The organism is Sphingomonas sp. CBMAI 2297 (assembly GCF_029870595.1).
Classification (GTDB): Bacteria; Pseudomonadota; Alphaproteobacteria; order Sphingomonadales; family Sphingomonadaceae; genus Sphingomonas.
On sequence record NZ_JAPDIR010000008.1, the window covers coordinates 111297 to 167802 of the forward strand.

55 protein-coding genes and 3 pseudogenes (2 of these 58 only partly in view) are annotated in these 56506 nt (G+C 63.8%); 14 read left to right on the forward strand and 44 right to left on the reverse strand.

Annotated elements, in window-relative coordinates:
- The 3 genes and pseudogenes from mobF to OMP43_RS12990 all read right to left on the reverse strand — a co-directional run.
- Positions 1-1194 carry the 5' end (the start) of a MobF family relaxase gene (mobF, locus tag OMP43_RS12980; RefSeq protein WP_030090599.1) on the reverse strand. 1866 nt of this gene lie to the left of the window's left edge, so 1194 of the gene's 3060 nt are visible here — the first part of the coding sequence; it begins with the start codon at positions 1192-1194; its stop codon lies beyond the left edge, outside the window.
- 3 nt (positions 1195-1197) lie between these two features.
- Positions 1198-3492 (reverse strand): annotated as a pseudogene (locus OMP43_RS12985) (type IV secretion system DNA-binding domain-containing protein).
- The gene (locus tag OMP43_RS12990; protein WP_030090597.1) at positions 3482-3772 is read right to left on the reverse strand and encodes a hypothetical protein; all 291 of its coding nucleotides are present in this window, start codon (positions 3770-3772) and stop codon (positions 3482-3484) included. The pseudogene OMP43_RS12985 and the gene OMP43_RS12990 overlap by 11 nt, the downstream one beginning before the upstream one ends.
- 658 nt (positions 3773-4430) lie before the next feature.
- On the opposite strand from OMP43_RS12990, the gene OMP43_RS12995 reads away from it, so the two are divergent.
- Positions 4431-4649 (forward strand): hypothetical protein, encoded by a 219-nt coding sequence (locus OMP43_RS12995; protein WP_030090596.1) that lies wholly within the window; start codon positions 4431-4433, stop codon positions 4647-4649.
- A gap of 113 nt (positions 4650-4762) precedes the next feature.
- On the opposite strand, the gene OMP43_RS13000 is transcribed toward OMP43_RS12995, so the two are convergent.
- Complete coding sequence (locus OMP43_RS13000; RefSeq protein ID WP_062787863.1) at positions 4763-4990, reverse strand: hypothetical protein; 228 nt, start codon at positions 4988-4990, stop codon at positions 4763-4765.
- 731 nt (positions 4991-5721) lie between these two features.
- Here OMP43_RS13000 and OMP43_RS13005 point away from each other — a divergent pair.
- A complete protein-coding gene (locus tag OMP43_RS13005) occupies positions 5722-5886 on the forward strand; it encodes a hypothetical protein (RefSeq protein ID WP_157077779.1) in 165 nt (54 codons plus the stop codon).
- Positions 5887-5958: 72 nt separating this feature from the next.
- Here OMP43_RS13005 and OMP43_RS13010 read toward each other — a convergent pair whose 3' ends face one another.
- On the reverse strand, positions 5959-6537 hold the full coding sequence (locus OMP43_RS13010) for a hypothetical protein (protein ID WP_030090593.1): 579 nt from the start codon (positions 6535-6537) through the stop codon (positions 5959-5961).
- 211 nt (positions 6538-6748) lie between these two features.
- Complete coding sequence (locus OMP43_RS13015) at positions 6749-7723, reverse strand: DUF2493 domain-containing protein (RefSeq protein ID WP_030090592.1); 975 nt, start codon at positions 7721-7723, stop codon at positions 6749-6751.
- 512 nt (positions 7724-8235) lie between these two features.
- On the opposite strand from OMP43_RS13015, the gene OMP43_RS13020 reads away from it, so the two are divergent.
- On the forward strand, positions 8236-8592 hold the full coding sequence (locus OMP43_RS13020) for a hypothetical protein (protein ID WP_066703409.1): 357 nt from the start codon (positions 8236-8238) through the stop codon (positions 8590-8592).
- Between the two features lie 32 nt (positions 8593-8624).
- Here OMP43_RS13020 and OMP43_RS13025 read toward each other — a convergent pair whose 3' ends face one another.
- From OMP43_RS13025 to OMP43_RS13085, 13 genes and pseudogenes are all read right to left on the reverse strand, one after another.
- A complete protein-coding gene (locus OMP43_RS13025) occupies positions 8625-8945 on the reverse strand; it encodes a single-stranded DNA-binding protein (protein WP_062787869.1) in 321 nt (106 codons plus the stop codon).
- A 656-nt stretch (positions 8946-9601) separates the two neighbouring features.
- Entirely contained in the window at positions 9602-10039 is a 438-nt protein-coding gene (locus tag OMP43_RS13030) for a hypothetical protein (RefSeq protein ID WP_030090590.1), read from the reverse strand.
- A gap of 3 nt (positions 10040-10042) precedes the next feature.
- Positions 10043-10303: a type II toxin-antitoxin system Phd/YefM family antitoxin gene (locus OMP43_RS13035; protein ID WP_037505398.1), complete on the reverse strand. Its 261-nt coding sequence runs from the start codon at positions 10301-10303 to the stop codon at positions 10043-10045.
- A 190-nt stretch (positions 10304-10493) separates the two neighbouring features.
- A complete protein-coding gene (locus tag OMP43_RS13040) occupies positions 10494-11006 on the reverse strand; it encodes a DUF736 domain-containing protein (protein ID WP_062787872.1) in 513 nt (170 codons plus the stop codon).
- A 163-nt stretch (positions 11007-11169) separates the two neighbouring features.
- Positions 11170-11490 carry a hypothetical protein gene (locus OMP43_RS13045; RefSeq protein WP_030090587.1) on the reverse strand — a complete coding sequence of 107 codons (321 nt, stop codon included), beginning with the start codon at positions 11488-11490 and terminating at the stop codon, positions 11170-11172.
- A 73-nt stretch (positions 11491-11563) separates the two neighbouring features.
- Positions 11564-11893, reverse strand: coding sequence for a hypothetical protein (locus OMP43_RS13050; protein WP_062787874.1), 330 nt, complete (start codon positions 11891-11893; stop codon positions 11564-11566).
- Entirely contained in the window at positions 11890-12084 is a 195-nt protein-coding gene (locus OMP43_RS13055; protein ID WP_083216155.1) for a hypothetical protein, read from the reverse strand. Before OMP43_RS13055 ends, OMP43_RS13050 begins: the two co-directional genes overlap by 4 nt.
- 45 nt (positions 12085-12129) lie before the next feature.
- Positions 12130-12480, reverse strand: coding sequence for a DUF3768 domain-containing protein (locus OMP43_RS13060; RefSeq protein ID WP_030090586.1), 351 nt, complete (start codon positions 12478-12480; stop codon positions 12130-12132).
- Positions 12477-13079 (reverse strand): annotated as a pseudogene (locus OMP43_RS13065) (hypothetical protein); the annotation flags it as partial. The pseudogene OMP43_RS13065 and the gene OMP43_RS13060, both read right to left, overlap by 4 nt.
- A 103-nt stretch (positions 13080-13182) precedes the next feature.
- Positions 13183-13647, reverse strand: coding sequence for a hypothetical protein (locus OMP43_RS13070; RefSeq protein WP_048939391.1), 465 nt, complete (start codon positions 13645-13647; stop codon positions 13183-13185).
- Entirely contained in the window at positions 13631-15433 is a 1803-nt protein-coding gene (locus tag OMP43_RS13075) for an integrase (RefSeq protein WP_048939390.1), read from the reverse strand. Before OMP43_RS13075 ends, OMP43_RS13070 begins: the two co-directional genes overlap by 17 nt.
- Positions 15434-15437: 4 nt before the next feature.
- Positions 15438-17255 carry a site-specific integrase gene (locus OMP43_RS13080; protein WP_048939389.1) on the reverse strand — a complete coding sequence of 606 codons (1818 nt, stop codon included), beginning with the start codon at positions 17253-17255 and terminating at the stop codon, positions 15438-15440.
- Positions 17248-18390 (reverse strand): tyrosine-type recombinase/integrase, encoded by a 1143-nt coding sequence (locus OMP43_RS13085; protein ID WP_048939388.1) that lies wholly within the window; start codon positions 18388-18390, stop codon positions 17248-17250. Before OMP43_RS13085 ends, OMP43_RS13080 begins: the two co-directional genes overlap by 8 nt.
- 203 nt (positions 18391-18593) lie before the next feature.
- On the opposite strand from OMP43_RS13085, the gene OMP43_RS13090 reads away from it, so the two are divergent.
- From OMP43_RS13090 to OMP43_RS13100, 3 genes are read left to right on the forward strand one after another with little or no spacing between them, the layout of a single operon-like run.
- Complete coding sequence (locus OMP43_RS13090; protein WP_020819452.1) at positions 18594-19082, forward strand: TIR domain-containing protein; 489 nt, start codon at positions 18594-18596, stop codon at positions 19080-19082.
- A 5-nt stretch (positions 19083-19087) separates the two neighbouring features.
- A complete protein-coding gene (locus tag OMP43_RS13095) occupies positions 19088-20248 on the forward strand; it encodes a toll/interleukin-1 receptor domain-containing protein (RefSeq protein WP_048939387.1) in 1161 nt (386 codons plus the stop codon).
- Positions 20249-20250: 2 nt separating this feature from the next.
- Positions 20251-20907 carry a hypothetical protein gene (locus tag OMP43_RS13100; RefSeq protein WP_048939386.1) on the forward strand — a complete coding sequence of 219 codons (657 nt, stop codon included), beginning with the start codon at positions 20251-20253 and terminating at the stop codon, positions 20905-20907.
- 16 nt (positions 20908-20923) lie between these two features.
- Here the strand turns inward: OMP43_RS13100 and OMP43_RS13105 are convergent, their stop codons facing one another.
- From OMP43_RS13105 to OMP43_RS13120, 4 genes and pseudogenes are all read right to left on the reverse strand, one after another.
- Entirely contained in the window at positions 20924-21478 is a 555-nt protein-coding gene (locus tag OMP43_RS13105; RefSeq protein WP_048939385.1) for a toll/interleukin-1 receptor domain-containing protein, read from the reverse strand.
- A 49-nt stretch (positions 21479-21527) separates the two neighbouring features.
- Positions 21528-22025, reverse strand: coding sequence for a TIR domain-containing protein (locus OMP43_RS13110; RefSeq protein ID WP_048939410.1), 498 nt, complete (start codon positions 22023-22025; stop codon positions 21528-21530).
- A gap of 239 nt (positions 22026-22264) precedes the next feature.
- A pseudogene (locus tag OMP43_RS13115) lies at positions 22265-22639 on the reverse strand (hypothetical protein); the annotation flags it as partial.
- Positions 22640-22861: 222 nt separating this feature from the next.
- Entirely contained in the window at positions 22862-23131 is a 270-nt protein-coding gene (locus tag OMP43_RS13120) for a metal-sensing transcriptional repressor (RefSeq protein WP_070936307.1), read from the reverse strand.
- A gap of 98 nt (positions 23132-23229) precedes the next feature.
- On the opposite strand from OMP43_RS13120, the gene OMP43_RS13125 reads away from it, so the two are divergent.
- The 5 genes from OMP43_RS13125 to OMP43_RS13145 all read left to right on the forward strand — a co-directional run bounded on the left by OMP43_RS13125 (position 23230) and on the right by OMP43_RS13145 (position 30690).
- Positions 23230-24567 carry an MFS transporter gene (locus OMP43_RS13125; protein ID WP_070936309.1) on the forward strand — a complete coding sequence of 446 codons (1338 nt, stop codon included), beginning with the start codon at positions 23230-23232 and terminating at the stop codon, positions 24565-24567.
- Between the two features lie 110 nt (positions 24568-24677).
- Positions 24678-24980, forward strand: coding sequence for a hypothetical protein (locus OMP43_RS13130; RefSeq protein WP_137864399.1), 303 nt, complete (start codon positions 24678-24680; stop codon positions 24978-24980).
- 54 nt (positions 24981-25034) lie between these two features.
- Positions 25035-26303 carry a TolC family protein gene (locus OMP43_RS13135; protein WP_070936313.1) on the forward strand — a complete coding sequence of 423 codons (1269 nt, stop codon included), beginning with the start codon at positions 25035-25037 and terminating at the stop codon, positions 26301-26303.
- The gene (locus OMP43_RS13140; protein ID WP_070936315.1) at positions 26300-27460 is read left to right on the forward strand and encodes an efflux RND transporter periplasmic adaptor subunit; all 1161 of its coding nucleotides are present in this window, start codon (positions 26300-26302) and stop codon (positions 27458-27460) included. Before OMP43_RS13135 ends, OMP43_RS13140 begins: the two co-directional genes overlap by 4 nt.
- Positions 27457-30690 carry a CusA/CzcA family heavy metal efflux RND transporter gene (locus OMP43_RS13145; protein ID WP_070936317.1) on the forward strand — a complete coding sequence of 1078 codons (3234 nt, stop codon included), beginning with the start codon at positions 27457-27459 and terminating at the stop codon, positions 30688-30690. The genes OMP43_RS13140 and OMP43_RS13145 overlap by 4 nt, the downstream gene beginning before the upstream one ends.
- 231 nt (positions 30691-30921) lie before the next feature.
- Here OMP43_RS13145 and OMP43_RS13150 read toward each other — a convergent pair whose 3' ends face one another.
- The 12 genes from OMP43_RS13150 to OMP43_RS13205 all read right to left on the reverse strand — a co-directional run bounded on the left by OMP43_RS13150 (position 30922) and on the right by OMP43_RS13205 (position 40835).
- Positions 30922-31161 carry a hypothetical protein gene (locus tag OMP43_RS13150; RefSeq protein ID WP_070936319.1) on the reverse strand — a complete coding sequence of 80 codons (240 nt, stop codon included), beginning with the start codon at positions 31159-31161 and terminating at the stop codon, positions 30922-30924.
- Between the two features lie 180 nt (positions 31162-31341).
- Positions 31342-31794 carry a hypothetical protein gene (locus OMP43_RS13155; RefSeq protein WP_070936322.1) on the reverse strand — a complete coding sequence of 151 codons (453 nt, stop codon included), beginning with the start codon at positions 31792-31794 and terminating at the stop codon, positions 31342-31344.
- 141 nt (positions 31795-31935) lie between these two features.
- The gene (locus OMP43_RS13160) at positions 31936-33219 is read right to left on the reverse strand and encodes a hypothetical protein (RefSeq protein ID WP_280280053.1); all 1284 of its coding nucleotides are present in this window, start codon (positions 33217-33219) and stop codon (positions 31936-31938) included.
- Positions 33220-33239: 20 nt separating this feature from the next.
- Positions 33240-33884, reverse strand: a complete 645-nt coding sequence (locus tag OMP43_RS13165) for a hypothetical protein (protein WP_070936326.1) — start codon at positions 33882-33884, stop codon at positions 33240-33242.
- 92 nt (positions 33885-33976) lie between these two features.
- Positions 33977-34735: a PRTRC system ThiF family protein gene (locus OMP43_RS13170; RefSeq protein ID WP_070936328.1), complete on the reverse strand. Its 759-nt coding sequence runs from the start codon at positions 34733-34735 to the stop codon at positions 33977-33979.
- Positions 34725-35384 (reverse strand): PRTRC system protein A, encoded by a 660-nt coding sequence (locus OMP43_RS13175; protein WP_070936330.1) that lies wholly within the window; start codon positions 35382-35384, stop codon positions 34725-34727. Before OMP43_RS13175 ends, OMP43_RS13170 begins: the two co-directional genes overlap by 11 nt.
- Positions 35381-36211 carry a PRTRC system protein B gene (locus tag OMP43_RS13180; RefSeq protein WP_070936332.1) on the reverse strand — a complete coding sequence of 277 codons (831 nt, stop codon included), beginning with the start codon at positions 36209-36211 and terminating at the stop codon, positions 35381-35383. The genes OMP43_RS13175 and OMP43_RS13180 overlap by 4 nt, the downstream gene beginning before the upstream one ends.
- A gap of 10 nt (positions 36212-36221) precedes the next feature.
- Positions 36222-37118 (reverse strand): hypothetical protein, encoded by an 897-nt coding sequence (locus OMP43_RS13185; RefSeq protein WP_237241404.1) that lies wholly within the window; start codon positions 37116-37118, stop codon positions 36222-36224.
- Between the two features lie 266 nt (positions 37119-37384).
- On the reverse strand, positions 37385-37591 hold the full coding sequence (locus OMP43_RS13190; RefSeq protein WP_030090566.1) for a PRTRC system protein C: 207 nt from the start codon (positions 37589-37591) through the stop codon (positions 37385-37387).
- 45 nt (positions 37592-37636) lie between these two features.
- On the reverse strand, positions 37637-38071 hold the full coding sequence (locus tag OMP43_RS13195) for a PRTRC system protein E (protein WP_070936336.1): 435 nt from the start codon (positions 38069-38071) through the stop codon (positions 37637-37639).
- Between the two features lie 33 nt (positions 38072-38104).
- Entirely contained in the window at positions 38105-39694 is a 1590-nt protein-coding gene (locus OMP43_RS13200; protein ID WP_070936338.1) for a PRTRC system ParB family protein, read from the reverse strand.
- 127 nt (positions 39695-39821) lie between these two features.
- Positions 39822-40835, reverse strand: a complete 1014-nt coding sequence (locus OMP43_RS13205; RefSeq protein ID WP_280280054.1) for a hypothetical protein — start codon at positions 40833-40835, stop codon at positions 39822-39824.
- A gap of 87 nt (positions 40836-40922) precedes the next feature.
- Between OMP43_RS13205 and OMP43_RS13210 the strand changes: the two genes are divergently transcribed.
- Positions 40923-41411 (forward strand): hypothetical protein, encoded by a 489-nt coding sequence (locus tag OMP43_RS13210; RefSeq protein WP_070936340.1) that lies wholly within the window; start codon positions 40923-40925, stop codon positions 41409-41411.
- 3 nt (positions 41412-41414) lie between these two features.
- Here the strand turns inward: OMP43_RS13210 and OMP43_RS13215 are convergent, their stop codons facing one another.
- From OMP43_RS13215 to OMP43_RS13250, 8 genes are all read right to left on the reverse strand, one after another.
- Positions 41415-41909, reverse strand: a complete 495-nt coding sequence (locus OMP43_RS13215; RefSeq protein ID WP_096367891.1) for a thermonuclease family protein — start codon at positions 41907-41909, stop codon at positions 41415-41417.
- A gap of 5 nt (positions 41910-41914) precedes the next feature.
- Positions 41915-42115, reverse strand: coding sequence for a hypothetical protein (locus OMP43_RS13220; RefSeq protein WP_030090560.1), 201 nt, complete (start codon positions 42113-42115; stop codon positions 41915-41917).
- Positions 42116-42157: 42 nt separating this feature from the next.
- Positions 42158-42766, reverse strand: a complete 609-nt coding sequence (locus tag OMP43_RS13225; RefSeq protein ID WP_062787886.1) for a hypothetical protein — start codon at positions 42764-42766, stop codon at positions 42158-42160.
- A gap of 43 nt (positions 42767-42809) precedes the next feature.
- Complete coding sequence (locus tag OMP43_RS13230; RefSeq protein WP_030090556.1) at positions 42810-43751, reverse strand: zincin-like metallopeptidase domain-containing protein; 942 nt, start codon at positions 43749-43751, stop codon at positions 42810-42812.
- A gap of 101 nt (positions 43752-43852) precedes the next feature.
- Complete coding sequence (locus OMP43_RS13235; RefSeq protein WP_037505400.1) at positions 43853-45958, reverse strand: ParB/RepB/Spo0J family partition protein; 2106 nt, start codon at positions 45956-45958, stop codon at positions 43853-43855.
- Between the two features lie 105 nt (positions 45959-46063).
- Positions 46064-50287: a strawberry notch family protein gene (locus OMP43_RS13240; protein WP_280280055.1), complete on the reverse strand. Its 4224-nt coding sequence runs from the start codon at positions 50285-50287 to the stop codon at positions 46064-46066.
- A 75-nt stretch (positions 50288-50362) separates the two neighbouring features.
- The gene (locus OMP43_RS13245; protein ID WP_070936344.1) at positions 50363-51208 is read right to left on the reverse strand and encodes a toprim domain-containing protein; all 846 of its coding nucleotides are present in this window, start codon (positions 51206-51208) and stop codon (positions 50363-50365) included.
- A 164-nt stretch (positions 51209-51372) separates the two neighbouring features.
- A complete protein-coding gene (locus tag OMP43_RS13250) occupies positions 51373-52677 on the reverse strand; it encodes a replication protein RepA (RefSeq protein WP_062787891.1) in 1305 nt (434 codons plus the stop codon).
- Between the two features lie 542 nt (positions 52678-53219).
- Here OMP43_RS13250 and OMP43_RS13255 point away from each other — a divergent pair.
- Both OMP43_RS13255 and OMP43_RS13260 read left to right on the forward strand, forming a co-directional pair.
- Positions 53220-54422, forward strand: coding sequence for an AAA family ATPase (locus OMP43_RS13255; RefSeq protein WP_062787893.1), 1203 nt, complete (start codon positions 53220-53222; stop codon positions 54420-54422).
- A gap of 259 nt (positions 54423-54681) precedes the next feature.
- Complete coding sequence (locus OMP43_RS13260) at positions 54682-55665, forward strand: ParB/RepB/Spo0J family partition protein (protein ID WP_030092784.1); 984 nt, start codon at positions 54682-54684, stop codon at positions 55663-55665.
- A gap of 46 nt (positions 55666-55711) precedes the next feature.
- On the opposite strand, the gene OMP43_RS13265 is transcribed toward OMP43_RS13260, so the two are convergent.
- Positions 55712-56506, reverse strand: the 3' portion of a protein-coding gene (locus OMP43_RS13265) for a hypothetical protein (RefSeq protein WP_051743944.1). The gene runs 156 nt beyond the window's last position; only the last 795 of its 951 coding nucleotides appear in the window; its start codon lies off the right edge, out of view; it ends in the stop codon at positions 55712-55714.

Below are 56506 nucleotides of genomic sequence, written 5' to 3' on the forward strand. Positions count from 1 at the left end.
CTCGATCCGGTGCTCGACCGTCTCGATGGTGACGCCCTTCAGGCCGAGGTCCAGCGCGGTCTTGGAGAGCTTGTTGACGTCGAACGCCGCCTCGCGTTCGGCGAGGATGCGGACGGCCGAGGCTACCGCCAATTGCGTCCGGGCGACGGCCGGCGATTTGGTGGCGCGGGCAAGGCCGCTGTCGATCAGCGGATCGGGCGAGCGAAGGAAGCCGCCGATGAGATCGCGCGCGCCGGCGATCGCGTCGGTGACCGCCCGGAAGCCCCGCTCCAGCTTGTTGTCGGCGGCGCCCTGCCCTGCCCGGGCCAGCGCCGAGGCGAGCAGTCCTTTGCCGTCGAACCCGAGCTCCGCCGCCTTGTCGATCCATCCTTTGAGGAGCCCGTCGCGGTCCTCGACATTGAGCTTGGGATCGCGGGTGGTGGTGGTCACGCCGTCGCGCCCCTTGGCCGAGACGATGCCGAGCTCGGCCGCCTTCTCGAGGATCGCCTCGCGCCGTTGGCTGAAGGCATCGATGATCGCCTTGGGCACGCCCATGATCTCGAACGTGCCGTGCTTGCCCTTGAGCTCGACCTGGTAGCCGAGCTTCTCCAGCCCGGCGCGCAGGTAGGCGTGGTAGATCGCCCCGACGACCGCGTTATTCGACCAGATCTTGTCGGCGTGCAGCGCCTGCCATTTGCCGTCGGGCATCTGGGTCAGATTGGCGATGACGGAGTGGACATGGGCCTGCGGATCGAGCGCGCGACTGGTGTCGTGCTGGAACAGCGCATAGACGAGCTTGCCGGTCGGCACCGGCACCTTGCGACCCTCGACGTCCTTGCGCCCTTCGGCGAGATTCTTCTCGACCCAGGCCATGGTTTTCTGGACCGCGACCATGTTGGCGGCGAGCACCCGCTTGTCGCCGGCGACATAGGCCATGACCGACACGGACTTGGGCGCGGAGAAGGTGAGGTCGACACCGTTGCGCCGGTTTTCGACCTGGGCGACGCCCTCTCCGCTCGGCAGGACGCCGCTCAGAATCTGCTCGAAGCTTTCGCGGCTGACTTCGCCTTCAAGCGCGAGGGCTTCGGCCCCTGCCCCGCCCCAGGCACTGACCTCGGAGGAGCCATCGGCCGTGTAGTAATTGTCCTTGAAGTCGTCCTTCGCGAAATAGTTCGCGGCGCCTGATGCGGAACGGACGGCGGCGACCGAGAGCATGGATCAGATCCCCATGTCGAGATCGTCCTGGTCACGGCCCGCGGCGAAGCCCTGACGCAGTTCGATGAGGGTCTGATCCTCGACTTGCGGCGCCTGCGGTGACGGTCCGCGCCGGTCGTCGGCGGGCCGCTGGCCGGTCTCCTGCTGGGCGTCCCTGCCGCGCGCGCCGTCCTCCTTGCCGCCGCCCGCTCCCTTCGCCTGCGGGGGCACCGGCCGGTCATCGCTACGCGGGGCGGTACGATGGGTTTCGGCGGCCTGGTCCTCGCTCGGCGACTGCAGGATCCGCGCCGCCATTTCCTTCGCAAGATTGGTTGGCTCGACCACCTCATCCACGATCTGGACGGCGCCGTCCCTGCCGCCGGCCTCACCGCCCTCCTCGTCGAAAATCTCCTCCCCGCGCTTGGACCGGACGGGCTGCATCACGGGACGCTTCAGGAAGCCCGGCGCCACGATGGGGTAGTTCTTCCATTCGAGAAGGATGCGCGCGGCCGGGAAACCGTCGGGGAATTTCACGAACCCGTGCATCGAGGGCAGGTTGGTGATGTCGTCGGGGATCACGAGGGGCTCGACCTGCTTGCGCGGAGTCAGGGTCGAGGCGTCGCGATTGTTGTTGTAGCCGTAGCTATAGGCCTCATCCATCTGCCGCACTTCGCGGTTGCCGATGTACTGCGAGCACTCCTCGGCGGTCTTGAACTCGCTGGTCGCGAGGATGAGCTTGGAGCGGGCGAGCGAGGCGAGATTTCGCGCGCCTTCCTCGCCATAGACCTCGACCAGCTTCTGGAAGCTGTGGAGCCCCAGGATCATTGCGCCGCCGAAGTTCCGCGCGGTCTGCAGGCCCTTCTCGATCGCAGGCAGGCGGTGCAGCGCGCCGACCTCATCGAACATGAACCAGGTCCGCAAGCTGCGCGTGCGCGGCAGCGTCATGAGGCTGGTGATGGCGATGTTCATCCAGAGCGTCAGCAGCGGCCGGTTCATCTCCAGATCGTCGTAGTCGGAGGTGACGAACAGGATCGATCCGGGCGCGCGCTCGGTGGTCATCCAGTGCCGGATCGAGAACGGCTCTCCTTCGTCGGGCAGGAAACGCAGGACCTGCGCATTGGTGTTGAAGACGGCGCGGATCGATTCCGCCATGCGGGCCGCTTCCGGGGCGGTCAGCGGGTCGGCGATGGTGTTCGCGAGGAAGCGATGCACCCGCTTCAAATCGGCGGTCATCAGGTTCTCGGCGAGCGCCAGGTTGGTGGTCTGGCCGCGCTCCTGAAGCCGGACGCACATCTCGATGAACAGGGTGCGGGCCGCGAGCGCCCAGAAGGGCTCGGACGAGCCGCCATCGGAGGGAATGAGCGCCGCGGCGGCCGACGTGAAATGGCTGTAGGTCGAGCAGTCGTTGAAGATCGACCAGGCCGGGCAGCGCTGGTCCATCGGGTTCAGGATCGTGTCGCGCATGGGATCGTAGAAGGCTTCGACATAGGCGCCGGTGAGATCGAAGATCACGGCGCTGTCCTGGCGCTGGCGCATCTGGCTGACCAGACTCCTGAGCTCGGTGGTCTTGCCCGCGCCGGTGGTGCCGATCAGCATGGAATGGGACTGCTCGAGGCGGTGCGGATAGGGGATGCCGGCGAGCGTATAGGGATGGTGGATGCCGCCCGCCTTCCGTGTCGCGAACGGCAATTTGAGCACGGCGGCGGACGAGCGGCCGGGGAAGAACTCGCGCGCGTCCTCCGCGAATTTTTCCGCATTGTGCTGCGCGATTTCGGAGACCAGCACGGCGCGATCGACCAGCATGGCGCCGCGCTCATGGCGTTCCTGAAGGATCGAACGCCCACGCCTGCGCGAGATGTCGACGAACCAGATGGTGAGTGGCGCGACCACGAAAACCGAGACGAGGATCGAGCCGATCAGCGCCCGGATGGTGGTCTCTCAGGCCTGCTGCACGGCCGGGATATAGGGCACCACGGGCATGACCGTTTTGTAGATCTCGCCATTGGGCAGGGTGACGTTGACGCGCTTGTTGGGATTGAGGTCGACCCAGTTCCAGAGCGCCGAATAGATCTTCATGCAGACGAGCTGGAATCCGTGCTCGTGGAGGCGGATCGAGAGGATGACGAACCAGGCCGCGAGGAAGGCGAAGAACCAGACCATGATGGGCAGCCGCGCGCCCGAAAACCACATCAGCATCTCGTGGGTGAGAAGCTGTGAGCCGCGGGTGAAATTGCCCGAGTTTCGCTGCACGCGGCCGCGCGCAGAGTGGTGGGTCAGCGGGATGTTTTTCCCGTTCGAGCGGATGTCCTCACGCGCCATGATATTGCACCAGGCGCTTGTCGGTTTCGGCAACGAGGCGGTCGCGAAGCTCAGGATATTGCTCGCGCAGAATGACGTCGAGCACGAGCTGCTGGAACTCGCTGATCCGGGCCAGGCGGCGCTGGCTCGCGGTCAGCACGTCGGAGGATGAAAGGAAGACATTGAGGGCCGACCGGATGACGTCGGCGACGCTCAATTTCTGTTCGGCGGCGATCACGCTGAGGCGGTCCCATTGGGCGCGCTCCAGGCGGACGTTGTAATGCCGGTAACTGGTAGCCAAGACCAACCTCCTAGCAGGGAGGCTGGTGGGGACTGAAGAATGGCTCTATTTATAGCCGAGCGGCCCGGTTCCGGCAAGTTGATCGTCATGGACCAGCAGGCCGTAGTCTCACAGACCACGCGCGAATGGCTGATTTCCGCCGTTTTTGCCCGCCCACCAGCTCGTACTACAACGTAGTCTCCTTTCCTTCCGCGCTAACCCGTTGTGAAACAACGGAACTCATGCACCTTCAGGTGCGTAGGGTGTGCTAATCCCAAGAGCCCGATCCCCTGTCCCTGGGCCTGTTACGATGTCGTCGGAGAGGAGCCGGTTGCCGGGACCGGCGAGGTACGCGCCGCCGTGAGGCGGAACGCGCGAGGCCGGTGTCACCGATCCGATCAGGGCGCGAAAAGCCCCGATGCGCAGCATCAACGTCGGCCAAAGGGCCGCGTTGGAAAGGCGAGGATCGTGACCCGAAGGGCGGAGACAAGGCGCATGCCTTGGCTCCGTGAGGTTGGGCTCTCGTTGCCTGAAGGGCATCGGGAGCCCTAGCGAATAGAGCCGTCGTCGGGCGCAGGCCCGATGCGCCCAGCCCCATGAATCTTCTTCTTCCTGCCCTCACCAACCAGCGCTATGTTCAGCCAGTTCATAGCCCGATTAGCCTTCACAAGAGGCACCTATGGCAAAGACACTGGAACAGGAGAGACAGGCTCTCGAAGAGGATCAGCGCCGGCTGGAAGAGCGGCGCAGGAAGCTCGAAGAGAAAGAGCGCGAGCAGGCGATCGCGACGATCGAGAAATCCGGACTGCTGAAGCTTGAACCTAAGCGGCTCGCCGATCTGACGGCCCGCATCAAGACACTGGGTTTCGAGGAAGTCGAAAAGCGGCTCAAGGCCTGAATCATCCCCCGCCGCGGCAACGCCGCGGCACGGTCATGGGGGGCTCGATGCCCCCCGTGACCGTTCCTCTCCCAGCAAAAAAAGGGGAGAGGCCGCAGCCCCTCCCCTATCGTTCAGAATTCGTCGATGATGCCGCCCGGCGCGGTGTAGACGATCCGGTCGATCATCGCCTGTCCGAGCGCGCCGTAGTCGCCCTCGTCAATGGCGAGGAACCCCAGCTCATCGTCCTCGACCACATGCTGGTCGAAGTAGCTGTGCATCGCGCGGCGCTCGGCATTGGCGACGGCGGCGAAGTAGGCGGCGTGCTGATCGGCGGCGGCGATGTTCGTGATCGTCTGCATGTTCGTCTCCTGTCGTCTTGAATGACAGGGGAATGGCGTCGGGCGGGCGGGACCGTGTCAGGCCTCGCCGGCTTGCCGGCGACCGCAAAGCGGCGGTGGGGGTCACGATTTTCTTCGGCGGCCACCGTCGTTCGAGATTGATGCGCAGCGCCCGATCCGCCGAAGAAAATGGTGGGGCCCCGCCGGGCTTGAGACGGTCTCGTCCGCCCGACAGAATGGGAAGACTGTGAGAGATTTTTCCTCTCGGGGAAGCGCCTCCGGCAAGGCGTAGCGGCGCGCGGACCGACGGGTCCGTGCGGCACGCGAGCGAGCCGGTGTCGTCACGATGAAACGCCGCCCCATCATGGCTTTTGCGAATTATGAGAACGGCGTGCACGGACCCTTCACCGATCTCGGCCAGCGGGCGGAGCGGATGGACAATCCACTGATCCGGGAGGGTGCTGGACAGGGCCGAAACGACTTCGCCTTGGTGTCACAGGAGGTCTGTGTTAGGCGCCGGATTGCGCTGCGAAGGCTGCGGCGCCGGGACTGGTAATCCCGTCGAGAAAGGCAGCTCGGTGTGATCTCACGCCGGGGTGCCTGCGCACATGTCCAGGTGCCTTGGCACTAAAAGCGTAGGCGCATGTCTCGACGTGTTACCAGCCCCGGCTCCCGCGCACGGCGCGGGAGCTCTCCGGGGAGGAGCGACGGCCCGGAAGCTCGCGAGGATGGACCGCGCTCGAGGTAGCGATATGGACCTCTCGGAGACGGACCCGACGGTGACACGGGCGCTTGCGCTGGCATTGATGCGGCAGGCCAAAGAGTATCTGGCGGCGACAAACGATGTCGATGCCGCCGACCAATTGCAGCGCGCGATCGATACCCTGCTGACACCGCGAACGCCGGTCGCGGCATAGGCTCGCAGCGGCATTGCGGGGCGCGCCGCGCGCGGCGACGCGCCCCTTCGCGACGTCTGGTCCGGGCGGAGGCTATGCCCATTCCAGACGGGAACTGTCGTCAAGATCTCCGGTCGCGATCAGGCGGTCGAGCCGGGACAGGTATGGGGCTGCACCCTGCGCTTCGACGCTGCGCCGGATCGCGGGATCAGCGAGGCGGGCACGGACATTGTCGACCGGGATTTCGCCGACGCTCTCCGGTCGCAGTCCAAGCCCTTCGAGCAGCGCGAACGCATTCTGATAGGCCAGATCGAGTTCGAGGCCGAGATCGGAGGTCAGCCCGACCGACAGGGTGATCGGGCCAGTGTCGCCCTCGCGATAGACGCTGACCCGGCGGCCGCGAAACTGGGCCTCATCCAGCACCGTGATGACATCGGTCTGATAGTCGAAGATGCGTGCGATGCTGGCGAGCGCCAGCGGGCAGACACGCGCCTCGAACCGATAGGAGAGATAGTCGTCCTCCGCGAAATCCGGATCCAGCAGGGTCATGTCGAGACGCTCGCCTTGGCCGCGCAGAAATTCCCGGAAGGCGGCGAGCTGGCGGGCGTTGATGACGGCGGTCTGGCGTTCCTGATGGTCGGCCGATGTGGTGATGCGAAACACAATGGACATCTCGTCCTCCCTTGCTGAACGCAGCACCCGTCCCTTCTCCCCTCTGGCCGCCTGGCGGGGCGAAGTCGGTGCGAATGGTGGCCATTGCGCGAGCGCGCCAGCGCTCAGTCCCCCGCGGCGCGAAGGGGCTCGATGCCCCTGAGCGCCGCATGTCCACGCAGAAAAAGATGGAGAGGCCCCGGCCGAAGCCGGAGCCCCTCCAAGCGAGCACTCACGCGCTGCGCTGGGTGCGCTGGTGCGCGAGGCGGACGATGTGCAGCGGCACCCCCGCCTGCCGCAGCTTCTGGGCGAGGTTCTGCTGGATGCCCGAGCCTTCGCAGATGACGGCTTCCACCGGCTTGAGACCGAGAATGCGGTCATTGCGGACGAAGGCGGCGCGGTTGCCCTGACTGCGATCGAGGCGGAACTGGATGACCTTGACGCCGCGCGATGCCGCCCATGCGTGCGCCACGGCATCGCAGCCCTTCGCTTGCGCGGTGGTCGCGAGGATCATCTCCGGGATGCGTGCCTTGATGCTGTCGAGACCGTTCCAGAGCAGGTCCACGTCCTCCCACACCTGACCACCGGAGAACGCCACGACCGGGCCTTCGGGGGCGAACTGCTCGCGGCGCTCCCGGGCTTTCGAGGCAAGATAGTCGCGGGCCTCGATCATCGATGCGGTAAGCGCGCTGGAAACCCGGCTTCCCCGCACCGGCGAGAAGGGCTTGCCGGTTTCGACCCGATAGACCTCGGCGGCATGGTCGCGCATGCATTCCATCGCCTCGCGGCAACCCTGGAGGGTCTGGCAGAGGAGCTGGGTGTCTTCGAGTTCGGTCGCGTAGATCTCGGACGGATCATAGCTGCGTGCGAGATCGCCGAGCTTCTTGGCGGCGTCATCCTCGCGGCCCTCGATACGCTTCGCCACGACATGGAAGCTGTTGGCGAAACCCCACGCCAGATCGGCCGCAAACGGCTCCATGCGGGTGTCGCGCAGCACGTCGAACATGGTCTGCATCATCATCTCGGTGGCGGCCCGCACCTGCTCGGGATCGGGCATGTCAAGTGCTTCGGGCGCTTCGACGATGCTGAGCTTGGCCATCTCGCTATGTTCGATGAACGCGCCCTCGTAGGTCTGGGTCAGTCCGTCATTTTCACGCGACGCGGCGACGAAGCTGGCAAGGTCGGCGAAATTGTTGAAAGAAGTCATAAAAGCCTCCGAACAAGTCGATCTCTCATCCGGGATTGGATGAAAGATGAAATCTCATCGGATGGGCCGACGGGGCTTTGTCAGGGACGCGGGGACAAGTCCCCGCGCCGCCTCGGCGGGGCGTGGGGGAACCGATTTTCTTGGGGCCAGAGCGCAGCGACGGTCCCGGGAAAATTGGGGGGACCGCGCATCCTTGAGAAAGCCCCCCAAGGCACATCACACTACGGCGATGAAGCTTGTCTGATACCGAGATGTTAGAGAGAGAATTGGATTTGCCCCGGCCGCGCGGCGGCCGGGTTAACAGCAAATCGCTCCATACTGTCCCAGGAGAAACCCCCTCCCCATCACCCCCGCAAGGTGATCGTAACCCGGCAGGGCGGAGACGCGGCAAGGCCGTGGCTCCGGGAGCCGCAGGCGAGTAGAGCGCCGGTCCCGGCCTGAGCCTGTCGAAGGGCCGGGATGCGCCAAATGATCGAGCACCGACGCCGCAGGCAATGTTGAAGGAATGAAGAGTGAAGGCCCAGATTCAGGCGAACTATGAGGAGCGTCTATCGCGATATGCTGCACTGTTGCATGGCAATGAGCCACCGGGGCTGGTGGCGAAACTCGCCGTCTATCAGCAGCTCCTGCGGCAACGTGATATTCATGGCGACCGCCTGTGGCAGATCGAGCCGATCCTCTATCCGCTGGCGGAGCAGGACGTGATCGCGCTGGTGAACAGCGTGATCAAGGTCGTCACCGATCAGGAGTGGAAGCTCCGGGATGGGGCGAGCTTCCATGTCGGCGAGTTCTACGCGATCGGCGTCGAGAACATGGTCCACAACCTCGAGACGGGGCGACGCGCGAACTTCCCGGGCCAGTTGAGCTGAAGGGCGGCGCCCGCAGGCGCCGCTCTACCGGGTCAGAAGAAGTCGATCTTGTCGGCGATGATCTCGCAGCCGTACCGGGTGACTCCGTCGCGATCCTCCCAACTCGAATAGTGCAGCCGGCCGGTGATGGCGACGACATCGCCCTTCTTGCGCGAGGCGCCGGCCTTGCCGAGGCCGTTGAAGCAGGTGACCTTGTGGAACTCTGTCTCTTTGGCGGTGTAGCCGGTGGCGTCGTCGACATAGGTCTTGCCGTCCCTGAGCTTCACGCGATCGGTCGCGACAATGAGGGTGGTGACGGCGCCGCGGGTCTCGGGGTCCTTGGCGACGCGGCCGGCGAGATTGACGTTGTTCATGGTAGTGCTCCTCGTTGGGTCCAGCGGCCTTCCCGCCGGTGACACCGAAGAGCGGCGTGCGGAGAGGGTCCGCACCGTAGCGTCAGCGGAGGGGAACCCCTGGAGGGAGTTGGCGCGGGCAGCCGCGAAGCGGCAACACGGGCGACCGGATGGGGTTGCGGGACGTCTTCGTCTCGCCGCAGGTGTCAGGAACAGGCGAAAGAAGGCTGCTGGCCGCGGCGGGGCTCTACCCGATGGACGATCGCGCGGCGCGCTGCTCTTGACCCCGGCGCCGGCGGCGGAGCGCCCTCAGGAGTTCGTGCTCAGCAATCGGTCACGGGCAAGCCCGTTCGGCGAGGCCCGCTAGACGCAGCGATCGGGATTGAGGGCAGAGCCTCGTATTGCTCGGCCTCGGCGGCCTCAGGCGCGAAATGGCAGACGGAGTTTCGCGCGGCGGGACCTTTCGCGCGCGGTATCATGCTCATCAGCCCATCGGTCGGCGGCGATCTCTTCGTCCGTAGGTCGCGCGCCCGCGAGATCGGCCCGCTGCTTGTCGCTCAAGGTCTCGGCCGTGCTCACCGCCCGATTGCCGTGCCGCTGGTTCGTTCCCATGTGTTCTCACTCCGAAGTCGCGATGATCCGCGCCGCGTGGCAAATGCGGGCGCGGCCGATACTGGTCAGGAGGTACGCTTGACCTGCGTGACCTTGCCGGCGTCGTAGGCGGCGAGCCAGCGGGTGCGGATGGTTTCGTAGAAGGCGGTTGGAAGCTGACCGTATGCAACCTCGCCCAATGGATCGCCGGGCACCGTCCGAAGATCGGGCCCGGGCCATTGAAAATAGTTGAGCTCCGTGAGGACGACCCACGAGCGATCATCATCGAGCCCGAGACGAACCTTCGTCGCGTGCGGAATTTCAACGGCAAGGCTCGTGTCGGACGGCGGCGTATGGGTCACTGGCAGGATGGTGACCATCTTGGCGCCTGCCTTATTTGTCGTCGCGAGCAGCACGGCGCAGGGACGGTCTTTGCTGCCTTCTTCGTGACCTGCCTTTGCTTCATGGCTCCAGAGATACGAGTAGCGAATTACGAGGCCGGGAACTGGATCGGGAATTTGCACTCGTCAGGACTCGACCTCGTGATCGAAGGCAGCGGCTTCTGCCGGCGCTCGCGCCGCTCGAACCCCCTCCACGATTTCCTCCGGCACGTCAGTCAACGTGAAGACCTCGCGATCGCGCCGCTTGAGCCGCTGATATTCGGCGGCCGACATCAACACGAGGCTATCGTGGCCATGATGCGTGATGGTAAGGGGCGCAACCAGCGCCTGGCGGCTGATGCGGCCGAAGGCCTTTGACGCCTCAACGGAACTGACAGTCTGGGGCATGGTGATTCTCCTGTCCGGAAAGTACGGAGTTTCCGGATAAATTTCAAGTCCTCTCTGTCGCGCGCGCGAGGACGATAGCTGAGGACACGGTCACAGGGAAACGAAGGCAGGGCCCGCTTGCCGTGAGGCAAACGAGCCCTGCGGGGTTGCCGCGCGCCGGAGGGACGCGCGCGGCAGGGAGAGAGGATCGTCAGTCGGCCATCTCGGGCGTGCGGCGACGGCGGCCATTGCCCTGCGCGGGCTCGCCGCCGAACGCGCCCTCGGCCGAGGATTCACCCAGGCCATCCGTACCGGCGAGGCCGTTCGGCTTGGCCGGCTCGTCCGCACCGGGCAGCGGCGGCAGGCTGTCGTCGGCCGGGGCGGTGTCGGTCGGCGCATCGCGGCGGCGGTTGGGACGCGACCAGACGATGTTGTACGAGCCGTCGTCCTGACGGAACGCCGAGATGTAGAGCGGCTTGTCGAGGCTGGGATCCTCGATCTTGCCGTTGAGGAACATTTCGCCGGTCGCATTGGACGCCAGCTCGAACAGTGAGCCGACCTGGACCCACTGGCGTGCCGCCGAGAGCGCGAGGATCTCGAACTTGGGCGCACGCGGATTGGCGGAATGGACGGTGCGAAGGGCGATGACGATCGCGACCGTGAGCGTCGAGATTTTGCCGGTGTAGGTGCCGCTGGCGTTCTGGGTGATGGTGCCGATGTTCATGGGAAGTCTCCTGAGAAAGTGCGCTCGAACCCCTTGTCCGAACACCTTCTCTCACCCGCTCCTCTCCTCGGCCGTTCGGCCGAGTAAGGCGCGCCAGCGCCGCTCCGACGCGCCACTTCGGCGCCGTCGGGTACTTCAGGGCCTCGCAATCACGCGATGCGTGTCAAGTCTGGGGAGCGCTTGCCGATGGCCGCCACAGGGCAATGACATCCTGCATCTCTTCGGCGAAACCGAGACCGTCGATATAGACGGCGCCGCGGTCGTTCTGGCCGAGAAAGCCGATCACGCTCGTGATGTCGTTTGCCACGTCGATGTCGAGGCCGAACATGTCGGCGATCTCGAAATGACCAAGCTCCGGGCCATTCCACCAGGCCATCAGAAAGTTCGCGACGCGGCGCGCCTGCCCGGTGTCGCCCATGGCGAGCGGGATAAGCCGTGTCAGCGCCGCACGGGCGGAATCATAATCTGTCGGTACGGACGTCATCGGTTTTCTCCGCGCGCAGAGGGTATCGAGGCGACACCCGGGCGCAAGCGTTTCTGCCTCGAACGGCCCGATCCTAATGAATCGAGCCGAACAGCCGCCGCTTGACCTCGGCCTGGTGCCGGCCATCCTTCTCGCCGATCGTCGCGGTCATGTCGGCGAGGAGCTGTTCGGCAAGCCTCGGCGGGATTTCCGCATAGGGCGTGATAACGGCGATCGCGGCCTCGGGCGTGGGAAGCTCGCCCGGTTCCGTGCCCCGCCAGATCAGCGCTTCCCCTTCATCGGGCTCATCATCGGTGCGAAAGCACACCTGAGCATAATAGGTCTGGAGCGGTCGGTCCCAGCCTACCGCCGCGCAGATGACGTCGGGATGGCCGGCCTTGGGCGGGAGAATGTGCCTGCTCATGCGTGTGTCCTCCGCATTCTGTGCGCGACGTGCCGCGCGGCGCCTTCGGCGCTGTTGATGGCCTGACCTGCTGCCGATGCCGCGCGGCGCGCGCCCGCCCTGCGCAGCAGGTTACGGGCTTCGCGCAGGCGTTCAACGGCAATCGCAATGGCTTGTCCGTCCTCGGACGTCGCGGGTGTGATGCGGCGCAAGATTACCTCCATTTTGGTTGGAAATTGGCGAGGCGACTGATCGGCTCAATCGTCGCAGGGGAGCATGATCGTCAGGACACGGACGGTCACCGCGGCGTCGGCAGGATCTTCCGAGCCCCATTCGAGCGAGGGATCGTAATAATCGATGCGAAAGCAGACGATGTGACCCTCGAGCTCGAACTGCCCGTAGTTGCGTTCCGGGCCGTCATCAGGCTTGAATTCGTAGCGCCGGACGGCCGCGAGTACCGCGGCCTGGGCGACGGCTTCGCTGACGATGCGGTCGCCGCCTGCCAATGTGGCGAGACAGGTCGCCGTCATCACGATCCGCGCGTTTCGATCGAGGCCGAGCCGCACGCGGTCATTGAGCTCGGCGATCCGGGATATGGTGCTGGTCATGCTGCCTCCATCAAGCCGGCGTTGAAACTCGCGATCCATTCTTCCATCGTCGGCCGCTCGGCGATCGGCACGATGCTGGCGGCGTCCTGGAAACGGATGAGATCGGTCGGCGCATCGCGACGGATCGCGTCGATCTCGGCCTCGGGGAGCAGCCGCTCGGCGCGGATGAAATCGGTGATCCTGCCGGGCCGGGTCCTGGTCGATCGGCGCCACAATCCCTCGACGGTGCGCAGGCGCGGTTCGGCGCGGGCCTCAATCAGGACAATCAAGCGAAGGCACCACGCCGGCAGGGCGCGTACTTCATCGGGCCGGATGGCGCCGCAGAAGAAGCAGCTCGACTTGGGCGGCACCGGGAGACCGGCGGCCTCGATCCGGGCGATGCAGCGATCGCGCGTCCAGTTCCATTCGCGCAGCGGATAGCGGCACTGGAACAGCGGATCGTCCAGCCCGGCAGCATGGGCATGACGCCGGGAATCGGAGGGCGACGTGTCGTAGCCGATCAGCCGCTCGACCTTCTGCCCATTCGCCCATGCGGCGCGAGCCGGTGCCCATTGCTTCAGGAAAGCGTCTTGCGGCGCCACCTTCCATTTGAGGCTGCATTAGGTCTGCATCGACCTGTCGTATTGGCTGCGCAAAGCCCGCATTTCCGACATCCCCAGTCCTCCTCCCCTTCCAAGACGCCCGATTAGGGCGTGACCGCCTTCAGGCAGTGGAGGGATCGGGCGCTTCGGCGTTGATGCGGATAGGGACGGGCAGGCGTATCCGATCGAGTTCCTGCACGAGTTGCGCGTTGCGGCGTTCAAGGCGCTCCGCGCGCTGTTCGGCCTCGAGGGCGCGCTTCAGCAGGCTGGCATTATGTGTTGCGAGGGCGATGTTCTTGGCTTCCACGTGCCGAAGAGCAGAGCGTGTGCGATCGGCATCGCCGGCGGCCATTTCAGTGGCGCCCTCACGTTGCGATTGAAGCTCGCGCAGGGCGTCAAGAACGTCGGCATGGTGCGTATAGATGATGTTGCGGCCGACCCCGGCTGCTCGTGCAAGAGCGGCGACCGTTGGCGCGGCGGACGGGTCTTTGGCAAGGACGCCAAGGGCTTCGCGCAGACGTGCATTGGTGTTCGCCCGGCGACGGGCCTGCGGGGTGGATAGGTCAGATTCAGACGTCACCGGCATTTCCTTCGTCGAGCTGGTCGAGGATACGGCGAGATTCCTGGATGCGGGCTTCGGCAAGTGCTCGGCTCTCGCGATCGAGGTCATCGCGCTGGATCAATGCGGTGTTTCGTTCAAGCCGCGCTTCCCAGACCGGCCTATGCCGGTCGGTCACGGCGAAGTTGGCGCAAGTCGAGCAGGTGCTTTGTGTGCGAAGCACCGGGTTCGGCTCGCGCTCGCCGCCGAGGCAAGCGGAGGTCTCCCGGCGGTAGAGGCAGTAGCCCCAGTCGCATACGCCGAGGCGCATATCCGTGCCGGCGAGGATCTCGGTGATATATCCATCGACGTCGCTCGATAGCGTGCGCCCGCGGAACGGCGATCGCTCGGAGAGCATGACGCCCGCCTTCCCGGCGACGTTCGGCGCCAGGAGCAGGTCTTCCAGCGCCTTGCGGGTTTCTTCGGCGGCTTGGTCGTCGATCAGCTGGGCAAGCTCGAAGTCGGTGCCCACATAGGCCCGGTCGGTCATCGCGCGGTGGACATGGCCGAGATGGCGTTGCAGCGCCGTCAGGCCGGTGCGGTCGCGCCGCCCGATGAACCGTGAGAACGTCTTGCGACCCTGATAGGTGGTCAGGTGCCAGGTTCCGCCTTGGTGTTCCGGCAAGGCAAGGAACGGCGCAAGTCGTTCGTTCAAGCGGATATTGACCATGGGTGATCGCAGTCGAGCGACGGGCATCATCGTCGGAAGCGGCGAGCGTCCCCGGCCGAGCTGGTGGAGCCAGAGGTTCCTCTTCCCGCTAAGTTCGCGAAGCGGAGCGGAGAGACGTTCGAGGATGTGGATCGCCCGCTGGACCGGCTCGGGCGCGAGCCAGCGATGGACGTCCCCATGTTCCGTCAGCGACGTCTTCGTGATCGTGCCGACCAGATAGACGTGTTCCTCGCCGTCTCCGTCGGCCGCGCGCCGTTCGAGGCAACCCTCCTCAAGCCTGAGTATTTCGGAGGCTCTCGCGCCAACGAGATAGGCGATGACGACGAAGCAGGCGTCGCCAAGGCGATCGAGCATGAACGTCAGGCGGCGCAGCGGCCATTCCGGATTCGGATACAGATCCGCGTGGGGGCATGGCTCAGCCAACATGGCGCGTCTGATATGCCAGTGGAGCCTTCGCCCCTGATGCTGTTGTCGAAACTTCTCATACAGATCTTCGAGGCGATCGCGCAGCGCGAGTATCTGGTCCGCTGGGTCACCGAGCAGTTCCATAGCGCCGCTGATGAGAGGCACGGCGATCTCGTCGGGCGTATAGGGATGGCCGCCATAAGGTTTCCAGTGCCGCTTCCCAACCGAACCGGCGCGAGGCGGCGCCATCAGCGGCGCGTCGTCCAGCTTGTCGCGCTGCATGTGGAACGTGCGGATCGTGCCGAGATAGCCTTCGGCGGTGCTGAGGGAGAGCCGTGAAGCGTTCCTGCCGGGACGGGCGCGCAACATGGCCACGAACCGGTCGACGGCGTCTTGATCGAGATCCTTGAAGCATCGGACGTTCTCGGCTGCCATCCATCGAACGAGGAAGCGGATGTGGCTGAAGTGACCATCGACCGTTTCCTTGCGAAGTGGCATCCGCCCTTCGGGCGGATCGGCCCGCAGCGAGAACAGGAACAGTTCGGCGGCGTGCCGGAGCGGCGTCCACTGATCGTCCGTGAACCGGCTCCCGTCCGGCATTTCGAAGCCCCAGTTGAACGTCGTGGCGGCGGGGACGCCTTCGTTTCCGAGCAATGGCGCCGGAAGTTGGGTAGGCGTGGATGTCGGGACGGAGGCCATGAGGCTATTCCAGGTCCGGCAGCGGCGGCAAGGCGGGTATGTGCCGTTCCGCGTCCGGCATCATTTCGGGCGGGAACGCCGGCAGCAGGTCTTGTGTCAGCGCCCGAAGGCTGGGGGCATAGAAGAGGCTGAACCGGATCGGGTCGATGCGTTCCCGCGCCGCTTCAAGATGCATGGTGGCCTGGACAATGCGCGCCAGATGACCCGGGTCGATCGGGACGATTAGGCCTGGACAGGCAAGGCAGCCTCCCAGTTTCGGGCACACGCGGCCAGGCTGTGCCTGCCCGCCGTCGACCGGTCGAAGGCAGTCGTGGCCGAACAGCGCCGTCACCCGCGCGCTGGTATCCGGCCCTTGATGTTGCGAGTCATGGGCGGGCGTCTCGCCGGTGACCCATGTGATCATCAGCGACTGGAGCCGAGCGATCGTATCGCGTTCGAGGCGGCGGACGGCCTCGCCATCGACATAGATGTCGGTGGTGGCGACATTCGCATGATTGAGGACCGCCTTGGCCGCCATGATATCGCCCTGCGACGCTGTGTAGTGGGCGCTTGCCATGCTGCTGCGGAACAGCTTGGGCGAGAAGTCGGGAAGCAAGGAACGGGACTTGCCCGGATGCGCATCGTTCCAGGAGGCGATCGCGCCATTATGCCGTTCGTAGAAGCGCAACATTGCCGATCGCAACGTGGCCTGCACGATATGACCGGCGTGATGCTCGCGCTCGAGGCGTCCTGTCGTCATGAGGAAGCGGTGGAGGAACAGCCGGTCGCGTTTGGACGGCTCCACATGCGGTAATAGGGGCGCCGTCATCGCAAGGAGCTTTTCGATCAGGCGCGGCGCCGCATAGGGTCGGCGATTGTCGAACGAGCGCCGTTGCATGCGCTTCACCTTGCCGCCGGCACGAGGTTTCACCCACTCGACCATGACGCGATGCCGCTCGAGCGGATGCGGCACGAGGCAGTCCCGCTTGATCTGGCGCAGCGGACCGGCGTTGGCCGCCGTCTGGATCAGCAGCACGATATAGAACGCAACCAGCGTGTCGGTCGTGAGGTGGAGATAACCCTCGAGCTCGCGGAACCCGCCTACCTCGGCGATCCTCTGCCGATCGGGCTTGTTAAGGTCCAAGCCTCGGTCGATCGGCATGATGCCGTGGCCGCGGCGATGGAGCTTCCAGATCCAGCGATCCCGTTCGGCGGTCCGCCCACTATGGAGCGGCACGTTCGGAAGATTGACGATGGTTTGCCCGTGCTGGAACTTGGCCCATGCCGTGTCGATCTCGGCATAGCAGACTGCCAGCAGGGCGCGCATTGCGGCTGGTGTCAGCCGGTCTTGCGGTAACCGCTGGACGCCGGCGAGCGGGATCGGATTGTTGGGAACGGCGAAGCCCGGTGCGAACAAGCCTGGATTGTCCGCGATCGCGCGCTTGAGGACGGGCCGGATCATACCGAACTGACCGGATTGTGAGCGGACGCCACGCCTGCGCCCGTCAGTGGGCATCGCCAGCCAGGTGATGAACCGGCGGATCGTTGCCGTGTCGAGGTCTGCCGCGCGCCTGACACGCGCGTCTTCGCGCAGGAACCTACCGAACACGCGCATCGCGAACCAGCGCGCGGTGCGGGTCGCGACGCTGGATGCCATATCATGATCGCGGAAAGCCCGGGCGATGGCGGCGCTGATATCGTCCGGCAACCCGAACAGCGCCGGGTCGAAGCGTTGGACGATCTTGCCCCATTCGTCGCGGAACTGGATCTCGACGACCTCCGCCGGATGGTTCGCCGGTGCCGGATCGAGTCTCAGCGTGCGATCGAGGCGGCCCCTAGCCATCGGCGGGGATCAGCTCGCCATAAAGATAGGCGAGGCTTTCGCTCAGGTCGCGCTCGTGCAGCTCGACGCAGCGCAGATAAATCGCGGTGGTTGTGATCGAAGCATGGCCGAGCAGCACCTGCACGACCTTGAGCGGGTTGAGATCGGGATTGGTGCGGGCCTGGATCTGAAGGCGGGCCAGCATCGCCATCGCGAAGGTGTGCCGCAGCCAGTGCAGCGTGCCCTGAAGTCCCGCGGCCGCGAACGCTTCCGCGAGCTGCGCCGTCAGGAGTTTTCGCGTCATGGCGCGGCCATGCTCGTTCAGCAGGAGATTAGGCGGCGCGCGATAGCCCCGGTCGGAACGGCGGATACCGCGGACGATCCGGGCGCGATCCTCGCCCGCATACCAGTGTGTATGATCAAGCAGCCGAAGCGGCGGATAGACCGTCCTTGGCCGGTCGCCCTTGGTGATATGGAGCGGCACGCCGACAAGTGGATCGCTGTCGAGGTAGAGTGGCCAGCTATCCGGGATCTGGTCGAGGGCGAGCGCGCAAAGCTCCTTGCGACGCAGACCCGCCCCAAGCGCCCATTGCGCGGCAAGTCGGGCGGTAGGCCTCAGATGCGCGAACAGCCGTGCCAGTTCGTCGGCACGCAGCGGTCGCGGCAGTTTTTCCGGGCGTGAGACGATCAGCTCATTGACCTGGCGCCGCTGCAAGCCTGGGCGATAGGCGCCGTCGAGCATCAGCGTCATCTTCTCGGTCAACCGGAACGGGCAGTGGTCGATCAGCCCCTTATCGAGCGCCCAGCCATAGAAGCGGCAGACGGTCGAGACACGCGCATTGATCGTGGTCCGGGCATAGGGCCGCCCGGTATGCGTGCTGGGATTCTCCAGCATCCGGTTGCGATAGGCGGCGATGACGCGTTCGTCGGCTTCGCGCCATTCGATCCCCGATTGTTCGAGCGAGTCGAACCAGTCGTGGAGATGCTCGCCGTAGGTCCGCACGGTTTCGGAGGCGTGGGCACGGCCGCTTAGCTCTGCATGCTCCATGAGCCAGACGAAGGCCGGCTCGATGATCGCCATGTCGGCGTCGAACAGAATCGGGAAGCCAGCGGGGACATTGGGCACGCCAGAGGCAGCCCGAATCACTGATACCACGGGCCATCTCCCTCGCCCGCACAGGTGCGATTTCGAAAGTAGCGCAACATGCTCGATTTGGCCGACGCATTTCGATGGAATGGGCGCTTTCCTCGCCATGCCGAAGGGTGTCGCTTCGACCAGCCTACCCCAAGCACTCACCGCGCCTGCTGACACCTGGCGTCCGCCTTGATATGAGTGGACGATGATCGAGGGGGGAAGCGGTGGCGCGTCGGGTATTCTTTAGCTTTCACTATGACCGTGACGTTCGACGGGTCGTGCAAGTCCGCAATTCCTGGGTGGTTCGTCCAGGTGGCGAAGCGCAGCCTTTCTATGACAAGGCAGAGTTCGAAGAGGCAAAAAGACGCGCGGGCGGCATAGAAAAATGGATCGAAGAGCAGCTCAAAGGCACGTCCGTGACTGTGGTGCTGTTCGGCGCAGAGACGTATGATCGCGAATGGGTCCGGCACGAGATCAAGAGAAGTTACGAGCTTGGGAAAGGCCTATTGGCCATCGACATCCATAGCGTAAAAGATCCGCAACTTGGAACTGATCGACAGGGGACCAACCCTCTCAGTTATTTTACAATAAAGCAGAATGGCCGAGATATTCCGCTGTCGAACCTATACGGGACATATGATTGGGTCCGGGATAACGGCTATGCCAACATGCCGGCTTGGATCGAAACTGCGGCAAAAGCGGCCGGTCGCTGACACCAATGAGTATCTATGAACTGGCCATACTTGGTGCGGCAACGCCAGAGGAGCGTGCAACACTGACAGCGACGCTCACGGATATCGTTTCCGACTTCGGATTGACGTTGGGGGACGATGTAGTTGTGCATAATGCGGCAACGCTGGGTGAGCGGCACAAGCCAGCAGCATTCGCGTGTGCGTATTTTGGAGGAAATGCCCAGCAAGATCTCGAAGCGGCCCAAGACCTGATCCGGGCCAGTGCGCCCATCATTCCAACGATTGCCGCTGGCGCAGACTTCAATGCTCACATCCCCCCGCTTCTCCAGCCCATCAATGGGCTAACGCGGCGCGCTGACGATCCAAATATGACTGAACTCGCGTCAGCAATGCTGGAATGCGTGGGCTTACTTCGTCGACAGCGACGGGTTTTTGTGAGCTATCGGCGCGTGGAATCCCGAGCAGCAGCGTTGCAACTTCACGATCTCCTTGCGTCCCGCGGATTCGACGTATTCTTGGACACGCACGACATTAGGCCCGGCGATCCGTTCCAAGATGTGCTTTGGCATAGGCTCGTCGATTCTGATGTTATGGTTATGCTCGACACGCCTACCTATTTCGATAGCCGCTGGACTCGACAGGAAATAGGAAGGGCGCGCGCGAAAGAGATCCAGGTCCTTCGTGTAATTTGGCCTGAGCATACGCCAAACAAGCTGACCGATCTTGCAGAGACTATATATCTTGATCCAGAGGAACTCGAGGGGCCAGATGGCCCAATAGTAGCCAAAACGGCGGATACAATCGTCCTGGAGGTCGAGCGGCTACGAAGCCGGAGCATCGCATCTCGATATATGTCGATTACCGGCAAACTCCGCGCTGACGTCGAGAAAATTGGTGCGTCAGTGGAAGGCGTCGGCGCACATCGGGCCGTCGCCGTGCGGTTGCTGGACGGCGAAAAGATCTGGGCATATCCGATCGTCGGAATCCCCACGGCTGAAATTTTGAACGATGTGGCCGATAAGGCGCGACGAGCGGAACAGCAGGAGATACCGGTACTGGTCTACGATCATATCGGCATCCGTGATGCATGGAATGCTCATCTCCGATGGCTTGGGGAGCATATTCGCGCGGTCCGCACGATTAAAGTTTCCGAAGCCGGATGGGCTCTTGCGGCATGGGAGAACTGACCATGACTGAGGCCATTTTTCTTTCGGCAGGCGTGCCGGATCCGAAGCGAGGCCCACAATATGCGGCGACCGCTGACAGTGTCGCGATTACAGCCGCAGTCTCCGCTTTGGTGCACGTCACGCTAGGACGCAGGCTGCTTGTTTGGGGTGGTCAACCCGCAATAACACCAATGATCTGGGTGGTCTCGCAAGACATAGGAATAAATTACGGACACTGGGTCCGGCTCTACCAGTCTCGCCATTTCAAGGACGAGTATCCCGAGGATAATGAGCGGTTCAACAACGTGGTTTATACGGACGAGATTGAGAAGGATCGGGAGAAGAGCTTGCTGGCCATGCGCGAGCGTATGTTTTCCGAACACAAGTTCAAAGCGGCAGTTTTCATTGGGGGTATGGGCGGGATTGTACAGGAATATGAAATGTTTCGACGCCTGCAACCGGACGCTGCAGTGATTCCAGTAGTCTCCACGGGCGGCGCGACGCTTGAAGTTGGGGCGCAGGTTGAATCTCTATCGCCCGACCTAGCGGAAGACCGGGACTATGTTGCGTTATTTCACCGCCACCTTGACGTTTCCGTCCGAGAGGAGCGCTTCGAAAGTCCAACTCTCCAACCGGATGTCGTTGAGAAGCGATTTTGGCAACCCCCTGCCACTGCTTAAACGGGACGGGAACTCGTTATTCACCAGCCAGCCACTCGCTAAGCTCGGTAGCTGTGTTCCTTTTCTCGTCGAGGACCATCCAGACGCGCTTTTGATGACCCTGTAGATCCCCCCAGACGATGCGGCGGTATAATCCCAGATACTCCCACGACGCCCATGCCTGCTCATGCGCGCTGTCGGATGCCGGGAACAGCGCGATCTTCGTCAACCCTTTATACCCATCCGCGACGCCCAACTCCCAGGGCACCCAACGACTGTCCTTGCTGTTCTTGCTTGCAAGAAGGACAAAGCGCTTGGTCTGACGAATACGGCTCTTTAACAGCCCTGCCGTTTCCTCCGTCGTGTATGGGGGCATTTCCGGGTCGATTTCATCGACATAAACCTTGGCGCCGTGCCCTTCTAATACACGAATGGCGCCAACGACGAGATCATCGTCCTTGCTTGAGTGCGAAAGAAATGTAGCACCCGACAGCGCCCGAGAAGAAGCAGATTTCCTGAGGTTTACCTGCTCGTTGATGTTCAATTTGCCAGCGAAATTACGAAGCTCGGATTTGGTAATATATTCTATCATTCTTGCCGCCCGCTCTTAATTCCGCGCAAAATCTCCGATTCTCTGCACTTCAGTTATTTGCTCGGATCGCAATGGCCTCTTCAATCCAAGTCTCGATCCCATTCTTAATCGAGTCATAGGCGGCTTTGCTATCTGCTCCGGAAGGAGAGACGAGCTTCACTATGGACGAAAGCTTCTTCCCTGTATTGGCGTAGCCTATTTCATCAAATGGATTGCTGCCTGCCACGCACGAGTTCCCATCGTGACCAAGAAGTTTGTTTATCCGGATACCCACCACGCCTTTGCCTGCGTCCCAACCTTTGACGATCTCGCGGATCACCCATGGCCGGTTCGCTGTTTCCGAACCGACGAGCACCACCACGCAACTCTTGCCGTACATGTTGTCATCGATCCATTTTTCGATGGAGGCTTTGCCCTTCCGCTTGACCTCCTCCCAAGCATTCGCAGTGCAAAGAGTCTGCCCTTCGAGGGCTCCGATGTTACGCACCTGCTGAGTACGCCAAAAATCGTTCGCGAAGTGAAAACTGAAGAAAACGCGCCGCGCCATAAGGCCCCCTTTTGTTCTCCGACCTTCTACAGAGGCGGCCATCGTTCCGCTAGAGAAATCGATTCGGAAACGAATGGCTTGAATAACAAGCGCGGCATTTTTGTGCGGCGCCTCATGCGACGCTTAAGCGTCGCTGCGCGACGCGAGGGACGGGCCGACCACCGCCAGCTCTTTGGGTTAGCGCGGCAGTCGGCCCGTCCCTCATCGCGCGCAAAGGAGACAGTTTCAATGGGTAGACCTAAGCTGCAGCTGTGCCGTCCAAGGCTGATGCTCGGCAGTGTCGCGTTCGTGAGGACATTGGCGAGGATCGAATAGTAAGGCGGCCAATGCTTGAAACGCGTGGGCACATAGCGGACCACCTCGTAGGGAATGCCGCGCGCCGCCATCCAGAGCGAGATCACTCTCTGATACTCGTAGGTTTCCGGCTTTTCGGCACCGGGATCGGCCGTCAGGACCAGGTCGGGCGGCTCGCCGCGCGATTCGAGTTCGACGAGGAGAGCGGTTGAATCGACGCCGATCCCATAAGCAAGAACGACCGGCGGGGGCGCGGCAACAAGGATGTAGTCGACCGGCGCGCGAGCCCCAGCGGACTCGACAGTTGGATGTGGAAGCATGGGGCTTCGAGTCCTTGAGGGCGGCAAAATTGCCGCCCCGCCCGGCCCCCCTCCCCTCTCTGCTGGAATCGGAGCAGGCATCGTCCGATCCGCAATCGGACGGAAGCACGATGGTCATTACGCGGATGATCCGCTCATGCGGCCTGGGCGGCGGCGCCTATTGCTTGGAGAGGGCCTCCTGCAGCGCGGCCTTCACCTTTGAGCCAGTACCGAGACAGAGAGTTACAGGTAGCGCGAGATCGCCTTGAAATCCTCAATCGCCCTGGCCGCGCCGCCTTCGTCCGCGGCATGGCTTAGGCAATGGTCGATATGATCGTTGATGAGGGCGCGCTTCGCGCTCGCCACGGCCTTCTCGACCGCATCGAGCTGCTGCGCGACGTCGACGCAGGTCCGCCCCTCCTCGATCATGGTGACGATGCTGCGGAGATGCCCCGTGGCGCGATTGAGCCGCTTGATGATCGCCGGGTGGCTGGCGTGCTTGTGGTTGCTCATCGGTCTATCTTTCACCACCCAAAACGCTTGTCGAGGAATTCATACATCCCCCCCAAGGGGATGTTGCACACATCCCCCCAGGGGGATAGGGAGAGACCATGCTTCATGTGCTCGCCAACCGCACCTATCGCCACCTGTTTCTGGCGCAGATGATCGCGCTCGTCGGGACGGGCCTGGCGACGGTCGCGCTTGGACTGCTCGCCTATGACATTGCCGGCGGCGATGCGGGCGCGGTGCTGGGAACGGCGCTGGCGATCAAGATGATCGCTTATATCGGCGTTGCGCCGATGGCGGGCGCCTTCGCCGACCGGGTGCCGCGCAAGGCGCTGCTCGTCTCGCTCGACCTGGTCCGCGCCGCCGTCGCCATCTGCTTGCCGTTCGTCACCGAGGTCTGGCAGGTCTATATGCTGATCTTCGTGCTGCAATCGGCCTCGGCGGGGTTTACCCCGACCTTTCAGGCGACCATTCCCGACGTTCTGCCGGAGGAAGCCGATTATACCCGCGCGCTGTCGCTGTCCCGGCTCGCCTATGACATGGAGAGTCTGACCAGCCCGATGCTCGCGGCCGCACTGCTGACGGTCATCAACTTCCACTGGCTGTTCTCGGGCACCGCGATCGGCTTTGTCGCTTCGGCCGCGCTGGTCGTGACCTCGGGCCTGGCTAAAACGGTGGCCGCAGCGACCCGCAGGATGGGCATCTACGACAAGACGACGCGCGGCATTCGCATCTACCTCAAGACGCCGCGGATGCGCGGCCTGCTCGCCGTGACGCTGGCCGCGGCGGCGGCGAGCGCGATGGTGATCGTCAATACCGTCGTGATCGTGCGCGGGCTCGGGCTCGGCCAGCGGGACGTGGCGCTGACCCTGGCCGCCTTTGGCGGCGGCTCGATGTGCGCCGCTTTCGCGCTGCCCCGCATCCTCGATCGCGTCGCCGACCGCGCGATCATGATCGGCGCCTCGTTCTTGCTGGTCCTCGGCTTGGCCGCGTTGACTGCGATCAGCGCCATGATTCCGCCGGGGCAGGCTTATTGGCACATTCTGCTCGGTGGCTGGCTACTACTCGGCGTCGCTTATTCGATGAGCGTCACGCCGGGCGGCCGGCTGCTGCGGCGTTCAGCCAGTTCGGAAGACCGGCCTGCATTGTTCGCGGCGCAGTTCGCACTCAGCCATGTCTGCTGGCTGATCGCCTATCCGCTGGTCGGCCAGCTTGGCGCGCGGGTGAGCATGACCGCCGCATTCGGCGGTATGGCCGCGCTGGCGGCGGTTGGTGCGGTCGCGGCGCTGCTGCTGTGGCCGGCGAACGACCCGGACTCGGTGTCGCACCGTCACGATGATCTTCCGGCCGATCATCCCCATCAGCGTGACGCTCACGCCGACGGCGATGCCAAGCACGCCTTCGTGATCGATGACCTCCACCCGCGTTGGCCGACGACATGAGCAACACTCGCGCATTGCCAGGGCGATTACTCTCGCGTTACCAAAGAGCGGTGATCGCGACACCTTTCCGCACCAAGCTTGTTCGGGGCCGCCCTTTGGCGTTGCTCCTGATGCTGCTCGCCCTGGTGGGGATGGTCGGCATTGCGAGCTGGCACGATTCGAAACCCCACGTTCATGACATCGCGAGTGCCGAGCATGTGATCGAGCTTAGCGATCATCATCCCGGCGACCTGCCGCAGCCAAGCGATCCGCTGCACCTCGCAGCGCATGTCGTCCTGCAAGGGCTCGCCATTCCGGCCGAGCCGGCAGTCATCGCAACCGCGCCCGCTCTCGCGGTCGTGTGGACGATGGCGGGGCCAGCCGCGGTCGATTCTCTCCCGCCGATATCGATCCTGCGCCCCCCACGGGACTGACGGTCCGACGCGGCATCGTCGCAGCGGGAACCAGTCAGCTCGAAGGGAATAATCATGAATGGCGTAAAACGCCGGCTGGCGCGTTGCGCGATGGTCGGCATGACGGTCGTGCTATGGGGCGCGGCCTTGGGAAGGACGGCCTATGCCCAGGAGGCGCCGCCGTTCCCCACATTGCTCAAGCAAAGCGAAGGGGCACCTCGTGCAGCCGCTATCGCCGCCGATGTCGCGCAGGCGGAGGGACTCGCCGAACAAGCGCGCGCAAGGCCCAATCCGAGCGTGAGCGTGCAGGCCGAAAACATTGCCGGCAGTGCACCTTATAGCAGATTCGACGCGGCGGAGACGACGCTTCAGATCAACCAGCCTTTCGAGCTGGGTGGCAAACGTTTTGCCCGCATCGCTGCTGGTGAGGCAGGTGTGGGTGCGGCAAAGGCGCGTGGGCTCAATGCGCGGGTCGCCTATGCCTATGATCTTGCGACCGGCTATGCCGCCGCGGAGATCGCGCAGCGCCGGATCGAGCTTGCCCAGGATGAAGTTGGGAACGCCGAGGCCGACCTGAGAGTCGCCAATGCCCAGGTCGGCGCTGGCAAGGAAGCACGGCTGCGCAGCCTTCAGGCGGAAACCGTTTTGCAGGCGTTGCGGGCCGATCTGGACCTCGCGAGGGCCAACTACACTGGAGCCCTTGCCCGCCTGTCAGCGCTCTCTGGCGTTGCGCAGCCCTATACCGGCGTTTCCGGGTCCGTGCTGGCGCTTTTCGATACGTCTCCGGCGGTCGGTCCTGTCGATCCGGGCCGTTCGACGATCTATCGAACCGCCCTCGCCGAACGGGAGGCGGCAAACCAGCGGCTCGCTTATGAGCGCAAGCGTGCGATACCCGACGTCACCGGCTCGCTCGGCGTCCGGCGGCTCGAACGCGAGGGGGCGAACGCGCTTGTCGTCGGCGTCTCGGTGCCGCTGCCGCTGTTCGACAGCAACCGGGGGAATATCGCCGCTGCGCGCGCCGAAGTAGCCGGCGCCGAGGCACGCGCAGAAGTCGCCCGGACCGAAGCGGAAGCAGAGCTTCGTGGCGCCATCGCGCAGGCAGAGGCATCCGAAGCGCGTGTTAGAGCCGCGCAAGCGTCGCTCGCGACCGCGCAGGAAGGCTATCGCCTTGCCCGCATCGCCTACGAAGGCGGCAAGGCGCCGCTGATCGAACTGCTGACCGCGCGCCGCAACCTTGGGCTGGCCCGAGGCGTCGTGCTCGACGCCCAGGCCGGCCGTTTCACCACTTACGCCATCCTGGCCCGCCTTCAGGGCCGCACCATCACCGGAGACCCGATCCAATGACCTCCGAGAAGAACCGGCTCTATGCCGGAGCCGCTATTGCGCTTGCCATTGCAGCCGGAATCGGATTCGGCATCGCTCGCCTAACCCAACCCGTTCTGCCCGCTCCCGAGGCCGCTTCCGCCAAGGCCGACACACCGAAGGATAGTGTCGTCATCACCGCCGAAGGCATCCGCATCTCGAAGATCGGCATTGCGCCGGCCGCCGCAGGCGGACTGGATGCGGCGATCAGCGCAAGCGCCACCGTTGATTCGACGCCCGACGCCGAAGCGGTGCTGACGGCGCGCGCGGCGGGGACGGTCACGCGCATCTTCAAGCGGATCGGCGATCCGGTGCGTGCCGGAGAAACGATCGCTTTGCTCGAAAGTCGCGACGCCTCGGCAATCGCCGCCGACCGCGGCGCCGCGGCCGCGCGCGTCACGCTCGCAGAGCGACAGCTTGCCCGTGAGAAATCGCTGCTCGATCAAGGCGTGAGCCCGCGCGCCGACTATGAGACCGCGCAGGCTAATCTTGCCGTGGCGCAGGCCGATGCCCGTCGCGCCGCCGCCGCCGCCGGTGCTGCACGGGTGGCGTCTGATGGCCGCTCGGTGGCGGTGGTCAGCCCGATCACCGGGCGCATCACCTCGGCAACCGGAACCCTCGGCACCTTCGTGTCGGCCGAGACGGAGCTGTTCCGCGTCGCCGATCCGACACGCCTGCAAATCGCGGCAAGTCTGCCGCCGGCCGATGCGCCCCGCGTGCGGGCCGGCGATCACGTAGAATTGACCACCACTGACGGGCGCAGGATCGAGGGGCAGGTCCGCTCCGAGACCGGCGTGGTCGATCCGACGACGCGCGCCGCGACCGTCATCATCGTGCCGAGTTCGGGCGGCAGCACGCTTGTCCCTGGCCAGCTCGTCCAGGCGCGTATCTTCGCAAGCGGAGGCGCGGCCAAGGGCGGCGTGAGTGTACCGCAAGATGCCGTGCAGACACTCGGCGACCGCACCGTCGTCTTCGTTCGCACCGCGACCGGCTTCAAGGCCACGAACGTGCAGGTCGGGAGCCGCTCCGGCGGGCTGGTCGCGATCATCTCCGGCCTCGTCGCCGGTATCCCGATCGCGACCTCCAATGCCTTTCTCCTGAAGGCTGAGATCGAGAAGAATGAAGGAGGTGAGGAATGATCGCCGGTATCCTCGCGCTCTCCGTCAGGATGCGATGGCTCGTCGCGTTCCTGACGCTCATCGTAGTCGGCTTCGGTGCCTGGCAGATCACCAAACTGCCGATCGACGCGGTGCCGGACGTCACCAACCGCCAGGTGCAGATCAGCACCTTTGCCCCGACGTTGGGTCCGGTCGACATCGAGAAGCAAGTCACCTTCCCGGTGGAGACGGCACTCGCAGGTATTCCCGGCCTGGAGATGACGCGCTCCTTCTCGCGCAACGGGTTCAGCCAGGTGACGGCGGTTTTCACCGACGACACTAATATCTATTTCGCGCGCCAGCAGGTCACGGAGCGGCTCACTCAGGCCAAGGACAGCTTGCCCGCCGGCATCCAACCCAACCTCGCGCCGCTCAGCACCGGCCTCGGCGAGATTTTCTTCTATTCTGTCGCGTTCCGGCATCCCGACGGCAAGGGCGTCAAGGTCGTGGACGGCAAGCCGGGCTGGCAGTCCGACGGCAGCTATCTCACCCCCGAAGGCGAGCGGCTGACGACCGAATTGGCCAAGGCCGCCTACCTGCGCACCGTGCAGGACTGGATCATCCGGCCGCAAATGCGCAACGTGCAGGGTGTCGCCGGGGTCGATTCCAACGGCGGCTATGTGAAGCAATATCTGATCGAGCCCAATCTGAACGCGCTTGCCAGCTATGGTCTGTCGATCACCGAGCTTGCAGACGCGCTGGAGCGCGCAAACCTGTCGGCGGGCTCCAACTATGTCCGGCGTGCAGGGGAAAGCTTCCTTGTCCGTGCCGATGCACGGCTCAAGTCGATCGAAGACATTCAGGAAGCTGTGGTCGCCACCCGCGCCGGCGTGCCCGTGCGGGTGAAGGATGTCGGCCAGGTCGTGATCGGCGGTGCAGTCCGTACCGGATCGGGCAGCCGTATGGGCTCGGAGGCGGTGATCTCGACCGTGCTGATGCTGGTTGGCCAAAACAGCCGCATTGTCGCAAACAGTGCGGCCGAGAAACTCGACCAGGTCAACAAGGCGCTGCCGCCCGACGTGTTCGCCGAGCCGGTCTATAACCGCTCCAAGCTGGTCAATGCGACCATCGCGACGGTCGAGAAGAATCTGGTCGAAGGCGCGCTGCTCGTCATCGTCGTCTTGTTCCTGCTACTCGGCAATATTCGCGCGGCGCTCATCACCGCCGCGGTGATCCCGATCACCATGCTGATGACGGCAGCGGGCATGAATGGGCTCGGCGTCTCGGGCAATCTGATGAGCCTGGGCGCGCTCGATTTCGGTCTCATTGTCGATGGCGCGGTCATCATCGTCGAGAATGCGCTGCGGCGCCTCGCCCAACGCCAGGAGCATGAGGGGAGGCTGCTGACCCTGCGCGAACGCCTGGGCGAAACGATCGAGGCATCGCAGGAGATGGTGCGGCCGACCGTCTATGGCCAGCTCATCATCTTCCTCGTGTTCGTGCCCTTGCTCACCTTCCAGGGCGTCGAGGGCAAGACCTTCTCGCCGATGGCGATCACGCTGATGGTGGCGCTCGCCAGCGCTTTCGTGCTGTCGCTGACTTTCGTGCCGGCGATGCTCGCAATCCTTATCAAGGGAAAGGTCAGCGAGACCGAAGTGAAAGCAATCCGCTGGTTCAAGGAGAAATATGCACCCATGCTGCGACAAGCAGTCGCCCGACCGCTGCCGTTCATTGCAGGCGGCGTCGGCATCTTTGCGGCGGCGATCCTCTGCTTCGGCCTGCTCGGCGAGGAATTCATGCCGCAGCTCGACGAGAAGGACATCACCGTTACGAACTTCCGCGTGCCCTCGGCCTCGATCGACCAATCGACGCAGATGCAGCTCCAGATCGAAAATGCGCTGAAGTCGCTGCCAGAAGCGGCGCTGGTCTTCTCGAAGAACGGCAATGCCGATCTCGGTACTGACCCGATGCCGCCCAACGCCTCGGACACCTATTTCATCCCCAAGCCGGAGAAGGAATGGCCGGCAGAGGTGAAGTCCAAGGAGGATATCCTGCGCCGCATCGAGGAGAAGATGAAGCCGCTGATCGGCAACCGGACCGAGATCCAGCAGCCGATCCAGATGCGCTTCAACGAGCTGATCGCGGGCGTCCGCGCCGACGTTGCAGTCAAGCTCTACGGCGACGATCTGGATCAGATGAGCCAGCAAGCCCAGCGCATTGCCGGCATCCTCCGCGCGATTCCCGGCGCAGGCGATGTCAGCGTCGAGCAGACGGACGGCGCCCCAACTTTCGACGTAAAGATCGATCGCCAGGCAGCGGGACGCTACGGCCTGTCGGTCGAAGAGGTGGCGAACACCGTCGCCGCAGCACTTGGCGGACGGGAAGCCGGGCTCCTGTTCGAGGGCGACCGGCGTTTCGCCGTAGTCGTTCGGCTGCCCGACGCCCAGCGCGACGATCTGGAAACGCTCGGCGCTATCCCGGTCATGCTGCCGGCGGCCGAGGGACAGGTCGCGCGGTCGATCCCGCTCCGGGAGGTGGCCCGGTTCAGCTACACCCAGGGGCTGAACCAGATAAGCCGCGAGAACGGCAAGCGCATGGTGGTCGTTCAGGTCAATGTGCGCGGGCGCGACCTCGGCGGATTCGTTGAGGAGGCGCAGGCGAAGATCGGCCAACTCCAACTCCCGGCCGGAATGTACACGGCGTGGGGCGGCACATTCGAGAGCCTGCAATCGGCGCGGCTACGACTGCTGATCGTCGTGCCGATCTGCTTCTTGGCGATCTACGCGCTGCTCTACATGGCGCTCGGGGGCCTGGTGCCGGCAGCGATCGTGTTCAGCGCGGTGCCCATGGCGCTGGCGGGCGGCGTGTTCGCGCTACTGCTGCGCGGTATCCCGTTCTCGATCACGGCCGCGGTCGGGTTCATCGCCTTATCCGGCGTGGCGGTGCTCAACGGCCTCGTGATGATGAGCGCGATACGCAAGCGCCGTGAGGATGGTGTGACCGAGGACGAGGCGATCATCGGCGGAGCGATGGAGCGTGTACGTCCCGTACTGATGACCGCGCTGGTGGCCAGCCTCGGGTTCGTGCCGATGGCGCTCGCGACCGGTACTGGCGCCGAGGTCCAGCGGCCACTGGCGACCGTCGTCATTGGCGGGCTGATCACTTCGACCGCGTTGACGCTGCTGGTGTTACCGGCAATCACCGTGTTTGTGGGTCGTCGCTCGCGGCGAAGGCAGGCGGGGCAAGCTATCGCCCCGTCTGCTGCTAGCTGACCACTACCGAACGGCGAGGAAATGATCGAGCAGGCCGGGGCACAAGCTATTAGGATTGGCGTGTCACCAGGCCTGCTCGATCAAGGAGAGCGCCTGCCAACAAGAGGTCGACAGCGGGTAGACCAAAGAGCTGCTGCGGTGCCGCCCAAGGCCGATGCTTGGCGGGATGACATCGGGAGGCGTCGAGCGTGAATGGTCTCAGATCACCACCCCGCCAGCCCCCCTGCTCCGTCAGCGCGCGGGCCCGCCGCGCTGGACGGCCTCGGCGACACCCTGGATTTCGGCGACTGCCATATCGAGCCTTCGCACCGCTTCATCGCGACCGTCGCAGCCCTCGCTCGAGGAGAGCTCGATCATCAGGAAGGTGAAGAGCGTGTCTCCGGCCTCACGGGCGTCGCTCAGGCTTTCGACATGGGCGAAGTCGCTCCCGCCATAGACATCCGCGCAGGCGCGTTGGAACTGGTTCAACATGACGGGGGCTCCTGATCGGGAGTTGCGAAATACGCCCAACAGATCTCGATCCCGGCATCGAGGGTGACACAGTCGGGCCTGCGAAGCCTTCCCCTGCACCGGACACGCCGCCGAGTGGCATGTAAGGTCACCGCGATGGTACGGCGATGCGCGAAGCGAGGATTTCGGCGACGGCCGCCGTCAGGTTGGCGTGGCGGGCGCTGAAACGGATTCGGGTGGCACCGCGGCGATCGTATCGGAGATCGCGGCGTAGAAGGCCGTGAGGAACGGCAGGGTCTGGGCAAGAAGCGCCGCAGGCCATTCAACATCGTTAGGTCGCCGAAAACCGCCTTGCATGTAGAAGGGATGGACCAGCGTCAGCACCGGTTCGGCGGCGTCGGGGAACGAAAGCCCCTCGATTTCCGCCAGGCTACGCGCGATAGCGAGGTCATGCCCAACGGTGCGGCGCATTTGGTCGTCGGTGAAGCCGACAAGGCTAAGCCACGCTTTGAGCGCCAGTTCGATCGAGATGGCGGTCCAGTAGTAGCGGTGCTCGGTGGTCATGGGCGCATAGTCGGCAACTGCTGACTGCAGGAAATGTTGGGCCGCGTCGATCAGGTGACGCGCATAGGCGCGTCCATCGGTGCGGGACATGGTGGTCTCCTGCGATGGGCTGCGGTGCGGGTGTTCGATGACCTCGAAGGCCTAGGCGGCGGGATCGATGACCGTGAGATCGCGGTCCACAGAGCAACGGCGTCCGCGCCAGCGCTGGCTGCGGGTATTTCACCCCAGGGATTAGCGAGCGCCGAATCTCGTCGCCCCGCCGAACAGGCGAAGCGCCCGTGCCATCTCCTCGCGCAGCCGGGCCTTGCTACCGACGACAACCGTGGGATCGAGGAGTTCGCCGTCAGGATCGATGAAGCCATACGCGGGCGCACCGCCCTGCTCGATCGAAACCATATGCCCCCTGTCGGGGCCGGGCCCCTGATAGCGGGCCGTCAGCTCGCCCAGCTTGGCGGTGAGGCCTTTGGTCGCCTTGGACCAACGGATGTGGCCGGCGCCGACATTGCTTCCGGCCTCGCGGCCTCGGTCCATCCAGAGCTTCAGGTGCGCTTTGACCTGCGGCGGCGTGTTGCGCGTGCGCTCACGATTTCGACAGGTCGGCAGGGCTGCCGAATGGGCGTCGAGAACCCGCAAATAGTCGCCATGCAATGCGACAAGAATGTCCTCAACATCGCTGTCCGCCAGGAGGGCGCGAAGGCGGTCTCCCTGCTCGGGACTGGCAATGAGTTCATCGGCGCGAGCCGCCGTCAATTCCTCGGCCTCAGACAATGCCGACGCTGACGAAGCGAAGCCCCTGGCGGCCGTGAGGACGATGGCGCGACCGCCGCAGCGACCGCCCGTCTCCTGAAAGCGCTCGAAGATGTCGCCGCGGCCGAGTGCGGCTGCTGGGTGATCACCGAGGATGATGACCCGCCGTGGCCACGGTGTCGGCCGTGGTCGATCGCTCGGCTTCAACCAATCCGAGGGCAGACATCGTGCCGCGACGAACGGTCGCGACGGCGCGCCTGTTCTTGCCGCGGCAAGATTGGCGCGGCGGGCCGTATCGAAGAGATCATCGACGTCACCGCCACCATCGGCAAACCCGCGATCATAGGCCGAGCGTTCTGCGGTTTTGGACGGTGGACGGTGATTCCAACCAACGTGGGCCGCATACCAGCCATCGGCATAGCGGATCGCCTGATTCCAGTCATAGCCGTAGCGCTCTCTGCCGCGCAGGATCGCCGCATCGCGCTCGTCGCCGCGTACCGAGGCGGCTCGGTCCTCGGTGAAGCTGAAATTGCGTGCCTGGCGCTCGGCCTCGGCAGCTGCGGCGATGGCGTCGTTGACCGGCTTCATCGCGACGACACGTTCGCGGGTACGCGCCATGCGGTCTGCCGCCGTCGATGTTGGCGGCAGGTCGGGATAGTCGCGCCAGGCTTTCGCAATCGCCTCGGCTTGATCCGGTGCGCGGCCTCGGGCAAGCCAGGTGGCGGCCGAGCAGGGATCGAAGGGCGGGATATTCTCGGCACGTGTCATGTGCTCGGCCTCCGTCGACATCAGGCAAAGAGGCGCATGGGCTGTGCGACCGGCGGGGGCAGGCGCAGGTCGCGCTGCAGGCGGGCGGCGAAACGGTCGGGCGCCATGAGGTCGTTGACCGATGCCCAGTGATTGCGATCGCCGCAGTGGTCGTCACGGCCGCGAACGCGGCGATAGAGGACTTCCCGGCCCGGGCCCGAACAGCCGAGCGAGAGCTGCACCCACGCCTCCTCGCCATGGAGCGTGATTTCGCCGGAGACCGCGGGGCCGCCCTTGTTGGAGCGAATGTCGTAGGTCCCGTCGCAGAGGCCGAGGGCGTCGGCCAGGCGCCGCATCGCGGAGCGGCCCTCGGAATGGAAGAGCCGCTTGGCGGCCTCGTCATAGCTGACGCCGCGATAGGCCAGATTTCGCAGCACCGGGGTGCGGCGGATTTCGGCAATCTGGTCCATGCAGGTGCGCCGAAGCTCCAGGCTGGACGGCCGATCCTCGCACACTGCGCTCAGATGGCGGACGAGCAGGATCACGGCAGGATCGGTTTCCGCATCCTTGCCGGCGTTGCGGCAATCCTTGATTGCGGCGCCGATGGCGTGGAGGGTGGTGAAGACCGTGATCAGCGAGCTGGGATCGAGCGCTTGCTGATGGCGCATGGCGACGTCGTAAGTCATGGGGAGGCCCTCCGGTCTTGAGCGAAAATCCGCTCAAACGGCCCTCTCCCCCTCCCCTTTCTCCCGTGGGCGGCCTCGGGGAGCGCTGACTCTCAGGCGGCGATCGGCAGCGGAATGGGAACGCTCTGCCCCGTGGCAATGTTGATGAAGGCCCCCGCATGCCCGATCGATCCTCGACCAATGAGGTCAAAGAGCAGCGCCAGGGCATGGCTCGCCACGACTCTGTTCACGAAGAGCGATTGACGCTCCAGGGCCTCGGCCATCGAGCATGACGGCGCATCGTCATCCGGTAGGGTCTCGTCCGCGATCTCCGGAAAATATTCGAGGACCGTGGGAGGTAGTTGATGGTCGGCCTCGGCCTCGTGGTTCGGGCAGCCGAGAATGAATTGTCCATCGCCCGCGCGATTGCCGAGGTCCATCCAGTAGGTCGGCGGGCTCCGCCCGGCCACCAGTGCTGCTCCTATGGCCCGGCGCGCGGAGGCGGTATCGACGCAGGTGATGAGAATATCAGCGCCGTCGAGCTTGGCGGCCTCGGGCGCCCGTCCGTGTACCGCCGTCCAGGCAAGGCCGTGAGCGAGATTGACCCGCTCGGTCAGGGTCCGGGCCTTGGAGTTGCCGATGTCGCATCGATAGAAGGGCTGTCGGCCGAGATTGGCTTCGCTGACGATGTCATCGTCGACGACGGTCACGTCGAGCGAGCGAGAGGAAATGGCGCGCAGTGCGGTGTCCAGCGAGGCGAGGCCCATCAGCATCTGCGCTCCGTTGCCGCCGCAACCCACGAGCACGACCTTGATCGCCCCGCTGCCAAGGGCCGCGGGCAGATAGTGGCGGGCAGGCGGATCAGAGCTCATGATAGTCTCCAGAAAATGGGCTGCGCGGAAGCGGCAGGAACATCCCGCCGGCGCACAGCCGGGAGGCGATTGTCGGGCCATCCGCGTGACCGAGACGTCCGACCACCATGGAAATCTTGGTCGCGTGTGCGTCGTCGGCGTCGTCGGTTGCGCTGAAGAAGGCGGGAGCATGGCCATGGCTGTGGATGTCACAGACGATATGCCGGTGCGGCGGCTGCACGGGTGGACGGTAGGTGAGGTGCGACGGCGTCGCGTGGTCGATCTGGGGGAGATCGAGCGTGAATTGCCGATCGTTCTCATCCCAGACGATGAACGCCGCGGCCTCGTTCGGCAGAGCGGCCCGAAAGTGCTTGAGGACTTGTGCCAACAGCTCTGCCGGTATCAGTCCGCAGCGCAGATCCGCGCGCCCGGCGCCAATGCTTCCATACGGGAGATAAGCTGGAATAGGCGGTGTGACGGGCAGGTCCAGAGCGAGCCAGGCCCGGCGCAGGATCAAGCAGACACCGTCGCGGCCGACGACGAGGCATTGACCGACACGGGCTTCGCGAACCGCGTCGATGGCAGGGGATTGCCCACTGGGCGGCACCGGATAACATGGCGCGGCCGCCAGGACGGCAGCGGAGGTCGGGTCTTCGGCAAGGGCTATCATCGGCGGGACTTTCCGTAGATCAAGTCACCAAGCGTCATCGGCTCGGCCTTGGTGCCCCCTCGTGGGACGGCTTGACGACGATCGCCAACGAACGCCTTCAGGCGTTTGACCGGGAAGCGTGTCGCGCGGGTCGCCGCGAGATTGTCCCAGAGCCGCACGAGACCGCCCTTTCCCGTGACGGTCAGCTCCTGGCCCGGATTGGGGTGCGTCGACCAGGAGTCAAAAAGCGCACGTTCGAATTCGGGAATGGCCGCCACCTCCAGCGATGTCGGCCTCGGAATGTTGCCCCAACACAGCGAGCCATTGAGGAAGACGTTGAGGATGGGCGAATGAAGCAGGATGGTCTCGGCCGTGGGCCGCTCGCTGCGGCCAAGGGCATAGACACCAAGCCTACGCCGAGTGGCGACAAGGACGTGCGCGGGATATGCGACCGGGACAACGGTACGGCCAGCAAGCGCACGAAGGCCCGCCGGCGGGGTCGACAGGTTGAAATATGCTGGCCGCACCTGCGCGGGCACCCACCAGACGAGCAGATCGGGATGCGCAACGAGCACCGTCTCGGGGAGAATTTGGGGCGCGGCGACGCGGCCGAGCGCCTGCGACCAATGCCGCAAATGTGCTCGTGTCAAAGGCGTCCCGGCGGCGATAGTCGGTGCGCCGGCGGCGTCATGGTCGATCTGGTGGATGCTGGCGAAAGCGTCGGCATCCTCGTCGGGGGTAAGATGGGAACCGAGGCCGCGGGCCCCGTTGCTTCTGTAAAGCAGGATGGCGTTGGTCAGCACCAATCCGCCGGCAGTTCGCTCGAACTGCACGCAATGGTCGGTCATGTCGGCCTCGCTATTCGGGGGGATAGAGTTCGATTAGGTGTCTGGCAGCGCGCAGAAGCCGGGCGCCAACCGCGAGCGAGGCAAGCCATGCATCGATTGCTGCGATTTGTGTCATCGGGCAGAGACCCGTCACGTCCATGAAGCCATACTCCATGCCGTGGCGCCCGACATCGTCGACCTCGACCGCGAACTGCTCGACGGGAACGAGGGTCAGCGGCGGCAGTGGCGAGCATTCCTCGATGCCGGGGACATATTCGTAGAGAACGTCCATCTCTACGCGCCAGGCATGATGCTCGTCGGGCAGATCGGTGAGTGCCGCGTGAGCATCGCGTAATTCGCGCAAGGCCCGGCGAAGGACAATCGGTAGCTTCGACTGAGGCGCCGCCTTTGCTGCGAACATCCATTCCGGCCGCTTGGCATTCATGGCGGACGGCATGATTTGGGCGTCGATTTCGCTGGGATCAGCCCCGTGGTAGGCGATCAGGGCTTCGCGGGCGGCCCCATCTTCGGTCTCGCCATCCCAATAGTACATCGAGATATTGTCGAAGAGATCGTCATAGCAGAACACCGGGAGAGCGCTTCCGAGCGTGCGCTCGAGCGCCCGGTAGGCCGCCGCGCGCCACGGGATCGGCCGATTGCTGTCCTCGATCCATCCAAGATCCAACTGTCCGACGCTATCGCAGACGATGGCGATCGCCGGCGCGCCGCAGGATTCCCCGTTGAGGAGGACGACGCGCAAGTCCGCGATCGTACAGCTTCGCAGGATGTCCAGGACCTTCGCCGTGAAGACCTGCTCGATGCGCCGCCGTGCCTCGGGGCGCGTCAGACGCGCTGTCGCCCCCTCCTTCGACACCACCCAGCTGCCCACCAGCTTGTGATGGGCTACGAGCGAGCGATCGAAGATCACGGGAATATCGGGCGAGAAGCGGACGGACCGTCCGGCGAGGTCAGCCGAGCGGTGGGAGGGGCAGGCCGATGGGTGGAGCGATGGGATCGGCGGGACCGTCCTCTTGCGTGCCCGCGCAAAGGACGATCTGCGCATGGAGGGCTTGGGCCTGTTTGCTGCAGGTTGGCCGGGAAAGTCCGGAAGTGTCGCCATGGTCGTTCTCGATCCATTCGAGGAGCGTGTTGCGCGGTGCTGCGGGGATGGCCGCTGTTCGCGGGCGTGCCACCTCAGCCCTTCGTGCCGACCGCGCGGCGATATTCGGTGACATGGACACCGCCGGTAACCCCGGCATCCACCAGGTCGGCATTGAGGATCGCCGGGTAGAGGGTGGCGTGATAGGCGCGCAGCCCTTGCGGGTCGTTGGCAAGGTGCGGCGGCTGCGGGAGGTCGATACCGTCATAGCGGTAGACCCGGGCAAGGTGATCGATCTGCATCGTAATGTCCTCGTTGGAATGGCAAAGGGGCGCCGGTTCATCCCGTCACCAAAGACTGGCGGGTTCCTCCGATTTGGCATCGGCCGGAAGGGCGCCCGGTGCTGGCGCAGCCGGCGCGATGGTCGTGGGGCCTGCCGACTTGGGAGGCGTCGATGCCGCCTTTGCCTTCGCCGCCTCGGCGGACGCTGCGCGGGCGGCCTCGGCCGCGCCCCGCTGGGTGGCGATCTGGTCAGCGAGCGTCTTGCGCGCGGCAATCAGTCCGCCAAGGGCGCCGTCGGCACCCTTCGAGAGCTCGGCATCGATCTCAGCGGCCGTCGCTGTGATCGAGATCGGACGCAGCTCGCCGGCCTCGGCCTTGTGCGTTTTCCCCTCGGCGATGCGGGGAATGATGATGAGGGTGACAACATCGTCAGCGCCGGCGACGAGATCGAAGGCGAGCGAATAGCTGCCCAGCAAGGGCAATAGGCTTGAGATCAGCATGTTGGTGGTTCCTTGATTGGAAGGCTGGTGGGGTCAGGCGGCCAGGTCGGCGACCACCTCCTCGGTCTCAGCGGGCGGAAGAAACTGGGGCGGCGAATAGCGGCCATTGAGGGCCATCGCGCTCGGCACCCGGTCGGCCCAGTCGAAGCCAACCGCATTCAACATGCCGGAGATGAGGTCGGCCTTCTTGGCGCCAAGCAGTTTGGCGAAGGCTTTCTCGCCCATATGCGCCACCAGGCCGCATTCGCCGGCGATGAATTTGAGCTCGTCCTTCGTGTAGCGTTCGAGGAATGAGCGATCGACCTGCCAGACCGTCCGAATGTCGATGCCGAAGGCGCTGGCAAGATCGGCGACATGCGTAAACGACTGGACGTCCCGGGCATAGGCGGCCCCGATCGCGGCGAGCACCGTCGTGGCTTGTCCCTCCGACAGCTCACGGATCTCTGCGATCTTGTCCTTGAAACCGCGATCGGGGAACGCGGCGTCGACCAGCAGCGCGGCGCGCGAGGTCAAAGTGCCTGCCTTGATGTGCGACAGTGTGCCGGTCAGCGCCGCCACGAGGATCGCCGCCTGCGCAGCCGATGGATCGTCAGCCAGCCCGCGCGCGAGTGCCGTCCGCCAGGTCGCCTCTCGCAGGTCGGCGGTGCGACCCGCGATGGACTTTGCGGTGATGCTCGGCCCGGTGCTGGTGGAAACCTTGCGCACGACGGTCCCGCGGCCGGCCAGAGGTGCCACGGGCGCGGCGTCATCGATCAGGCTGCCAGTTTCTCCGCCATCCTCGATTTCGTCGCCATCGTCGGCAAGATCGGCCTCGTCGCCATCATTGGACCCGATTGCTGCGGCGGCATCCTCGGCCTCGGCGGCCGCCTCCGCTTCACGGCGCGCGGCTTCGACGACTTCGGTCTTGAGCTGGAAGCAGGTGGCATTGGTGCAGTGACCATCGTCGACATGGGTGTCGAACAAGGCGCGCTGCGTCCCCGAATTGAACGGACAAGTCATGCATTCCGTCTTGTCGAAGAGGGCGTCGGCCAGACGCTGGGTGACACGCATCAGGAGGTCGCGGGTCTTGGCGATATCAAGGCTAGCCGCGATGATCGTCTCGAGCGCCTTGTCCTGCTTGTCGGCGGGAACGGCGGCCAGCAGCTCGGCGTGTCCGACCTTGATGCGGCGCTCGTCGAGCGCGGTTTTGACGGTGTCGGAAAGGTCGGCGAGCGCGAGGCGGCGATCGAGCTTCGCCCGAGACCAGCCAAGCCGCCGGGCAGCCTCGGCGCGGTCGCCTTGACACGCCGCGAGGTAGCGAACGGCCGCGTCTGCCTGCTCAGTCTCCGAGGGGTCATCTCGATCGTCGTTTTCGGCAATAGCGGCATCGAGCGCCTCCTGATCCGTCATCTCCCGGATCAGGACCGGCACCTCCCCGTCTTCGCCGAAGGCTTCCATGGCGGCTCGGAAGCGGCGCCCACCGGCGACGATCGTGAAATGCTCCGGCAGGTCGGCAGCGGGCCGAACCAGCATCGGCTGCAGCATGCCTCGCAAACGCAGGGAGGCGACGAGTTCGTCATGCTTCTTCCGGTCGAAATAGCGGCGCGGATTATAGCCCACGGCAATCCGGGCGAGCGGGACCATGGCGGTTCCGACAGGGTGCGATGCGGTCAAGGCGGTTCTCCTAGTGAGAATGGCGGTGCACGCGCTTGCTCGCGACGCGCACCCTTTCGGTGAGCCTGATGCTCACCCTTCCACTCCCCCTCCCCTTTCACCGCTCCGCCGTCTGGTCATGGAAGATGTCGGCCGCCCATTGCTCGAGCCACGGCTCGAACATCTCATCATGATCAAGATCGCCGGACTCGATGAGATCGCGGATTTCGGTACGGGCCTGCGCGATTGCGGCCTCCCAGGGATCGATCGGCGGAGGATCTGCGTCAGCAGGCCGTTGCTGCGGAAGGCGGCGCGGCCGCTCGGTTAGTCGGTGGTACTGACCGGCGAGCCATTGCTCCATGTAATCGGCCACGACGCGATCGGTCTTGGAGATCCCCGCCTTCAGGGCTGCCCGACGCGCACCGACGCCATAGGCCTGGCTGTCGATCGACGCGACCCGGTGTGCGAAAGGCAGAAGGAAGGGCAGTGCCGTGCCCTTGACGCCGAATGCGTGGAGCAGAACACCGGCCGGAAGAATCTGATCGAGATGGTCGATGACCGCGATCAGGCCTACCGGTCCGTGAATATCGCGCCGGCACATGCTTCCGACACCGATCAATGCGCCGGGGCGGAGCGAACCCCAGAGCGCATCGACACAGCGCTCATAGTCGGATGGTCGCCGGCCCTGGATCACAGGCATCAGTCTGTCGGCTATTCCGGCATCCTCGCCCAGGATGCGGCAGTCGCGATTGGCGCGGATGGTGCGCGACAGGCGGTCGAAGACTTCGTCGCGATCTCGCGCGATCTCAGCCTCGACGCAGTAATCGGCACTTGCCCACCATTGGAATGGATAGGCCGCCGCGAGCGATACATAGTCCGACAGGGACCACGGGAAGCCACCATAGCGCGCAGTCGCGACGAAGCCTGCGGAGTCCAGGCAGAGGCCGGACAAACCCCGTGCATTCTGGAGTTGCCCCAGGCGCCATCCGGTCCATTCCCGCCAGCCGCGCTTTTCGGACCAACGTGAAAGCGCGTTCGCCGAGATGAGCGCGGTCCGGCCAAGCGCGCGTGCCCGCTGAAGGATCGGCCCATCGTTCAGGTGCGGAAGGCCGACGATGACGTTGATGGGCATGATGCGCGCTCCGCTCGCAACGGAAGCACGCGGACAATTGACGGTCGCGCATGTTCACGTTACGTTCTAATGAGTAGGAGATTTGCCATGACGACGCCCAGCATCCGACACCTGTTCGATCTCGACATAACGCTGCGGGATGCGGCGCTGGATATGGAGAACCGGCCGACCCGTCGGATGATCGCCAATGCGGCGATCGGCATGCATGTCGAGGACGCCTACTATTCGGTGCGGGAGCTGCGCGAGGCGGTAAGCTGGGTGCATGAAGGGGTTTCGGCGGGCAAGCTGAAGCTGGCGGAGATCCTGGGCAATGATGGTGCCGACGATTTTCAGCGCTGCATCTATTTCTGCCTCGCCGGCCGCGGCGTGGTGTCGATGCTCGACGATCTTGAATGGCTGGAGGATCTGCTGGAGCGGCGCGGGCGCATCGCAGGCGAACAGAAGCGCCTGAAGGAGACGGTGATGCCGCTCGTGAACCCCTATGTGGCCGACGCGCCCGATGGGCCGTTGGTCAGGATGGACGGAAATTTCGAGCAGGGACCATCTTGGTGGGCCGACCCGACTTTGTCGGCTTGACCATCAGCGCTCGCAGCTCAGGCGGTTCCCGTGCCGCCAGCGCGACGGTTCGATCCAGTCTCCGGCAAAGGCCCCTGCCCTTTGCCTCCTGGCCGAAGCGAAGGCCGCATTATATGCGCGCAGGCGAGCGGGATCGTCTCTGAGATAACTCGCCTGCGGGGTCGCGAGACCCGCGCGGATAAGACGCTCTCCCAAATCCGCGCCGTCGACTGTAACGACCGCAACGGGGCGGCCATAAGAAGACGAAGACACGAGCCGGATCGTCGCGGCCTTGGAGCGCAGGGCGTTCGCGGCGAAATCCTGTGCGGCCTTCCCACACTGCCAACATCCCGAGGCGCGCCGACAGAGCTGCCCGCGCTCGAATGCGTCGACCCCAAGCAACCGGAAATCGACGGCCACGGTATCGCCATCGAGCGCCCGCGCCTTCGCGTCGAAACTCTGAGACCATGAGGGCGATGTGAGAGCGGCTCCGCCCGCGAGGATGATGGCCGCCGCGATCCGGATCAAAATGTCATCTCCACCTCGACATGATCATCGGCCGCCGGCGTCGTGCAGACCCGGAATGGTTGCAGCGGATCGCCAGTGCGGACGATCGACAGCCTACCCGGCCGCTCGTCGAATAGGCGACCTGCGACGCGATTGGCGTTCTCGCGGCTGCAAAGCTGCAGACGCTTGGGCGACAATTCAAGACACGCGGCAAACATGATGGCTTCTCCCTGCTGCGGGAATGATACTGGCTGACGCACTCATGCAAAGATCGTCTTGTGAACCTTAGTGACCGGCAGGATCGTCCAGTCGCGCTCCATGAACCGGCTGATCGCATAGCCGCAGCGAGTCGCGGGATCGCGGAAACTCAGGCGGCGGCCGCGCTTCACGACGATAAATTCGTCACCCACATGACCATCGGAGAAGGTCAGCGCCTGGGCCAGTTTGATCCGGTCGCCGTCCTCGATCTTGCGCGATCGGCGGGCCAGGTTGGCACGGCACCGCGCGCGCCAGTCGAGGGCGTGCTCCCGGTCGGTCGGGGTCAGAAGGTCGAGAATGTGGCGGGGACAGCTATCCTCATAGGGGCCGACAGATTCGTCCATATCCTTGTAGCCGAAATGCTCGCCGGACTTGCTTTTGGGATTCCACATCACCTTGCAGACGATCGCGAAAACCTCCTTGCCGACGCCGTCGATCATCACCTGAGCCGCAGCATAATAGGTGCGATTCTGGGGGCAGGATGAGGCGAGCACCTTCAGTCCCTTGATCGTCCCGTCCGCCTCGCGGCTATAGGTGAATTGCGCGTCCAGATAATCCTTGGCGGTCTTGTGTCCGCCCATGTGGAAACGGGACATGGTGAGCCAGCCCATCGGTATCTCCTGTGATGTCGGGGAAAATTCGGATTAGCGGCGGTCAGGCCGCCTCGAGGATCTGCCTGACCCCCTCGGCCGATGACGCCGTGTCGTCGCTGTCGCCAAACGCCAGAAGGTAGTTGAAGGCCTGCTCAGCTTTCGAGGCGGCGTGAATGATTGCGGTCTTGTCCGCGCGCAAAATGCCGAGCCAGTGGGCGACGTAGCTCGCATGATTGTCGTGCAGTTCGTTCGGCAGATCCAAATGCGCGCAAATCAGGCCGCTTCCGATCTCAGCCACAAGCTCCTCGAAACTATAAGCTTTGTCGCCGAACCGCTTGCCGAAGGTCCGGGCAAGGCGCGAGCTGCCGCCTGACCAATGAACGGTCTCGTGTGCCCTCACCGAGGCGTAATGATCCATCGTTGTGAATGACCGCCGGTGCGGCATCTGGATGAAATCAAATGTCGGGTGGAAGAAGGCGCGATCGCCGCCATGTCGAACATCTGCCGGCACATGATCGAAGAACTCGTCGATGGCAGCTTGCCGCGCAGATGGATCGATCGGCGCAGGGGTCGCGTCGTCCGGATAGAAATAGGCGGGCAGCCCATCGATCTGATCGGCGTTGAACACGAGATAATGGCGAAGGAAACGAATGCTGCGTTCGCTCTCGGCACCGGTCACCCGGTCCGACTCGGTCTTTTTGAAGCTCGAATAATAGACCGAGAGCGAGCCGTGCTCCCCCCGGCGAACATGGCCGCCGAGCGCTTCGGCCTGGCGATACGTCATCCAGTAGCGCGAGCGATAGCCGTTCGCGTCTGCGATCGCCCAAAGATAGACCGTGTTGATCCCGGTATAGGGCGTGCCGCAGTGTCGGAGCGGACGGCCACCGGCGCCGGCAACCCGCCAGGGCCGAGTCCAGGGCGGGACGCCTTCTTCCAGCTTTCTGATGATGAGGTTGGTGATTTCGGCCGCGACGTCGCGGCTCGGACGGGCTTTCGCAGGCATGGCTGATGCTCCAGCGGGATGACGATGGGGTTCGGGAGAGGCAAGCGTGCGGGAGGGGACGATCGCGCAAGTGGCGCCGACCGCCCCCCTGTCCTGCTGGGTCAGGCTTCGACCGGCTCGATCACCGTATCGTCCGCGACCGAAGCGCCTTCCGCCATGTGATCATCCGACAACGCAGAGCGATCCGGCTCGCCACCGAGACGATCGGTCGGGCACGGGGCCGCAGCACCAAAGCGCATCGCGTCCGGCACCCATGCGAGCACAGCGTCCTTCGTCTCGGGCTCGACAATGGCCGCCCCGGCGAAGAGTTTTTCACAGCTCTCCGAGATCTCCGCCTTCTTCAGGGTGGCGTGCCGAGCCGTCAGCGCGCCGCCGCCGACGTCATGAAGCAGGCTCAAAATGCTGCCCTTGTTGACCCGATCGAAGAAGTTTTCCGCGGTCGGACGCCACCAGCTCGCAACGTCGATCTCGAGGATCGAGGCCAATCGATTGTGGATCGCGACCTGGCCGCTGGCCCCGCGCGGCTTGGCCTCGATCGACATGGCAACGATATAGGCCAGCCACTGCGCCTTGCTGTCGTCATCGAGCGCGCGAAACCCTTCGAACCGATCGATTTCGTGATCGTGGTCGCACCATCCGGCATCAAGGCCATCATGCGCTTCGGCCAGGTAGGACCGGGCGCGTGAGCCGGGCAAATCCGCCGTGACGGGATCCTGCGGGGCATCAGCGCAGATGGTGGTGCCATATTGAACGATCTCGTCGGCAGAACCGCCGCCGGCGAAAACCCGGGCGTCGATCATGACGAACAGCGCGTAATCGAGCGCGAGCGCCGGCTGAGCGAGCAGACAGGATGCGAGAATATCGCGGCGTTGTATGGCAAGCTCGTCGTAGAGCCGATTGCTGAGCGGCTTGCCGCCAGGTGCCACAGCTTCGGGTCGGCGAGCTGGCTCGGGCGAATCCTTCACGCCGACGCGAAACCTGCCCGCCCCGCCCTCGTCGGGTTCGCCGGGATTTCCGCCGCCCGCATCATCGATCGCGTCGGGTTCTTCGACGATGAGCTCCTGCTCGCTATAAAATTGGGTGTCGAGACGCATCTCGCCCTGCGGCGTCAGAAGCAGAAACGCGCCGACATGCGGCCGCAGCTCATCTGGCAGCACGGGCGCGCGATGCTCGATCGCCTCGGCCTCGGCGATCAGTCGGTCATCCTCCTGGTCCAGGGCCTTGTAGGCATCGGGCGAGATGGATTCGTCCTGCATTTCGGCCTCGAGCTCGGCGCGGCGCGCCTCGATCTCGCCAAGGCGGGCGGATTGCTCCTCGGTGAGCGCGGGCGGCTGCAGGATGGCACGGTAGAGGCCGTGGGCGGCGTTGTGGGCGTAGTTGCTGGCGATCGGCCTGATCCAGGCAAGGCCCGTCTCCTCACCGATGCGTCTCGCTTCGGCCTCCATGATGTCGCCGGCGAGACGGTGCGCGATCTCGGGATTGTTCCAGCGGTCGTTGCCGTCGGTGAAGAGGTCGCCATCGACCTTGCCGCCTGCCGCGCGATACCGCTCCTCGCCGACCAGAATCGCGATCGGATCGCTGGCCTTGAGCGTCTCATTGGCGATGACGCGGCGGATGGTGTCGGCCGTTACGTGGCCATTCTGGTAGCTGTTCCAGACCAGAAGCTGCTTGTCGTGGCTTTCGGTCGACGCATAGGCTTTGGCGATGTCGAGCGTGATCTCGCTTTTGCTCAAGGCGTCGAAGATCGGCGCTGCCAGCGAGGCGAGGCGCAGGCGCCCCTCGACGAAGCGACGTGTCACGCCGAAACGCTTTGCGACAGCATCGAGATCGCCGGTCGAGCCGATGAAGTGCTGAAAGGCGCGGCATTCCTCGGCGGGGGTCATCTTGAGCTGATGGAAGTTGGTCGCCGTGGACGTTTCGGACAATTCGGCATCGTCGCCGGTAAGGATCATGACGGGGACATCGAAATCGGCTTCCGAGATCGTACCGCGCTCGGCGAGCAGGCGAAGCGCGCGCCAACGGCGTCCGCCATCGAAGACCTCGAAGGTGCCGCGCGGCTTTTTGGCGGGCGTGACGAGCAGATTCTGAAGGACGCCCTTGGCCTCGATACTGGCGGCCATGGGTTCAATCTGAAGCTGTTCGTCCGGTGCGGTACGGACGTTGATCGGCGAGAGCCGCAGCTTGGCGAGTTTGATGGTCTGGATCACCGGGGTCACTCCTCTTGGCGTCCGGCAATTCCCGGACACCACCCCGTTCCCCCTTCCCTCTTTCCCAAGAGCGGCCTCGGTCGTTTGACCAAGGGCGACCCGCGCTCACCCAGGATCGGCGAGAATGCGCCCAAGGATGTCGGCGGCGATGCTCACCGGAAGGAACACCCGTGTCCGGTACTGAATGATCTCGGTGAAGCAGCCCAAGGATTTCAGCCAGGCGAGCTGATCCGACGGCGCCCCGACTATCTCGATGCGATGATTTCGGTTCACCATCGCGCGGCGGATCGTCATGGGGAATGGGCGGGCAACATCAACGCTTCGACCGGAATGGGCCGATTTGATGATGTCCGAGGGCGGCAGGTTCTCGGCGCGATCGATGCCGAGCTTGGTGAAAAGCTGGACAACGTGCTCGTCGAAAACGAGGCGGCCGAGCCAGCTATTTCCCGCTTTGTCAGCGATGCGGTTGACCACCAGATGATCGCTGGGCAGCGCCGACCAGATCGGCAGAAGCAAGCCGGTCGCGAGGCGGATCGTCTCGGTGTCGACCTTGTTCGCCGCTTCATCGGCTTCGGCCTGCCATTTCGCGCAGAAGGCGTCCCGATCGACTATTTTCCAGGCGCTCTCGAAGAGCTCATGCTCGCGGATATGTTCCCGCCGGGTCGGCCTCGTCAGCTCGAAGCGCGGGATCGGCGTTCCGTCCTTCTCCTCCATGAGCGCTCGGGCGCGGGTCTGCAGCGCGACCATCCCCGACTTGGCGTTGAGCAGAAATACGGCGGTGCTATCGCTGTCGGCGATACGCAGCACGCGCTCCAAGGTGACAGGGGTCCGCCGCCGCGCGATCTCGATGGTCAGCAAGTGCGACGTCGCCCCGCTGACCGGGTCGGTCCGGAGCAGTGTGTCGTCGATCAAGGTGGCGGAATCGACGAGGATCGTCTCGACACCGACATCGAGCCGGCCAGCCTCCCTCGCCGCCGATACCCGTGTCTCGACCAGGGACAGAAACTCATCGAAGATGCTGTTCTGCAGGCCGATGGGAAGCGCGAGGATGCGATTTAGCCATCGCTGGATGGGCGGCAGTTCCTCTTTCAGGACGCCGTCCTTGTCGCAGAGCTCGAGACCGGTCCGATCCTCGAATTCCGAATGCGAGATGCTCTTGAGCTTGCCATCGACCAGCAAGTGGAACCACGTCACCAGCGCAGCGCAAGCATATTCGCTCTCCAGATTATCAGCCGGGTCGAAGAGATTCTGACCGCCGGTCTGGCGCTGACCCCGTGTGAGTGCGCCGAGGCTGTCGAGCCGCCTCGCAATCGTGCTGGTGAAGCGGAGTTCGCCTTTGCAGTCGGTCGTGACGGGCCGGAACAGTGGCGTGCTCGCCTGATGGGTCCGATGGGTTCGGCCAAGGCCCTGAATGGCGCGGTCCGCGCGCCAGCCCGGCTCGAGCAACAGATGGACGCGTTGCTCCTGGTTCGGCACGTCCATTGATGCGTGATAGGATCGCCCCGTCCCGCCGGCGTCCGAGAAAATGAGGACGCGCTTCAGCCCCTGCATGAAGGCCGCGGCCTCGGCCTGACTGGTACGGGTCGAACGGGTTTCCAGCTTCTGCCGGCCGTCGCCCGTCGAGATTAGGCGTTTTGTCCGCCCAGTGACTTCCGCGACACGATCATGCCCGAAATGCTCCAGGATGCCGTCGAGCGCCGACATGATCGGCGGCAATGCGCAAAGATGCTCGATCATCAGCGCGCGGGCAGCTTCGGCTTCGGGATTGTAGACGGGATTACCCGTCTCGTCCGTCATCGGCTCGGAGCGCTGCGTGCCTGTGTCGTCGGTGAAGACGCGCATTTGGCGAGTAGGGAAAGCGCGCTCGAGATAATCGATGACATATTCACGAGGGCTGAGGTCGATTTCGAGGTCGACGCGCTCATCCGGGCTGAGCATGCCCAATCGCCGGTCGAGGATGGACTCGGCCGTCGTCACCAGTTGAAGCACCACCGACTGGCCCGCCATAAGATGCTCGCCGACCGCGGCGATGACCGTTGGCAGCTTCATCGAAAGCAGCACCTGGCCGAAGAAACGCTGCTTGGTGGACTCGAAGCGCGAGCGGGCCGATGCCTTCGCCCCGCTATTCAAAGTGGTGTTCTCGAGACCATCGACGACGCCGGTGAGTTCCAGGGCTTTTTCCATGTTCCGGTGGATGATGGACCAGGCATTGGCGTAAGTGTCGTAGATCTCGATCTGCGCGGGCGTCAGTTCGTGCCGCAGGATCTCATATTCGACACCGGCGAAGCTCAGCGCTCGCGCCATGTAGAGCCCAGTCGCCTTGAGATCGCGTGCGACCAATTCCATGGCGGCGATCCCGCCCTGGCGAATGCTGGAGATGAATTGCTCGCGATTGGCGAACGCCGTCTCCGGTCCCCAGAGCCCGAGCCGCACGGCATAGGCAAGGTTGTTGACCTCGGACGCCCCCGTCGCAGAGGCGTAGAGGATCCGCGCGGCGGGCAGATGGTTCTGGAGCCGAACGCCGCTGATGCCCTGTTGCGATCCCTCCTTGGCTCCGAGTGCGCCCTCGCCTCCTGCGACACCGCCCATCTCGTGCGCTTCGTCGAAGGCGATGACGCCGTCGAAATCGGCGCCGGCCCAGTCGATGATCTGCTTCAGCCGGCTATGTTCCCCGCGCATCGATCGAAGGGTCGGATAGGTGACCAGAAGGACGCCCTGGTCAAGCCTGATGGGTTCGTCGATCTTCCAGTTCGATATGGGCTGAATGTCACCGGCGAGCCCGCCGAGGGCCGTCCAATCACGGCGAGCATCTTCGAGGAGGGGCGCGTTCTTGGTGACCCAGATATTGCGACGCCGCCCCTGAAGCCAGTTGTCAAGAATGGCGGCCGCGATTTGGCGACCCTTGCCTGCCCCGGTTCCGTCCCCGAGGAAGAAACCCTTTCGGTAGCCGCGGCCCTCCTCCGAGATAACGAGGCCGACACCATCCTTGTCCGGTGCGAAGCGCCCAGGGATCGTCTGAGCCCAGGCATGGCCGGCGTAAACGACGGTTTCGAGCTGGGAGGCCGAGAGCAAACGGTCTGTGACAGTCCGCTCCGGCAGCGAAGGGACGTAATCGGGGATCGGCGCTGGGATTGATCCCATGGCAACGGATTCGACGAGCGCAGTCGGGTGTTCGCCGGCTTTGTCGAAAACCAGGCGGCTTGGCCGATAGGGCAGATAGACGCCGGTCTGTTCGAGCAGCGGCGCCGGGGTTTCGAGCCTGGTGTAAGCAACCGGCAAGACATGGTTGCGCACGGCAGCGTGAAAGGCCCGGGGCATGGGCTTGGCGCTTTTGACCGCTCTGAAGAGCGAGATGCCTCCGCCCCGCTTCGGCGCGGGTGCCGGCTGATCTGCGACAAGGGACAGGCGAGGTGTCACGGTGAGAACGTCGAGCAGTTCCGCGATTGATCCACCCTGGATGACTTCTGGTGCGAGCCTGCCGGCGACCTTGTCGATGACGAAGATTCGCACGTCGATAGACGTGCCGTGTTTGAGATAGCAGCCTTCAAGTCGAACAGAGGCTTGCACTGTCGATCCGCGAAGGACGGTCTCGTAGTGGTCGCGCATTCGGGTGGTCGGTCCGAACCAGTCGGGCATGATGGCAACGAGGCGGCCCCCAGTCTGCAATCGGCGAAGTGCAGCCTGAAGATGCCGAACGGCCGCAAGATCATCGACGCCGCGGCCGAGCGACCGCGAAAACGGCGGATTCATGAGGATCAGGGAAGGACGCGGTGCGTCGCCAAGAGCAGCATCAAGAATCGCCCCATCATGGCCGGTGATCGTTGCGCCGGGGAAAACGCCGTGCAGGCGATCGCGGCGGATCGGATCGAGCTCGTTGAGATGCAGCGATCGATGAGCCCCAAGCTGTGCAACGAGCAAACCGTTGCCGGCGCTGGGCTCGAGAATGACGTCATCCTGCCGGACATCTGCGAGCAGAATCGCGACGGCCGCAATGTCGACAGGAGTCGAGAATTGCTGCCATTCGATCTGGTCTTCGCTCCGCACGGTCTGAGTGGGGAGGCGCTGCGCGAGGTCAATCCGCGCGGCGACATCGGCGAGGCTGGCCAGAGGCGCCAATGATCCACGGAGATGAAGGGCGAGTGCGTGCTCTAGCACCTCGAAGCTTGAGCGCTGCGTCCAGCGTCCTTCGGCATCGGTTCCGCCGAACGCCTGCACCATCGCCCGATTGAGATGTTGACGGGTGACCGGCTCGCCTGACGCCAGTTGGGATAGAAGGATGTGCGCAGCGGCACGGTCGCCGCGCTCGGCGGTCTGAAAAAGGTCGGTCATTTGGGAATCTCCTGCGCGGCTGCATCTGTCGCAGCGACACACCCTCGATCCCCCTCCCCTCTCTCCGCCCCGGGATCAGGTCCGGCAGTGCGCGTCGAGGAACTTTGCCCAATCCTTGAAAGCCGGCGGCGGCGGGTCGCGGCGGATGATGAGCCCGGGACGGGGATATTTCGCTTCGGCGGACGCCGCGGCGCGACGCCCTTCTGGATCATTGTCCTCTGCGATCAGCAGGGTCGTAATGCCGGGTGGAATGACCAGTTGATCGAGCCGCCTGGCGCCAAGTGAGGCCCAGCAGGGGATGTCCTTGATGCGGGTGTAGGCGCCGGCAGTCTCGAAACCTTCGGCGATCGCCAGCGTCTCGCCCCCTGCCCGGCCCCGCCATGCGCCTGTCCCAGGCACGCCGAGCATGACTTTTCGGAGGCACTTCGCTGTCGCAGGGTCGAGAAAGTTGCGCTGGATCGCGACGAGCTGCCGGATCTCGCGAACAGCAATCAGCAAAGCCGGTCGATAAACGGTTTTCGGCTTCGGGAGGTATGGGCAGCGCGAATGGAAGCGCACGTCGGCAGGCGCTGGCAACAAGTTGCGTCGCTCAAGATAGCGCTCGGCCAGCGTCCCTTTGACGCCAATGGCCTGCTCCCAGATGCGCGAGACATTGGCGCTGCCTTGCGGTCGATCCTGTTCCGGTATTGCATAATGTTGGCCGGTTCGAACCCGACGCAATTCCCGCAGAACATCATCGCGTGCGCAACCCGCGAAGCACGTCACCAGAATGCCGCGGTCACCTTGGCGGATCGAAAGACTTGGATCGTTGTCGCCATGTGCCGGGCAACGGGCCATAGCCCTGTAGCCGGTCCAGGTGCCGCCAAGAGCGCCTACGAGGTCAACAAGTTCCTGGGTCGGTCGTTTGGCCGTGAGTGGCATAGGACTACCTCCTGCTCGGTAGCCACATCCCCCCTTCCCTCTTTCAGCGCATGGCGCTGTGACCCGGACCTATCAACGATGAGGGTCGGCGCGCTCACGTTGATCGCTTCATCGGGCACGACTCGGGCTCGTTCGCAGGCGACGAACGGCTCGGACATCATCGGTCAATCGTCAGGCCGGTTCTTCCGCCGATCCGCATATTTGATCACGAAGGCCTCCCAGAGCCGCATCCATTCGGTGTCGGTCCGGGGCCTCTTGATATCGGCGAATCCCTTGCGGAATGCGTTGGCCATATCGTCGACTGACCAAGGATGGCCCTTAGTGAGACCGACACTCCGAAACGCCTGTTCGCGGTCGCCATAGGAAAGCGTTCCCGGCGGGAATGCGTGAAGCGGTTCGTCTGATTTCGCTGCGGGTTTCGTTGCCTGCGGAACGGTGCGAACCGATGATCTCGGTGCCGTTTCGACGCCTGGCGCCCCAACAAGTCGCAAATGGGGTCCGACCAATTTACGCTCCATCGGCGCTGGAGACGGATGAAGGACCACCTTCCTGCCGGAGAGATCGACGTTCGCATTGGGATAAACCGCCGAGACGAGCTGCATCGTCTCCCGCACCGTTTGACGAAAGCGCTTGCTGTCAGCCTCGTTGCCGAGGTGCTTTGCCAGTTGATCCCAAGAAATGATCTGCCCCTTGTCGGAGCCGATCCGTGGGAGGCGATAGGCAAGATAGGTATAGAGATCGAGCGCCGTTGGCGTCCCTTTAAGCTCCCGGATCGCTACTTCGTTTAATGGGACAGCGTGCTCGATAAGGTGACTGTAGAAGACCTCCGACATACGGATTTCCCGCGCGAAGGTGCCGTTCTTGTCGAGTGAACCAGCATATTCATTTGAGATCTTCACATCGCGGACCGCAAAGGCGTTGTCGTCCGTTTCGGTGCCATCCCAGCGAATCTGCCACTCGCACGCCAGCAAGCGGTCGACCTGTTCGCGCATCAGATTTGCGGTGCCACGGGGGCCATAGGACACCGTTTGATAGCCAAGCCGCCGCATCCATTCCGTGAAGTTGCGGCCGAGATAGACGTCGCGCGAACGCTTCATTACCGCCTGTGAAAGCAGATAGATGAGCGCAACCCTGGGATAGGCCCCATATGGAACACCCAGGCTTCTCATGACCGACTTGCCATCGATATTTTGAAGAACCGGCCGAGGGTTGATTGCCAGCGCGTACTTGCCGTCTTCCCGGATAATCGGGAGCGTGTCGTCCTTCGGGCGCTTGGTCGGGAGCGACATGGCGCAAAGCGCGGAATGGAGAAATGCCGGGACAGGCTCTTCGTCGTGGACTCGCAGGAAGGCGTCGAGCGTCAATTGGGTTCCGGCAGTGGAGGCAAGCTTCCGGACATTCTCTGCACCGCCATCGATCATGGCGAGTGCATATTGGTGCCCAATCGGCCTATGCTGATCTCCGTTCATTGTTCCGCCCTTCCCCGAATCTCCGGGGTCTGTGATGGCGCTGTCTCAACAGGTTTGGGTTTCGAAATCAACCCTGTTGGCAGTTTTGGCGGGAAATCAGGGGTGAGAGTTGCAATTCGACCGATGATCTCGGTGCCGCTTTTGCCGAATCGCCCCTTCCCACTTTCAAAAATCGAAATTTTGAAGCCGATTCGCGAATCGGATTGATTCAGGGATTCATGTAATAGGTATGCGCTCCGAGATCATCGGTCTGTTGGCACCGAGATCATTGGTAGGACGCACCGAGATCATCGGAAGGTACTGAGATCATCGGTATTTATCCACAGGGCATCGCTCGGTGCAGCCGGACGCAGCAAGTTTTCGGAAAGCTTGCACCGACTCGGAGATCATCGGTGCGCCTCTACCAGGGCGCATTGGCATTACCTTGAAATCCGAAACGGCTCGGAGATCATCGGTAAAGTTGTAAGTTCGATGGCCAAATCGTTGCTCGAAACTGCCAACGTCGCTATTGTGGGCCATCAAACCCACAAAAGCGGAATCTCATGGCCACTGATCCCACAAATGTCCCCGCCGATGACCTTCTGGAAGGTGGCCTGGATGTGCTTCACCGTAAAGCGCTCACGATCCTCAAGCGGATCCGCGACAGCGCGGTCGATCCAGAGACAGGGCAGAAGCGAGCCCCCACCTTCCCTATCTCCAAGGCTGCATCACTTGTCGGACGCACCGCGTCGGCGATCCGAGAAGCTGAACGCGACGGGCGTTTGCCGGAGCGTGGGCGGACGGCTTCCGGTCATCGCGTCCAATATACGCTCGAAGAACTCGATCATATGCGTGAGGTGTTCGGAACGCGTCCGTGGCGCAGCCCGGAAGATCCACCCGCCATTCTCTCGGTCTGCAATTTCAAGGGCGGTGTCGGCAAGTCCACGATCGCGCTGCACCTGGCTCAGCACTTCGCGATCAACGGCTATCGTGTGCTGTTTATCGACTGCGACAGCCAAGCTTCATCGACAATGATGTTCGGCTACCGACCAGACGTCGATCTGGAGGAGGACGACACGCTCTATGGGCATTTCCATAACCCGGAATTGCTGGGTGTGCGAAAGATCATTCGGAAGACCCACTTCCATGGGCTCGATCTGATCCCTGCGAATTTGCGGCTCTACAATCTCGAATACGAGATCGCCGGCTACCTCGCGCGCAATCAGAACCTGAACATCATCGACCTGATCGCCGAGGCCATCGACTCGGTGGTAGAAGATTACGATGTGGTGATCATGGATCCGCCTCCAGCACTCGGCATGGTCTCCATGGCGGTCCTTCAAGCAGCCAATGCGATGGTGATCCCCGTGCCGCCAAGCCTGGTCGACTTCGCATCGACGGTGTCGTTTATCGACATGGCGAAGACCACGATGAAGCAGCTCGAGCAGCTCGCGGGGAGGGGGCGCCCGGCTTACAATTTCATCCGTCTCGTCGGCAGCCGGGTCGACGACAGCAAGTCGATGCATCGTGAGATACTTTCGATGATGCGGAGCGTTTTCGGAGGCTCAATGTCTTCTTCGGTGATGGTCACCAGTGCGGAGATCGACAATGCCAGCTCGCGGATGAAGACGGTCTTTGAACTGGAAAAGCCCGTCACTTCGCACGAGGTTTACAACCGGTGCATGAGGCATCTGAATGAGGTTTGCCGAGACATCGAAGAAGACGTTTTGCGGACCTGGCCGAGCCGGGCAGGGGGGCAGCTTTGAGCAGCAGTTGCCACGTGGCAACTGCGGGCAATTGTTCGCCGTCTATGGGGCTGAAATCTGCTAAGAATGATGCGTTGTTGCCACGTGGCAACCGAGCAAGGAAAGCGTTTATAAACAGTATCATGAGCCAAATTCCAGGATCAGTTTTCCCTCAGAAAAGGGGAGCCGAAGGCGAGGCGAATTTCGGTTTGTTGCCACGTGGCAACAGACCAACAAATCGGGTCTCCAAGATGCCGGAAATTCGAGTAGGAGCGAGCCGATGACAAAAGGAAATAAGGGCTTCGGCTCGATGTTCACCGAAGGCCTGGATAATGAGGCCGAGCTTGACAATGCGAGCCCCTCGGAAGGGATCATGGCGAGCCGAAGCCAGACCCTGGCGCGGATAGCGAGCGGCAAGACGGTTACCGATCGAACGGAGTGGGTGGACCCGGCTCGTTGCCGTCCCTGGCGGATGCACAATCGCGACCTGGACCATTTGTCCGAAGAGAGCTGTCGCGATCTGATCGACTCCTTTCTCGCGGCGAAGCGGCAGCGCATCCCGGCGATCGTGCGTCGTCTGAAGGACGATCCTGACTACGATTATGAGATCATCGCTGGCGTTCGCCGGTGGTGGACCGTCCAGTGGCTCCGCGAACATCATCATCCAGAATTTGATTATCTCGTCACGATCCAGACCGTCACGGATGAAGAGGCATTCCGGGTTTCGGACGTTGAAAATCGGTCGCGAAAGGACATTTCAGACTGGGAGCGTGCAAAGGAATATGCGCGAGCGCTGTCGGAGTTTTACGAGAACTCCCAGTCCCAGATGGCGGAGCATCTCAACCTCTCGCGGTCATGGCTGAGCCGCCTGCTGGATGTTGCGAGGCTTCCTGAGGAGATCGTGGCGGCATTTTCGGACACCCACGACATTACCGTTCGAGTGGCGCGCGATATCAAACCGCTGACCAGCGAACCGAAAACTCTGAAGCGAATGCGAGACGAGGCCGAGCGCATCGAGGCCGAGCGTAGGAATGGTGGTTCCAGTCTGACCGGACCCGAGGTGGCGAAGCGACTTGTTCGTGCGACCGTTGAGGCAAAGAAGAAGGAGACTGGCGAGCGAGAGATCACGGGCAAAGGCGGAAAGACGATTCTGCGCTATGCCAGTGCCAGAGGTGGGGGGATCACGATCAAGATCGTGCCCCGGACCGGCGCCACGAAGGCCGAGCTCATGAAAGCGATCGAAGAACTGTTGCCGGCGAGCTGAGCAAAACAAGCGAGACGGCGTTTCAGTACGGAGGGCGTCCCGGTCGCTATTCGGCCCGCAGCCGGCGCTGCGCGGCAGGCGTGGTGGGCAGCGCCGCGAGGAGCTTTCGGGCACCCTGAGGTGTCACAGACAGCAGCTTCGAAACGGAGGATGCCTGGAGCCCTGGATAGGCGATCAATAGGCGCCCGAGAAGCGGCAGGCGACTTCGCTGAGTTGCACCTAAATTGGTGAGCTTGGCGACGTCATGCTCAATTGCGGAAAGCTCGCGGAGCCCCGCCGCGCTGATCTGCCCGATCTCCTTAGCGAGGAACCCGGTCAGCGCGGCAGGGGAAGGGGGCATGAACTTGGGGAGCGGCACCAGTGAGGGGATGATGCGGCTCGTGAAGCCAGCGCGGTAGAGCATGCGAGGAAGAGCGGTCGCGACGAGCCAGTTGCGATCGCGGCAGCGGGGAGGAAGCTCCAACGAGCGTCCGTCGATCGCAACAACCTCCGAGGCGCCGACCGGAAGACGCTCGGTCATTTCGGCAAGAGCGAACACGCGCTCGGCGATGGACCGGAGATCGGCGACGGGGAAGGGTGCATCCGCCGCAGACTTCACCTGACGCCAGAGCGGGCCGAAGTGTGCGAGATCGTCTCCACCATAGCGCTCAGCCTCTGCACGGTCGTCGAGGATGGTTCGGAGAGCATTGAGGGATGCGCGGCCAACCGGGTCTCTGACATCCTCGTCCCGACTTAGTGCGAGGTGGAAAATGGACGCCACCGATATCGGATCGTTGAGACCTTCGGAGGCGCGGGGAGGGGCGCTTCGCCCCGCGATCCAATCCTGCAGGTCGCCGACAGC

Coding starts and splice junctions, on each gene's coding strand:
- OMP43_RS13045 (WP_030090587.1), bottom strand. CDS start 11,490: ATGACGTCCGTACCGACAGATTATGATTCCGCCCGTGCGGCGCTGACA.
- OMP43_RS13135 (WP_070936313.1), top strand. CDS start 25,035: ATGAATGGCGTAAAACGCCGGCTGGCGCGTTGCGCGATGGTCGGCATG.
- OMP43_RS13165 (WP_070936326.1), bottom strand. CDS start 33,884: ATGACTTACGACGTCGCCATGCGCCATCAGCAAGCGCTCGATCCCAGC.
- OMP43_RS13200 (WP_070936338.1), bottom strand. CDS start 39,694: ATGGTCCCGCTCGCCCGGATTGCCGTGGGCTATAATCCGCGCCGCTAT.
- OMP43_RS13100 (WP_048939386.1), top strand. CDS start 20,251: ATGACTGAGGCCATTTTTCTTTCGGCAGGCGTGCCGGATCCGAAGCGA.
- OMP43_RS13190 (WP_030090566.1), bottom strand. CDS start 37,591: ATGCAGATCGATCACCTTGCCCGGGTCTACCGCTATGACGGTATCGAC.
- OMP43_RS13130 (WP_137864399.1), top strand. CDS start 24,678: ATGCTGCTCGCCCTGGTGGGGATGGTCGGCATTGCGAGCTGGCACGAT.
- OMP43_RS13070 (WP_048939391.1), bottom strand. CDS start 13,647: ATGCCGGTGACGTCTGAATCTGACCTATCCACCCCGCAGGCCCGTCGC.
- OMP43_RS13110 (WP_048939410.1), bottom strand. CDS start 22,025: ATGGCGCGGCGCGTTTTCTTCAGTTTTCACTTCGCGAACGATTTTTGG.
- OMP43_RS13240 (WP_280280055.1), bottom strand. CDS start 50,287: ATGACCGACCTTTTTCAGACCGCCGAGCGCGGCGACCGTGCCGCTGCG.
- OMP43_RS13170 (WP_070936328.1), bottom strand. CDS start 34,735: ATGAGCTCTGATCCGCCTGCCCGCCACTATCTGCCCGCGGCCCTTGGC.
- OMP43_RS13155 (WP_070936322.1), bottom strand. CDS start 31,794: ATGTCCCGCACCGATGGACGCGCCTATGCGCGTCACCTGATCGACGCG.
- OMP43_RS13175 (WP_070936330.1), bottom strand. CDS start 35,384: ATGATAGCCCTTGCCGAAGACCCGACCTCCGCTGCCGTCCTGGCGGCC.
- OMP43_RS13125 (WP_070936309.1), top strand. CDS start 23,230: ATGCTTCATGTGCTCGCCAACCGCACCTATCGCCACCTGTTTCTGGCG.
- OMP43_RS13120 (WP_070936307.1), bottom strand. CDS start 23,131: ATGAGCAACCACAAGCACGCCAGCCACCCGGCGATCATCAAGCGGCTC.
- OMP43_RS13005 (WP_157077779.1), top strand. CDS start 5,722: ATGGACCTCTCGGAGACGGACCCGACGGTGACACGGGCGCTTGCGCTG.
- OMP43_RS13050 (WP_062787874.1), bottom strand. CDS start 11,893: ATGAGCAGGCACATTCTCCCGCCCAAGGCCGGCCATCCCGACGTCATC.
- OMP43_RS13035 (WP_037505398.1), bottom strand. CDS start 10,303: ATGCCCCAGACTGTCAGTTCCGTTGAGGCGTCAAAGGCCTTCGGCCGC.
- OMP43_RS13075 (WP_048939390.1), bottom strand. CDS start 15,433: ATGGCCTCCGTCCCGACATCCACGCCTACCCAACTTCCGGCGCCATTG.
- OMP43_RS13025 (WP_062787869.1), bottom strand. CDS start 8,945: ATGAACAACGTCAATCTCGCCGGCCGCGTCGCCAAGGACCCCGAGACC.
- OMP43_RS13000 (WP_062787863.1), bottom strand. CDS start 4,990: ATGCAGACGATCACGAACATCGCCGCCGCCGATCAGCACGCCGCCTAC.
- OMP43_RS13150 (WP_070936319.1), bottom strand. CDS start 31,161: ATGTTGAACCAGTTCCAACGCGCCTGCGCGGATGTCTATGGCGGGAGC.
- OMP43_RS13245 (WP_070936344.1), bottom strand. CDS start 51,208: ATGCCACTCACGGCCAAACGACCGACCCAGGAACTTGTTGACCTCGTA.
- OMP43_RS13015 (WP_030090592.1), bottom strand. CDS start 7,723: ATGACTTCTTTCAACAATTTCGCCGACCTTGCCAGCTTCGTCGCCGCG.
- OMP43_RS13095 (WP_048939387.1), top strand. CDS start 19,088: ATGAGTATCTATGAACTGGCCATACTTGGTGCGGCAACGCCAGAGGAG.
- OMP43_RS13220 (WP_030090560.1), bottom strand. CDS start 42,115: ATGTTTGCCGCGTGTCTTGAATTGTCGCCCAAGCGTCTGCAGCTTTGC.
- OMP43_RS13105 (WP_048939385.1), bottom strand. CDS start 21,478: ATGATAGAATATATTACCAAATCCGAGCTTCGTAATTTCGCTGGCAAA.
- OMP43_RS13040 (WP_062787872.1), bottom strand. CDS start 11,006: ATGAACATCGGCACCATCACCCAGAACGCCAGCGGCACCTACACCGGC.
- OMP43_RS13225 (WP_062787886.1), bottom strand. CDS start 42,766: ATGGGCTGGCTCACCATGTCCCGTTTCCACATGGGCGGACACAAGACC.
- OMP43_RS13210 (WP_070936340.1), top strand. CDS start 40,923: ATGACGACGCCCAGCATCCGACACCTGTTCGATCTCGACATAACGCTG.
- OMP43_RS13060 (WP_030090586.1), bottom strand. CDS start 12,480: ATGACCAGCACCATATCCCGGATCGCCGAGCTCAATGACCGCGTGCGG.
- OMP43_RS13145 (WP_070936317.1), top strand. CDS start 27,457: ATGATCGCCGGTATCCTCGCGCTCTCCGTCAGGATGCGATGGCTCGTC.
- OMP43_RS13260 (WP_030092784.1), top strand. CDS start 54,682: ATGACAAAAGGAAATAAGGGCTTCGGCTCGATGTTCACCGAAGGCCTG.
- OMP43_RS13205 (WP_280280054.1), bottom strand. CDS start 40,835: ATGCCCATCAACGTCATCGTCGGCCTTCCGCACCTGAACGATGGGCCG.
- OMP43_RS13180 (WP_070936332.1), bottom strand. CDS start 36,211: ATGACCGACCATTGCGTGCAGTTCGAGCGAACTGCCGGCGGATTGGTG.
- OMP43_RS13195 (WP_070936336.1), bottom strand. CDS start 38,071: ATGCTGATCTCAAGCCTATTGCCCTTGCTGGGCAGCTATTCGCTCGCC.
- OMP43_RS13080 (WP_048939389.1), bottom strand. CDS start 17,255: ATGGCTAGGGGCCGCCTCGATCGCACGCTGAGACTCGATCCGGCACCG.
- OMP43_RS13010 (WP_030090593.1), bottom strand. CDS start 6,537: ATGTCCATTGTGTTTCGCATCACCACATCGGCCGACCATCAGGAACGC.
- OMP43_RS13160 (WP_280280053.1), bottom strand. CDS start 33,219: ATGACACGTGCCGAGAATATCCCGCCCTTCGATCCCTGCTCGGCCGCC.
- OMP43_RS12995 (WP_030090596.1), top strand. CDS start 4,431: ATGGCAAAGACACTGGAACAGGAGAGACAGGCTCTCGAAGAGGATCAG.
- OMP43_RS13250 (WP_062787891.1), bottom strand. CDS start 52,677: ATGAACGGAGATCAGCATAGGCCGATTGGGCACCAATATGCACTCGCC.
- OMP43_RS13140 (WP_070936315.1), top strand. CDS start 26,300: ATGACCTCCGAGAAGAACCGGCTCTATGCCGGAGCCGCTATTGCGCTT.
- OMP43_RS13255 (WP_062787893.1), top strand. CDS start 53,220: ATGGCCACTGATCCCACAAATGTCCCCGCCGATGACCTTCTGGAAGGT.
- OMP43_RS13230 (WP_030090556.1), bottom strand. CDS start 43,751: ATGCCTGCGAAAGCCCGTCCGAGCCGCGACGTCGCGGCCGAAATCACC.